Genomic DNA, 54,696 nt, shown 5'->3' with positions numbered 1-54,696 from the left:
CCCCGCATGGCCGAAAACCAGTTGCAGGTGCCCGTTAGACTGGCCGCATGGCCATTCTCCTTTGGGTGCATTAGCGGCGTCGAAGCCCGCCACCAGCCGTCCTTCCGCCGTTTCCCACCGCCCTGGAGTCTGTCCGTGATCACCGCTTCCGGCATCGAGCTGCGCGCCGGCGCCCGAATCCTCATCGAGAACGCTTCCTTCCGCGTCGCCAAGGGCGACCGCATCGGCCTCGTCGGCCGCAACGGAGCGGGCAAGACCACCCTCACCAAGTGCCTCGCCGGCGAGGGTCAGCCCGCCGGCGGCACCATCGCCCGCTCCGGCGAGGTCGGCTACCTCCCGCAGGACCCGCGCACCGGCGACCTCGACGTCCTGGCCCGCGACCGCGTCCTCTCCGCCCGCGGCCTCGACACCCTCCTCAAGAAGATGCGGATGAACGAGGAGCGCATCGCCAACGGCACCGGCGCCACCCGCGACAAGGCGCTGCGGCAGTACGAGCGCCAGGAGACCGAGTTCCTGACCAAGGGCGGGTACGCGGCCGAGGCCGAGGCCTCCACCATCGCCGCCGCCCTCGGCCTGCCCGACCGGGTCATGGGCCAGCCGCTGCACACCCTCTCCGGCGGTCAGCGCCGCCGCGTCGAGCTCGCCCGGATCCTCTTCTCCGACGCCGACACCCTGCTCCTCGACGAGCCCACGAACCACCTCGACGCCGACTCCATCGTCTGGCTGCGCGACTACCTGAAGACCTACCGCGGCGGCTTCATCGTCATCTCCCACGACGTCGACCTCGTCGAGACCGTCGTGAACAAGGTCTTCTACCTGGACGCCAACCGCTCCACGATCGACGTCTACAACATGGGCTGGAAGCTCTACCAGCAGCAGCGCGAGGCCGACGAGAAGCGCCGCAAGCGCGAGCGCCAGAACGCCGAGAAGAAGGCCGCCGCGCTCAACTCGCAGGCCGACAAGATGCGCGCCAAGGCCACCAAGACCGTCGCCGCGCAGAACATGGCCAAGCGCGCCGAGCGCCTGCTCTCCGGCCTGGAGGCCGTCCGCGCCTCCGACAAGGTCGCCAAGCTCCGCTTCCCCGAGCCGGCGCCCTGCGGCAAGACCCCGCTGACCGCCGAGGGGCTCTCCAAGTCCTACGGCTCGCTGGAGATCTTCACCGACGTCAGCCTCGCGATCGACAAGGGCTCGCGCGTCGTCATCCTCGGCCTCAACGGCGCGGGCAAGACGACCCTGCTGCGCCTCCTCGGCGGCGTCGAGAAGCCCGACACCGGCGAGGTCACCCCGGGCCACGGCCTGAAGCTCGGCTACTACGCCCAGGAGCACGAGACGCTCGACCCCGAGCGGACCGTCCTGGAGAACATGCGCTCGGCCGCGCCCGACCTCGACCTCGTCGACGTCCGCAAGACGCTCGGCTCCTTCCTCTTCTCCGGCGACGACGTCGACAAGCCGGCCGGCGTGCTCTCCGGCGGCGAGAAGACCCGGCTCGCGCTCGCGACCCTCGTCGTCTCCTCGGCGAACGTGCTGCTCCTCGACGAGCCGACCAACAACCTGGACCCGGCCAGCCGCGAGGAGATCCTCGGCGCGCTGCGCACGTACAAGGGCGCCGTCGTCCTCGTCACCCACGACGAGGGCGCCGTGGAGGCGCTCGACCCGGAGCGGATCATCCTGCTCCCGGACGGCGTCGAGGACCTGTGGGGCGCGGACTACGCGGACCTGGTGGCCCTCGCCTGACCCCGGAAGGGGCCTCGGGGCCCTTGGGTGATCATCCCGGGCTGGATCATTCGGCTCATGGGTGATCCTTCATCTGAGTGAGGGTCTCTCGTACCCCCCGGCGCGGTGCTCTGCCGAATCCTTCCGGCAGACCCGCGCCGCATGTGTGTTCCCCCTGCCGCGCTGACCTGGCACTTCCCGTGCCGGGCGGTTCGCGGGCGCGTTTCCGGCTCTGCGGAATATGGGCTTCCGTTCGTGATGACGTCGTACTCGTCCACAAACCCGGCGGCACGGACCTTGTCGAATGGGTGGCCAGGACGGACAAGAGGGGTGATCATGAGAAGTCCAGAGCGCACTTCCCATGAGGAGGCACGGGTGGCCGAGACTCTGAAGAAGGGCAGCCGGGTGACCGGCGCCGCGCGCGACAAGCTCGCGGCAGACCTGAAGAAGAAGTACGACTCCGGTGCGAGCATCCGGGCGCTGGCCGAGGAAACCGGCCGCTCCTACGGATTCGTCCACCGGATGCTGAGCGAGTCCGGAGTCACGCTGCGTGGACGCGGCGGAGCGACACGGGGCAAGAAGGCGGCCTCGGCCTGACATCGGGGCGGCTCGACCGGTCCACCGGGACCTCCCGGTGGGCACCCGGTCGGTCCTGCGGCCGGCCAGGTGGTTACTGTGCAGTCACTTAGCATCTCGAATGCAGTGCTGCACCGGAACCGGAGGCGCCCCCATGACTACGCTCGACGACTCTGAGCTCGTATTCGACAAGGACGGTGTACGGCTCACCGTCGAGGACGCCGTTGCCACGGTGACCCTGACCAACCCGGCGAAGCGCAACGCCCAGTCTCCCGCTCTGTGGCGGGCGTTGACGGAAGCCGGCCGGTCGTTGCCCGGCAGCGTGCGGGTCGTCGTTCTGCGCGGCGAGGGCAAGTCCTTCTCCGCCGGACTCGACCGGCAGGCGTTCACGCCCGAGGGCTTCGACGGCGAGCCGTCCTTCCTGGAGATGGCGCGCGGGTCCGACGAGGACCTCGACGCGGTCATCGCCGAGTACCAGGAGGCGTTCACCTGGTGGCGCCGCAGCGACCTCGTGTCGATCGCGGCCGTCCAGGGCCACGCCATCGGCGCGGGCTTCCAGCTCGCCCTCGCCTGCGACCTGCGGGTCGTCGCCGAGGACGTGCAGTTCGCCATGCGCGAGACCAGCCTGGGCCTCGTCCCGGACCTGACCGGGACGCACCCGCTCGTCTCGCTCGTCGGCTACGCCCGCGCGCTCGAGATCTGCGCCACCGGCCGCTTCGTGCACGCGGAGGAGGCCGAGCGCATCGGTCTCGCCAACCTGTCCGTGCCCGCCGACGAGCTCGACGCGGCGGTACGGGACCTCAGCGCCGCCCTGCTCGCGGCGCCCCGCGACGCGGTCAACGAGACCAAGGCGCTGCTCCAGGGCGTCTCCGGCCGCTCCTACGAGGAGCAGCGCACCGCCGAGCGCGCCGCCCAGGCCCGCCGCCTGCGCGACCTGGCGGGCCTCGGCGACTGAGACACGCACCCGGCCGGTGCGGGCGCGCGACTGACGCGCCCGCTCGACCGGCGCGTACCGGTCGGCCGGGGCGCCCGCCTGCCGTGCACACCGGACCGCCCCGCCCGCCGGCCCCGCCCGCCGGCCACACCCGCCCGAGCCCGCACCCGGCCGCGCCCGCACCCGGCCGCGCCCGCACCCGGCCGCGCCCGCACCCGGCCGCGCCTGCGGCCGACCGTGCCCGGCCGTGGCCGGGTCACGCGCGCGTTCAGCGCAGTTCCGACACCAGTACCGTGACCGCGGACGCCCCAGCGGCGGCCGCGGTCGCGGCGTTCCGGGCCGCGCGGGCCACGTCCAGTGGGCGGTGGCCGGCCGTCACGGCCAGCTCCACCCGCACCTGGTCCGGGCCCCGGTGCACCGGCGGCCCCCAGGTGTCCGTCACGCCCGCCACGCCCTCGACCCGCAGGACCGCCAGGGCCACCGGATCGTCCGTCGCCGGAGCGGGCCGCCCCGGCGGGGGAGCGGCCGGCTCCGCCGCCGGCGGCTCCGCGTCGAGCAGCTCCGTCACCCGCAGGTCCACTGCCGTCACCCGCAGCCCGAGACCGTCGCGCGCCGCCCCGAGCAGGGCCGCCCGCAGCTCCTCGGCCAGCTCCGGCAGCGGACGGCCCGCCACCGCCCCGAAGTCCGCGGAGATCCGCAGCGCGCCCGGCCCGAGCCCGCCCGGCGGCACCGGAAGCGGGCCGGGGCCCGTCTCCTCCTCGTCCGGGTCGGGCCCGATCCGCAGGCCGCCCGGCACCACCCCCCGTACGGCCGAAGCCGCCGGGCCGAGAACACTCCGCGCCGCACGCTCGGTGATCCACGCGCCGTCCTCGGCCGCCCCGAGCGGCAGCAGCCTGCCCAGCGCGAGGCGGTCCCGTACCGCAGCCGTCCAACCCTCAGCCGTCGTCATTCCCCCAGCCTGCCGCATCCCCAGGGCGAATTCGGGCAAGCGCCCTTAATGTGAGCAAAGAACCCCGAAACATCACAGAAGGGGCTTAATCCAATGACGGACACCACCTACTCCGGCGACCCCACGACGGACGAGCCGCGCCGTACGTCCGTGACCAAGCGGGGCGGCGGCGCACCGGCCTCCCGGGGCCGGACGACGATCGCCGACGGTGTCGTCGAGAAGATCGCCGGCCTCGCCGCGCGCGACGTCGTCGGCGTCCACGCCATGGGCAGCGGCCTCTCCCGCACCTTCGGCGCCGTACGCGACCGGGTCCCCGGCACGGGGGGCGGCAAGGCGAGCGTGACCCGAGGGGTCAAGGCCGAGGTCGGCGAGGTGCAGACCGCGCTCGACCTCGAGATCGTCGTCGACTACGGCGTCTCCATCGCCGACGTGGCCGGAGACGTCCGGGAGAACGTCATCGCCGCCGTGGAGCGGATGACCGGCCTGGAGGTCGTCGAGGTCAACATCGCGGTCAGCGACGTGAAGCTGCCCGAGGACGAGGAAGAGGAGCCGGAGCCCAGGCTCCAGTAGTCGTCGGAACCCCGGCGACAGCGGCCAGGAAAGGGGCTCGGAATGAGCATGGCGGTGGTCGGCCTGGTGGCCGGCATGGCTCTCGGTTTCGCCGGATACTTCGGCGGCTTCGGAGCGTTCGTACTGGTCGCGGCCCTCGGGGCGATCGGCTTCGTGGCCGGCCGGTTCCTCGAAGGAGACCTCGAACCCGGCGATCTGTTCCGGGGCCGCGAACGCGGCGACCGGCGGCGGTGACCCGGGGTGGTGACGGATCTGGCGGACGACCCGGTACGGGACGGGGTGCGGGACCGGGGGGCGACCACGATCGCCGACCGGGTCGTCGCGAAGATCGCCGCCCAGGCGGCCAGGGAGGGCCTCGACGCCGTCCCCCAAGGGGGCTCGAAGCCGCACGCCTCGGTGGTCGTCCACCGGGAGATCGCCCACGTCTCGGTGAGCCTCGACCTCGACTACCCCTCCGACGTCGGCCGCCAGTGCGGCGCCGTCCGGAACCGGGTACGCACGCGCGTGGAGCAGCTCGTCGGCCTTGAGGTCCACGAGGTGACCGTCCACGTCGAGCACCTCCACTCCGCGCACACCCGTCACGCCACGCCGAGGGGCCGCCTCGCATGACCACCACCCCGGAACCGGCCTCCGCGGCGGCCCCCGGCACCGACGCGCCGACCGCGCGCGTGCCGCACGTCCGCCGCTTCTGGGCCGTGCGCCGCATCCCCGCCGCCCTGCTCGCGGCCGTCGTCCTCGGCGGCGCCGGGCTGCTCCTCTACGACGTCGCGGCGGTACGGGCCGACCGGTCCGCGATGTCCTGGCGGCGCGAGCTCGCCGACGGCCTCGCGACCCGGCCGCTCGACGACACGGCGGTCGTCGTCGGCGCGGCCGTCGCCGTCGTGCTCGGCATCTGGCTCCTCGTCCTGGCCGCCACCCCCGGGTTGCGCGCCGTCCTCCCGATGCGCCGCGAACACACCGACGTACGGGCCGGCCTCGACCGCGAGGCCGCCGCCCTCACCCTGCGGGACCGCGTCATGGAGGTCTCCGGGGTGCAGTCCGTACGCGTGCGCGTGGGCCGCGCCAAGGTCGCCGTCCGGGCGGTGTCGCACTTCCGGGCCCTCGACGAGGTGCGGGCCGATGTGGAGACGGTGCTCGCCGGCGCCGTCGAGGAGCTCGGCCTCGCCCGTCCGCTCGCGATGACGGTACGGGTGGCCCGGCCGTCCCGGAAGGAAGGGAAGGCGAAGTGACCGTGGTCCTCCGGCGCGTCAACCGCGTCCTGCTCGGGCTCGCCGGGCTGCTCCTCGTCGTCGTCGGCGGCGCCGTCCTCGCCGCCGCCCTCGACGCGCCCGTACCGTCCTGGTGGCCCTGGTCCGGCCCCGACGACGTGCTCCTCACCACCGCACAGCGGCAGCGCTGGCGGGACGAGAGCTGGTGGTGGCCGGCGGTCATCGCCGCCCTCGGGCTCGTCGTCCTGCTCGCCCTGTGGTGGTTCCTCGCCCAGTTCCGCCGGGCCCGGCTCCGCGAGGTCCTCGTGGACACCGGCGACGGCGAGGAGGCGGTGCTGCGCGGCCGGGCCCTGGAGGGCGTCCTGGAGGCGGACGCGGCCGCGCAGGAGGGCGTGGCCCGGGCCAAGGTCGCCCTCACGGGCCGCCGGGCCGCCCCCAAGACCCGGATCCGGCTCCTCCTGGAGCCGCACGCCTCCCCGGGCGACGCCCTGACCGTGCTCAGCACCGAGGCCCTCGCCCACGCCCGTACGTCGACGGGCCTGCCCGCACTGCCCACCGAGGCGCGGCTGCGAGCGGTGAAGCACCGCGCCCGCAGGGTCGCCTGAACGAGGACCGGAACCGGGCGTCAGAACCCCGAGCGCGCCCCGCCGTCCACCGGCAGCATCAGGCCCGTCAGGTACGAGGCGGCCGGCGAGAGCAGGAAGGCCGCCGTGTTCCCGAACTCCTCCGGGGTGCCGTAGCGGCGCAGCGGGATCGTGAGCTCGTTCGCCGCGCGGGCCGCGTCCGCGTCGCCGGAGAGCGCGTCCAGGGAGCGGACCCGGTCGGTGTCGATCCGGCTCGGCAGCAGGCCGACGACCCGGATCCCGCGCGGGCCGAGGTCGTTGGAGAGCGACTTGGCGAAGCCGGCGAGCCCCGGGCGCAGCCCGTTGGAGATGGTCAGGCCGGGGATCGGCTCGTGGACGGAGCCGGACAGGACGAAGCCGATGACCCCGCCCTCGGTGAGCGTCTCGGCGGCCGCGCGGGCCAGCCGTACCGCACCCAGGAAGACCGTGTCGAAGGCGGCCGCCCACTCCTCGTCGGTGTTGTCCGCGGCGAAGCCGGGCGCCGGGCCGCCGACGCTGATCAGGATGCCGTCGAAGCCGCCGAACCGGGCCCGCGCCTCGGCGATCAGCCGGGCCGGGGTCCCCGGGTCGGCGTTGTCGGCGGCGACACCGGCCGCGCCCTCGCCCAGTTCGGCCACCGCGTCGGCGACCGTCTTCTCCTCGCGCCCGGTGATCAGCACCTTCGCGCCCTCAGCGAGCAGCGCCTCGGCGGAGGCACGGCCGAGCCCCCGCGTCGCACCGGTCACCACGTACACACGGTCCTTCAGTCCCAGATCCATGGGCCCTATCCTGCCGTCTCCTCGGCGGCGAGCGCCAAGGCGGTCCCGACGAGTCCGATGTGGCTGAACGCCTGCGGGAAGTTCCCCAGCTGACGCCGCGCCACCGGGTCGTACTCCTCCGCGAGGAGCCCCACGTCGTTGGTGAGCGTGACGAGCCGCTCGAAGAGCTCGCGCGCCTCCTCCGGGCGCCCGGTGAGGCGCAGCGCGTCCGCCAGCCAGAACGAGCAGACCAGGAAGGTCCCCTCCTGTCCCGGCAGCCCGTCCACGGCCGCTGTGCCGGTGCCGCGGGCAGGGCTGTACCGGCGCAGGAACCCGTCGTGCGTCAGCTCCGCCCGTACGGCGTCCACGGTCCCCACCACCCGGGGGTCGTCCGGCGGCAGGAAGCCGACCTGCGGGATGAGGAGGGTGGCGGCGTCCAGCTCGGACGAGCCGTACGCCTGGGTGAAGGTGTTCCGCACGGGGTCGTACGCCCGCTCGCACACCTGGGCGTGGATCTCGTCCCGCATCGCCCGCCACCGCCCCGCGTCCCCCGGCAGCGAGGGGTCGGCCTCCAGGGTGCGGACCGCGCGGTCGGCGGCGACCCAGGCCATCACCTTCGAGTGGGTGAAGTGGCGGCGGGGCCCGCGGACCTCCCACAGGCCCTCGTCGGGCTCCCGCCAGGTGGACTCCAGGAAGCCGAGCAGGCTCAGCTGGAGGTTCCAGGCGTGCCGCTCGGCCGGGATCCCGGCCTCACGCGCGCGGTGGAGGGAGTCCATGACCTCGCCGTACACGTCGAGCTGCAACTGGTCCACGGCCGCGTTCCCGGTCCGGACCGGCGCCGAGTCGGCGTAGCCGCGCAGCCACGGCAGGCTCGTCTCGGGCAGCCGGCGCTCTCCGGCGGGGCCGTACATGATCTGCAGGTCGGCGGGGTCGCCCGCGACGGAGCGCAGCAGCCAGTCCCGCCAGGCGCAGGCCTCCTCCTCGTATCCGGCGGCGAGCAGCGCGCCGAGGGTGAGGGAGGAGTCGCGCAGCCAGCAGGCGCGGTAGTCCCAGTTCCGCACGCCGCCGAGCTCCTCCGGCAGGGAGGTGGTGGGGGCGGCCATGATCCCGCCGGTGGGGGCGTACGTGAGCGCCTTGAGGGTGATCAGGGAGCGCAGCACCGTCTCCCGGTAGGGGCCCCGGTAGGTGCAGCGGGCCGTCCACTCCCGCCAGTCCGCGAGGCACTGCTCCAGGGCCTCGAAGGGGTCGACGAGGTCGGGGCGGGGCTCGTGCGAGGGGTGCCAGGTCAGCACGAAGGCCACCTTCTCGCCGGCGGCGACGGTGAAGGCGGACTGGGTGGAGAACTGCTGGCCCCAGGTCTTCACGTGCGGCTCGCTGCGCAGCCAGACCGAGTCGGGTCCGGCGATCGCGACGCGGTGGCCGTCGGCCCTGCGCACCCAGGGCACGATCGAGCCGTAGTCGAAGCGGAGCCGCAGCACGGAGGTCATCTCGACGCTGCCGCTGACCCCCTCCACGATCCGCATCAGGTCGGGGGCCTTGTCCCGCTGGGGCATGAAGTCGACGACCTTGACGGTGCCCGTACGGGTCTCCCAGTAGGTCTCCAGGACGAGGGTGTCCTCGGCGTAGCGGCGGGTGGTGCAGGTGGTGGCGCCCTTGGGCGCGAGGGTCCAGTGGCCGTTGTTCTCGTCGCCGAGGAGGGCGGCGAAGCAGGCGGCGGAGTCGAAGCGGGGCAGACACAGCCAGTCGACCGACCCGTCGCGGCCGATGAGCGCGGCGGTCTGGAGATCGCCGATGAGGGCGTAGTCGTCGATACGTTGCGTCACGCTTTGGGCTGTTCCCGGAAGCGGCGACGGTCAATCAGCGGGACGGAGTGGCCTACGCCTCGGCGGTCGCGGGTGCCGGGGACGCGGGGACGTCGGAGGCGGTGGTCTGGGCCGCCCGGTCGCGCTTCTCCCGGCGCACCAGGATCACCCAGCCGACGGGCACCCCGGCGGCGAAGAGCCACCACTGCACCGCGTACGCCATGTGCGGGCCGATCGAGTCGTGGTCCGGCTCGGGGATCAGCTCGGGGGTGCCGCCGGCCGGCTCGGGCGCGGTCTGCTCCAGGTAGCCGCCGAGCACCTCGCGGCCGATGAGCTCGGCCTGCTGCCGGCTGCTGATGAGCATGACCTGGCGGTCCGGCAGGCCCTTGAGGTCCTTGATGCCGCTGGCGCCCGTCGTCTCGTCCGCCTGGAGCCGGCCGGTGACCGTCACCTCGCCCTTGGGGGCGGGCGGCACCTGCGGGAAGGAGTGCTGGTCGGCGGCGGCCGGGATCCAGCCGCGGTTGACCAGGACGACCTTGCCGTCGCGCAGGACCAGCGGGGTCAGGATGTGCACGCCCACCTGGTCGTCGGAGGAGGTGCGGCGGCGGACGACCACCTCGTGGGCGGTGTCGAAGGTGCCGGTGGCGGTGACCTGGCGCCAGTAGTCGGCGCGCGGGACGGTGTGACCGGGGGAGGTGAGCTCCTCGACCGGGAGCGGCTTCGCCTTGAGGTTGTCCGCGATCAGGGCGTTCTGGGCGACCCGGTGTTCGTGCCGGTGGAACTGCCAGAAGCCCAGCTCGATCATCGTCGGGACGAGGACGAGGGCGACGAGGGTGAGGATCACCCACTGCCGGGACAACAGGAAGCGGTACACCCCATGACCGTACCTTTCGGTTCACGGGGTGCACGCACGGGGGGTTCGGGTGGTTCGCGGCCACCCGCCCAGGATCGTTTCCTCACACCCTGTCGACGATGCCCACCTTTCCCTCGGCGCGGGCGCAGTGGCCGCCGCAGTACCAGCTGCCCTCGACCTCGACGCCCTGTCCGATGATCTGGACCCGGCAGTGTTCGCAGATGGGCGCCATGCGGTGGATGGCGCAGGCGAAGCAGTCGAAGACATGAATCGCGCCCTGTGCATGAACCTCGAAGGACATGCCGTAATCGTTTCCGCAGACCTCACAACGTGCCATGCGCCACAGGGTGGAGCGCCCGGCGGGCGCGCGCAGCTCGGCACGCCCGCAGGGCCGGGGGTGTCACCCGTCTGCCGGGCTCACGTCCCGCAGCAGCTGGGTGTAGGCGGCCTCGTCGACGACCGGGGTGCCGAAGGACCTGGCCTTGAGGGTCTTGGAGGTGGCGGCGTCCGGGTCGTTGGTGACGAGGAGGCTGGTCAGCCGGGAGACGCTGGTGGCGACGTGGAGGCCGGCCTCGACGGTGCGGTCCTCCAGGAGCTCGCGGTCGACGGACGTGTCGCCGGAGAAGGCCACCCGCATGCCCTGCTTGAGCGGTTTGTCCGACTCGTAGCGTCCGGGGTTGGGGTACGGGCACGGCGGGCGCTTCCGCGAGGGGCGCCAGCTGCCCGCCCGGTAGGAGGACTGCCCGCCGGTCCGCGGCTGCGCGGGCGCCGAGGCCCACTCGGTCAGCGGCCGGCACTCCAGGAGCGGCAGCCGTACGTTCCGCTCGGCCGCCGCGTGCAGGCTGGGCCGGAAGGCCTCGGCGAGCACCCGCGCGTCGTCGAGCGCGTTGTGCGCGCGCTGCTGCACGACGCCGAAGTGCGCGGCGAGCGACTCCAGCTTGTGGTTGGGCAGCGGCAGCGACAGCTCCTTGGCGAGCGCGATCGTGCACAGCCGCTGGCGCACCGGCGCGGCGGACTCCGCGCGCGCGTACTCCCGGGCGATCATCTGCCAGTCGAACATCGCGTTGTGCGCGACGAGCACCCGGCCGTCGAGGCGCGCCGCGAATTCCGCCGCGATCTCCGGGAAGAGCGGCGCGCCCTCCAGGACGTCGCTGGTCAGGCCGTGGATCCAGACCGGACCGGGGTCGCGCTCGGGGTTGACGAGCGTGTACCAGTGGTCCTCGACGTTCCCCTGGGCGTCCAGCCGGTAGACGGCAGCGGAGACTATCCGGTCGTCGCGGGCGAGTCCGGTGGTCTCCACGTCGACCACCGCGTACCCCTGCGGGTAGGCGGCCGGCCACATCGCTGCTGTCGTACGGTCGTCAAGCACGGTCATTGAGAATACGGCCCGCGACCGACAGTCCCGTCCCTGGTGTCTTCGATCTCACTCCGGGATCCCACTCCGGGCGCCGGCGAGCAGGCCCTCCACCAGGGCCCGTACGGAGTCGGCGAAGAGCCGCTCGGTGTCGATCGGCGCGGCCAGGGCGCGCGCGAGGGGCCCGTCGGCCTCGGCGTCCTCCCCGCGCCACAGCTCCTCCTCGGCGGGGGACTGGGCCGGGGCCCGCTCCCGGTTGCGCTCCACCAGGACGTAGCCGACGACCTGGAACTGCACGGCGCGGACGGCCCGCGCGGCCTGCGCCCCGCGCAGCCCCGCCGCGTGCGCCTCGTGGACCAGGGCCCGCTGGGCCGGCAGGAACATGCGTTCCGTGAGACCCCGCTCGTGGACCATCGCCACCAGGTGCGGGCGCTCGCGCAGGGCGCGGCGCAGCGCGCGGGCCACCGAGACGATCCGCTCGGCCGGGGTCGCGCCCCGGGGGCGGATCGTGCCGAGGTCGGCGACCGTGCGGGCGACGAGGGCGTCGAGGAGCGACTCGCGGTTGCCGACGTGCCAGTAGATCGAGGTGACCGCGGTGCCGAGCTCGGCGGCGAGCCGGCGCATCGTGAGCGCGTCCGGGCCGTGCTCCCTCACCAGGGCGGCCGCGGTGTCCAGGACCTCGTCGCGGGTCAGCGCGGAGCGTGCCATCGAATCCCCCAACTCCTCTGCGTGCAGACCTCTTTACCCTTCGTCGGCAGCCGTGTAACTGTGTTACAGGCCGACGATCCCGAAGGGTGGTACGTCATGGCACGAGTACGGTACGGGGCGCGCAGCGACGCGGAGGCGGCGGCGGCCCGCGAACGGTCCGCCAAGCTCCCCGACATCTGGTCCACCGGTGTGGTCGCCGTCTGGGAGACCGACCCGGACGTCGTGGCGGCGGTCCTGCCGCCCCCGCTGAAGCCCACCGCGCGCCCCCTCGTGCGCGCCAACATCAGCAAGGTCGACCTGCCCGGCTATCCGCTCGGCGCCGGCTCGGTGGCCGTGGCCGCCGCCCACGGCGACCGCGAGGGCTGGTACCCGCTGGTCATGCCGATGACCCACGAGCGGGCCCTGATCGGCGGGCGCGAGGTCTTCGGCGAGCCGAAGAAGCTGGGCGAGGTCACCGTAGAGCGCGACGGGCTCGTGGTGCGCGCCGCCCTCGCCCGGCACGGCATCGCCTTCGTGGAGGTGCGCGGCGCGGTCTCCGAGACCCTGCCGCCGCCGGAGCCCGTCGAGAAGACGGACTTCTACTTCAAGTTCCTGCCGGGCGTGGAGGGCACCGGCTTCGACGCCGACCCCGTCCTCGTCCACTGCGTGCGCAACGAGAAGGTGCGCAAGCTGGAGCGGATCACCGGCGACGTGGTCCTGCGCGAGTCCATGTACGACCCGGTCGCCGACCTCCCCGTCCGTCGGCTCGTCGAGATCACGATCGGCGAGAAGACCACCGACCAGAAGGGCACGGTCGCCGAGCGCGTCTCCGCCCGGGACCTGCTGCCCTTCGTGCACCAGCGGTACGACGACCCGCTCCAGATCCTCGACGGACCCCCGGAAGGAAGCGTCTGATGGAGCTGCGTGAGGGACAGGTCGCCGTCGTCACGGGCGCGGCGAGCGGCATCGGCCTCGCGATGGCCCGCCGCTTCGCCGCCGAGGGCCTCGCCGTCGTCCTCGGGGACGTCGAGCGCGGCGCCCTCGAACAGGCCGCCGAGGAGCTGATGGCGGGCGGGGCGCAGGTCCTCGCCCGGACGGTCGACGTCTCCGACCCCGACGAGGTACGGGCGTTCGCGGACGCCGCGTACGACACCTTCGGCGCCGTCCACGTCCTCTGCAACAACGCGGGCGTCGGCTCCGGCGCCGAGGGCCGCATGTGGGAGCACGAGCCCAACGACTGGAAGTGGGCCTTCTCCGTCAACGTCTGGGGCGTCTTCCACGGCATCCAGGCCTTCGTCCCGCGCATGCTCGCGGGCGGCGAACCCGGCCACGTCGTGAACACCTCCTCGGGCGACGGCGGCATCGCCCCGCTGCCCACCGCCTCCGTGTACGCGGTCACCAAGGCGGCCGTCGTCACCATGACCGAGTCGCTGTACGCGCACCTGAAGGCCGAGCACGCGCGCGTGGGCGCCTCCGTCCTCTTCCCGGGCCCGCACATGCTCCGCACCGGCCTCTGGGAGTCGCACCGCAACCGGCCCGAGCGGTACGCCAAGCAGCGGCCGCGGAAGACCCCGTACCGCAGCCTCGACCAGTACGAGGCCGCGATGAAGGAGGCCGGCCACGAGGTGACCTTCACGCCGGTCGAGGAGGTCGCCGAGCACGTCGTCGACGGCATCCGCGCCGACCGCTTCTGGATGCTGCCGGAGAGCGAGCACAGCGACCGCCAGATCAAGGCGCGCTCGCGGTCCATGCTCGACCGCGCCAACCCGTCGTACCTGGAGAACTTCATCCTCGACTGAGGGGCTTCGCCATGAGCAACGAGCGCCATGAGGACCCGTATCTGATCATCTCCTCCGACTGTCACGCCGGGCTGCCCACCGAGGAGTACCGGCCCTATCTCGACCCCCGCTTCCACCGGGACTTCGACGACTTCCTCGCCGGGCGCGAGGCCCGCCGGGCGGCCATGACCCGGCTCGGGGTGCGCAACGAGGCCTTCGCGAACAAGTGGTTCAGCGACAACGAGGAAGGCCTGCGCGGCGGCTGGGACCCCGCGCAGCGGATCAAGGAGCTCGACGGCGACGGGGTGGCCGCCGAGGTCGTCTTCCCCGACGCGGACGCCGTCGACAGCCAGACCGCCGCGCCCTTCGGCGTCGGCCTCGGGCTCTCCGGCGACCAGGACCCGGAGCTCGGCATGGCGGGCGCGAAGGCGCACAACCGCTGGCTCGCCGAGTTCGTCTCCGCCAACCCGGCCCGGCACTGCGGGGTCGCCCTCCTGCCCGTCACCGCCGACGTCCGCGAGGTCGTCGCCGAGATCCACCGGGCCAAGGAGTCCGGGCTCGGCGCGCTCATGATCCCCTCCATGTGGGTGGACAAGGCCCCCTACCACGACCGGCGTTACGACCCGGTGTGGGCGGCGGCCGCCGAGACCGGCATGCCGGTCGTCACCCACTCCGGGGCGGCGCCGCGCGAGGAGTACGGCGACCACCTCGGGATCTACGTCTCCGAGGTCACCTGGTGGCCGGCCAGGCCGCTGTGGTTCCTGCTCTGGTCGGGCGTCTTCGAGCGCCACCCGGGCCTGCGGTTCGGGGTCGCCGAGTCCGGCTGCTGGTGGCTGCCGAACCTGCTCTGGTTCATGGACCGGCTCTACCTGGGCGCGCACGGCGGCAAGAAGCTGTCCCCGTTCGCGGAGCTGAAGCGGCCGCCGAGCGAGTACCTGGACCGGCAGGTCTTCGTCTGCGCCACCAACACCAAGCGGCGCGAGCTCGCGCAGCGGTACGAGATCGGCGTCGACAACATCCTGTGGGGCTCGGACTTCCCGCACCCGGAGGGGACCTGGCCCGACACGCGCGCGTGGCTGCGGAAGACGTTCCACGACATCCCGGTCGAGGAGACCCGGCGGATGCTCGGTCTCGCCGCCGCCGAGGTCTTCGGATTCGATGTCCAAATATTGGATCCGATAGCCCGTCGCATCGGCCCCACCCCCGCCGACCTCGGCCAGCCCGCCGACCAGGCCGCCGTCGAGGCCTCCTGGGCCCGCTCGCGCGAGGTGGGCCGCCACTGGCTCACCGACCACGACTTCCCGGTCCTGGGGGTGAACCCGTGACCGACCGCTACACGGTCGTCTCCGCCGACTGCCACGCGGGCGCCGACCTCCTCGACTACAAGCCGTACCTGGAGAAGAAGCACCACGACGACTTCGACGCCTGGGCGGCCACCTACGTCAACCCGTACGAGGACCTCCTCGCCGACACCGCCGACCGCAACTGGAACTCGCAGCGCCGGTTGCGCGAGCTGGAGGCGGACGGCATCGTCGCCGAGGTCGTCTTCCCCAACACCATCCCGCCGTTCTTCCCCAAGGCCTCCCTGATGGCCCAGCCGCCCACCCGCGCCGAGTACGAGCGGCGCTGGGCCGGGCTCCAGGCGCACAACCGCTGGCTGGCCGACTTCTGCGCGGACGCCCCGGGACGCAGGGCGGGCGTGGCGCAGATCCTGCTCAACGACGTGGACGCGGCGGTCGCGGAGATCCGCCGCGCCCGCGAGGCCGGACTCACCGGGGGCATCCTGCTGCCCGGTGTCCCGCCGGGCTCGCCCGTGCCCGAGCTGTACTCGGAGGCGTACGACCCGATCTGGGCCGTCTGCGCCGAGCTCGACGTGCCGGTCAACCACCACGGCGGCTCCGCGTCGCCGCCGCTGGGCGACGAACCGGCCGCCCGGGCGGTGTTCATGGTGGAGACCACCTGGTTCTCCCACCGGGCCCTGTGGCACCTGATCTTCGGCGGCGCGTTCCGGCGCCACCCGGGGCTCAAACTGGTCCTGACCGAGCAGGGTTCGGGCTGGATCCCCGGCGTCCTCCAGATGCTGGACTACTACCACGACCGCCTGGTCGCGGCCTCGACGAAGGCCTCGACCGCGGAGTCGAAGTTCGGCGCGGGTCTGGCGGAGTCCATGGGCAAGGGCCCCGGAGAGGTCTGGCGGGACAACTGCTTCGTCGGCGCGAGCTTCATGCGCCCCCACGAGGTGCCGCTGCGCGACCGGATCGGCCTCGACAAGATCATGTGGGGCAGCGACTACCCGCACGACGAGGGCACCACCCCGTACTCCCGCGAAGGCCTCCGCATCGCCTACGCGGGACTCCCGAGGGAGGAGGTCGCCGCCATGGTCGGCGGGAACGCGGCCCGCGTCTACGGCTTCGACCTCGCCCTCCTCGACGGCCTCGCCGCCGTCCACGGCCCGTCCGTCGAGGAGATCGGCCGGCCCCTGGAGAAGGTCCCCGAGGGGGCGACGAGCCCGGCGTTCGCCCCGGGCGGGTCGGTCCGCGTCTGGTGAGGCGCCGGGTGCGACCCTCCTGACGTGACGTCACCCCCCGTACCGGACAAAGCGCACGACGAGGCCCACGGCGGTGGCCTCGGCTCCCGTCTCAACTGGCTCCGGGCGGCCGTGCTCGGAGCCAACGACGGCGTCGTCTCCACCGCCGGCCTCGTCGTCGGCGTCGCCGGCGCCACCGAGGACCGGGCCGCCCTGCTCACGGCCGGCCTCTCGGGGCTGCTCGCCGGCTCGATGTCGATGGCGGCGGGGGAGTACGTCTCGGTGTCCAGCCAGCGCGACTCCGAGAAGGCCGCGCTCGCCCAGGAGAAGCGCGAACTGCGCGAACAGCCGGAGGCCGAACTCGCCGAACTCACCGCCCTGCTCGCCGCCCGCGGCCTCTCCCCGGAGGTGGCCCGCGAGGCCGCCGAACAGCTCACCGCCCGCGACGCGCTCCGCGCCCACGCGCGCGTGGAGCTCGGCATCGACCCCGACGCCCTCACCAACCCCTGGCACGCCGCCGGCGCCAGCTTCCTCGCCTTCACCGTCGGCGCCCTCCTCCCGCTCCTCGCGATCGTCCTCCCGCCGGCCTCCGCCCGTCTCTGGGTCACGGTCCTCTCCGTCCTCGCGGCCCTCACCCTCACCGGCTGGTGGAGCGCCCGCCTCGGCGCCGCCCCCACGGGCCCGGCGATCCTCCGCAACGCGGCGGGCGGCGCCCTCGCTATGGCCGTCACCTACGGCGCGGGCTCCCTGCTGGGAGCGGCGGGGGTCTGACGGGGCCTTGTCGGGAAGTTCCAAAGCTTGCTGACAGATGGTCTTACTTACTTGTAAGTAATGACGTCTAGCCGAGCCCGGCTCCCACCCCTACCGTCGACGGCATGCCGCCCAACCTGCCCGATGTCGTGCTCTGGTCCATACCGGCGTTCGCCCTGCTCACCGTCCTGGAGATGGTCAGCCACCGCGTCCACCCCGACGAGGACGCCGCCGGGTACGAGGCCAAGGACGCCGCCACCAGCATCGGCATGGGCCTGGGGAGCCTCTTCTTCGACGCGCTGTGGAAGATCCCCGTGGTCGCGATCTACACCGCCGTCTACGAGCTGACCCCGCTCCGCGTCCCCGTCCTGTGGTGGACGATCCCGCTCATGCTGCTCGCGCAGGACTTCCTCTACTACTGGCAGCACCGCGGACACCACGTCATCCGCATCCTCTGGGCCTGCCACGTCGTCCACCACAGCAGCCGGAAGTTCAACCTCTCCACCGCCCTGCGCCAGCCGTGGACCGGCGTCACGGGCTGGCCGTTCTACCTGCCGATGATCGCCCTCGGCGTCCACCCGGCGGCCGTCGCCTTCTGCTACTCGGTCAACCTCGTCTACCAGTTCTGGATCCACACCGAGCGCATCGACAGGCTGCCCCGCCCCTTCGAGTACGTCCTCAACACCCCCTCGCACCACCGCGTCCACCACGCCTCCCAGGGCGGCTACCTGGACCGGAACTTCGGCGGCATCCTGATCGTCTGGGACCGGATGTCCGGCTCCTGGGTCGGCGAGACCGAGCGGCCCGTCTACGGGCTCACCAAGAACATCGAGACCTACAACCCGCTCCGCGTCGCCACCCACGAGTACGCCGCCATCGCCCGCGACCTGCGCGCCGCGCACGGCTGGCGCGAGCGCGCCGGGCGGGTCTTCCGAGGGCCCGGCTGGCAGCCGGAGGCCCGTACCACCGCACCCCACGACCAGACCGCCCCGGAGCCCGCCGCGTGACCACCCCCTCCCGAACCCTGTTCGGTGCCTTCCTCCTCGCCGCGGTCGTCGACCTCGCCTCCCTGCTCGCCGGCGCCGACCTCGGCCACCAGATAGCCAAACCGCTCCTGATGCCCCTGCTCGCCGCGTACGCCGTCACCCGCGGCGCCCCCAAACTGCTCACCGCCGCGCTCCTCCTCGGCTGGGGCGGCGACGTCTTCCTGCTCTCCGACGCCGACTGGGCCTTCCTCGTCGGCATGGGCTCCTTCGCCGCCGGACACGTCTGCTACCTGGTCCTCTTCGGACGGAGGCGTACGTCCCCGGCGCTCGGCGCCCTGTACGCGGCCGCGCTCCTCACCACCGTCGTGCTCCTCTGGCCCGACCTCCCCGCCGGCCTGCGGATCCCCGTCGCCGGGTACTCCCTGCTGCTCACCGCGATGGCCTACCGCTCCAGCGCCCTGGGGCCCCTGGCCGGCCTGGGCGGAGCCCTGTTCCTCCTCTCGGACACCCTCATCGCCACCGGGGTCGCCGAATGGCCCCAGCTGCCGGCGCCCGACTTCTGGGTCATGCTGACCTACATCGCGGCGCAGTACCTGCTGACGGCGGGAACGCTCCGCGCGATGTACGGTGAACGTCGTACAACCGTCTGACAGCAAGGACCGCCCCTCATGCGCGCCACCACCATCCACGCCCCGTTCGACATGCGCGTGGAGGACGTGCCCGACCCGGTGATCCAGGAGTCCACGGACGTCGTCCTGCGGGTCCTGCGCGCCTGCATCTGCGGCAGCGACCTGTGGGCCTACCGCGGCGAGTCCGCCCGGCAGCCCGGCCAGCGCATCGGCCACGAGTTCCTCGGCATCGTCGAGGCGGCCGGCTCCGACGTCACCGGCTTCGCCGCCGGCGACCTCGTCGTCGCCCCCTTCGTCTGGTCCGACGGCACCTGCGAGTACTGCGCCGAGGGCCTCCAGACCTCCTGCCCGCGCGGCGGCTTCTGGGGCTCGGTCGGCTCCGACGGCGGCCAGGGCGAGGCCGTCCGCGTCCCGTACGCCGACGGCACCCTGGTGAAGCTCCCCGCCGAGGCGGCCGGGGACGACCGTCTCCTCACCGCCCTGCTCGCCCTCTCCGACGTCCTGGGCACGGGCCACCACGCGGCCCTCGGCGCGGGCGTCACCAAGGGCTCCACGGTCGCCGTCGTCGGCGACGGGGCGGTCGGCCTCTGCGGCGTCCTGGCCGCCAGGCGGCTCGGCGCCGAGCGGATCATCGCGCTCGGCCGGCACACCGCCCGTACGGACATCGCCCGCTCCTTCGGCGCCACCGACGTCGTCGCCGAGCGCGGCGAGGCCGCCGAGGCCGCGGTCCGCGAGCTCACGGGCGGGCAGGGCGCGCACGCCGTCATCGAGGCGGTCGGCACCGAGCAGTCGATGCGCACGGCGGTCGGCATCACCCGTGACGGCGGCTCCATCGGCTACGTCGGCGTCCCGCACGGCAGCGGCACGGGCCTCGACCTGTCGGTCATGTTCGACCGCAACATCGCGCTGCGCGGCGGCGTCGCCCCGGTCCGCGCCTACATCCCGGAACTCCTCCCGGACGTCCTCTCCGGCGCGATCGACCCGTCCCCGGTCTTCGACCTGACGGTCGACCTGTCCGGCGTCCCCGCCGGTTACAAGGCCATGGACGACCGCACGGCCCTGAAGGTCCTGGTCAAGCCGTAACACGTGCCGACAGCGGGCCTTGGCCCGCCGTCAACTGTGTGGGCAATCGTTCCGCAGGGCGAGGGGGGTCCCCCTGCTCGAGCGAAGCCGAGAGCTTGGGGGAGGGTGGGCACACCCCCGTTGCCGGGCGCCCGTCCCGGTCCCGTTCCGCCCCTACGGCCCTTCGTCAGGACCCGGCCCCGAGCCACTCCGCCGCATCCGCCCCCGCGAGGCCCGGCGCCCGGGTCCAGCCCGAAGGCCCGCCCTCGTACGACACCGGCGACAGCGCGTGCCGCAGCCGGCCCAGGGGGCTGTCCGTCTCGACGAGGTACCGCTCCGGCTCGTACCGCGGCAGCGAGTGCGTCAGCCAGTGCCCCGTCTGCGCGAGGGCGAGGCGCACGAGCCGGCTGCCGCCGTCGCGCCGCTGCTCGGTCAAGGAGCGGAGCACCGCCGCCGCGAGCAGATACCCCGTCCCGTGGTCCAGCGCCTGCGCCGGCAGCGCCCCCGGCTCCGCCGCCGAGCCCTCCACCACCGCGATCCCCGTCGCCACCTGGACCAGGGAGTCGAAGCCGCGCCGCCCGCTCCACGGCCCGTAGTCGCCCCAGGCGGAGAGCCGCGCGGTCACCAGACCCGGCCGCTCCAGGTCGAACCGGTCGAGCGCGCCCGGCCGGTAGCCGGTGACCAGCACGTCGGCGGAGTCGAGGAGTTCCTCGAAGGTCCGCCGGTCCGACGGCCGGTCCAGGTCCAGCGCGGCGGTCCGCTTGCCGGCGCTCGTGTCCGCGTGCAGGTCCGGCAGTTCGGGGTTGCCCGGCGGGTCGATCCGCAGCACGTCCGCGCCGAGCAGCGCGAGCGTCCGGGTCGCGACGGGGCCGGCGAGCACCCGGGTCAGGTCCAGGACACGCAGCGGCCCCGAACGGGAACGCCGCGGCGCCGCCTCGTCGAGACGCTCCCGGGTCAGCAGCGGCCGCGCCGCGACCTCCCGGCCCTGCTCGCCCGCCGCCCACTCCTCGGGCGTCCGCAGGGCGACGGCCAGGCCCCCGGCCGCGTACACCGCCGTCTCGACCTCGACGGCCTTCCGCTCGGCGACGGCCGCGGCGACGGCCTCGACGGAGTCCGGGACGCCCAGGCCCGTCAGCAGAGCCGCCTTGTGGTGCGGGTAGTTGGCGTGCGTACGGACCCATCCGTCGGCCGCCCGCCAGAACCGCGACAGCGGCGCGAAGTTCACCGGCTCCCGCCCGTCGACCCGCAGATGACGCTCGCTCACGAAGGCGGTGGCGACGGCCCCGTCGTCCACCCGCACCGGCCCCGGCAGCCCCGCGTGCTCCACGGCGGCGAGCGAGCAGGCCGCGACCGTCGCGCGCGCCAGGTCCATCACCGGCAGCCGCGCGGGCAGCAGCCCGGAGACCCCGCCGTACTCCACGCGGTCGACGAGGGCGGGATCGCCGCCGAGGGCCGACCACAACAACTCCGTACCCGTACGCACTGTGTTGTCCATGATCACAGTGTGGCACTCAGTGCCACGAGTGCCACGCGAAAGGGCCCTGGTGTGGCACACCACACCAGGGCCCTCCGACCGTGCCGTACCGCTTATTACTTCACGGCGGCCAGCGCGTCGATGATGCCGGCTCCGTAGAAGCCGTTCTTCTTGTCCGCGCCGTCCTGGCAGACCGCGTCGACGACACCGTCACCGTTGATGTCGTACGGGTTGGTGCATGCGTGCTCGTCGGCCTGCGCGTACAGCAGCGCCTTCAGCGCCGCCGGGCTGGCGTGCGGGTGCGTCGACTTCAGCAGCGCGAGCACACCGGCGGTGTGCGGCGAGGCCATCGACGTACCGGCCTTGTAGTTGTAGCCGCCGTCGACCGTGGTCGACAGGATGCGGCCGTTGACCGCCGGGGCGTCCGGGGTCTGGTACTCGGTGCGGTCGCCACCGGGGGCGGCGACGTCGATGACGCCCATGCCGTAGTTGGAGTAGGACGCCTTCAGGCCCTTGGCGCCGGTCGCGGAGACCGTCACGACGCCCGGCAGCATGGCCGGGTAGTCGAAGCACTGCGACGGGTCGACGTCACGGGTGACCGCCGTGGTGTCGTTCGGGCTGCTGGTGTCGGTGATCTTGTCGGCCGCCAGGTCGAACTTGGAGTTGCCGGCCGCGGCGACGTTGACCGTGCCCTTCTTCTCCGCGTAGCGGGTCGCCCGGGTGACCGCCTCGATGAGGGCCTTCTGGTCCTCGTCGTTCTTGCAGGCGAACATCCACGGGTCGGTGTAGTAGCTGTTGTTCGTGATGTCGACGCCGTGCTCGGCCGCCCACACGAAGCCGCAGACCACGGCCTCGGTGTAGAAGAAGCCGTCCGGGGTGGACACCTTGATGCCGGCGAGCTTCACGCCCGGCGCGACACCGGTGACGCCGATGCCGTTCTTGGCGGCGCCGATGGTGCCGGCGACGTGCGTGCCGTGGTCGCTCTCGCCCTTGTTCGGACGCCACGAGCCGGCGGTGGTGTTCGCCACGCCGGTCACGCAGTTGGCGGACTTGGAGGCGTCGAAGTTCGGCGCCAGGTCCGGGTGGGTGTCGTCGACACCCGTGTCGATGATGCCGACGGTGACCTTGCTGCTGCCGAGCGTCTTCTCGTGCGCCTTGTCGGCCTTGATCGCCGGGAGGTCCCACTGCAGGGGCTCCAGCGGGTCCTGACCGTCCGTGGCGGCGGCCGCGGCCGCCTTCGCCTCGGCGGCGGACAGCGCCTGCGCGCCCTCGTCGACGGAGTCGTCGGACTGGACGGAGAGCGGGGCGGTGCGGGTCGCGCCGGCCGACAGGACGCCACGCGCCTGACGGATCGTCTTCGCGAACTCGGGGTTCTGCGAGTGGACGACTATCACGCCTATCTGGTCGTACGAGATGACCACCTCGCCGCCCGCGGCGGCGATCGACTTCCGCACGGAGTCGGCGGTCCAGCGGCCGCCCTCGACGTTGACGACGTACGAGAGCTTCGGGCCGCTGAAAGAGGCCACGGTGGCCGGAGCGTCGCTCAGTTCCGCGGCGGAGGCGGCGCCGGGGGCCAGGAAGCCGAGCGAGGCCGTGAGCGCGAGACCTACCGGCAGAGCGAGAGCTCGGCCGCGCCTCGATCCCAGATGAGCCATGGGTTCTCCACATCATCCGTATGTACTGTCCGCGCGCGGGTTTACGCGCCGACAGGTGCATGACGAGTGAAGCTATCGCTGATCTTCCCGAACCTTCAATGAGTTGAGAAGACTTCATGAAGATCTGTTCAAGGAAATCCCCCGGTTGAACCGCTTCGCTTCCCGCTCCGTGCCGTTGGGCAGGGGAGGAGCTCCGCTCGGAGCCCCGCTTCCCGCACCCCTGGTGAGGCCCCCTTGACCACGCCGTCCGCCCCCGCGTCACGAGGAGATTCCGTGGCTACCGAAGCACCGCCGCCGCCCAGAAACGGCACGGAGACCGACCACGGTCCCGCGTCGCCCACCACGGAGCAGTTCATCGAGGTGCAGGAGGGCGAGGAGTTCGGCGAACTGCGCCGTACCTACCGCTCCTTCGCCTTCCCCCTCACCCTGGCCTTCATCGCCTGGTACCTGCTGTACGTGCTGCTCTCCAACTACGCGGGCGGCTTCATGGGCACCAAGCTCTTCGGCAACATCAACGTGGCCCTCGTCCTCGGCCTCGGCCAGTTCCTCACCACGTTCCTCATCGCCTGGCTCTACTCGCGGCACGCGGCGAACCGGCTCGACCCCAAGGCCGAGGCCATCAGAACCCGTATGGAGGGCGACGCATGAGCACCCCCGTCCTGCTCGCGGCCGGCAACGCCACCACCGAGCACCGGCCCCTGATCATCGCCCTGTTCGGCGCCTTCGTCGTCGCCACCCTCGTCATCACCGTCTGGGCCGGCCGCCAGACCCGCAGCGCCGCCGACTTCTACGCCGGCGGACGCCAGTTCACCGGCTTCCAGAACGGCCTCGCGATCTCCGGCGACTACATGTCCGCCGCGTCCTTCCTCGGCATCGCCGGAGCCATCGCCCTCTTCGGCTACGACGGCTTCCTGTACTCGATCGGCTTCCTCGTCGCCTGGCTCGTCGCCCTGCTCCTGGTCGCCGAACCGCTGCGCAACTCCGGCCGGTTCACCATGGGCGACGTCCTCGCCTACCGGATGCGCCAGCGGCCCGTCCGCACCGCCGCCGGCACCTCGACGATCGTCGTCTCCATCTTCTACCTGCTCGCCCAGATGGCGGGCGCGGGCGTCCTCGTCTCGCTGCTGCTCGGCATCACCAGCGACGGCGGCAAGGTCGGGATCGTCGCCCTGGTCGGCCTCCTGATGATCGTGTACGTGACGATCGGCGGCATGAAGGGCACCACCTGGGTGCAGATGGTCAAGGCGGTCCTGCTCATCGCGGGCACGCTCCTGATCACCTTCCTCATCCTCCTCAAGTTCCACTTCAACGTCTCGGAGCTGCTCGGCGCGGCCGCCACCAACAGCGGCAAGGGCGACGCATTCCTGGAGCCCGGCCTCAAGTACGGCGCCACCGCCACCTCCAAGCTCGACTTCCTCTCGCTCGGCATCGCGCTCGTCCTCGGCACCGCCGGCCTGCCCCACATCCTGATCCGCTTCTACACGGTGCCGACCGCCAAGGCCGCCCGTAAGTCCGTCAACTGGGCCATCGGCATCATCGGCGCCTTCTACCTGATGACGATCGTCCTCGGCTTCGGCGCCGCCGCCCTCCTCAAGAACGGCGACATCGTCGCCTCCAACAAGGCCGGCAACACGGCCGCCCCGCTCGCGGCCCTGGAGATCGGCGGCGGACCCGACTCCACCGGCGGCGCGATCCTCCTCGCCGTCATCTCCGCCGTCGCCTTCGCGACCATCCTCGCCGTCGTCGCCGGCCTGACCCTGGCCTCCTCCTCGTCCTTCGCCCACGACATCTACGCCAACGTCATCCGGCGCGGGAAGGCCACCGAGCAGGAGGAGGTGAAGGCCGCCCGCTGGGCGACCGTCTTCATCGGCATCGTCTCCATCGCGCTCGGCGCCCTCGCCCGCGACCTCAACGTCGCCGGCCTGGTCGCCCTCGCCTTCGCGGTCGCCGCCTCGGCCAACCTGCCGACGATCCTCTACTCGCTCTTCTGGAAGCGGTTCACCACCCAGGGCGCGCTGTGGTCGATCTACGGCGGTCTGGTCTCCGCCGTCGTCCTCGTGCTCTTCTCGCCGGTCGTCTCCGGCAAGCCCACGTCGATGTTCAAGACCGTGGACTTCTACTGGTTCCCGCTGGAGAACCCCGGCATCGTCTCCATCCCGCTCGGCTTCCTGCTCGGCTGGCTCGGCTCGGTCCTCTCCAAGGAGAGGCCGGACGAGGGCAAGTACGCGGAGCTGGAGGTCAAGTCCCTCACCGGCGTCGGAGCGCACTGAGCCGTATACGTTCCGCATCCGCCCGACGGCCGCGTCGTAGAGTTCTACGACGCGGCCGCGTCGGTCCTCGTGACAATCTGCCCTGCTCGTTGTCCGTGCGCTCACGTAGGCTCGACAGCACACGCATCCGGACAACGGGGAGGGGGCCCACAGTGCTCATCGACACCTACGGCCGTGTGGCCACTGACCTGCGCGTCTCGCTCACGGACCGGTGCAATCTGCGCTGTACGTACTGCATGCCGGAGGAGGGCCTCCAGTGGCTCGCCAAGCCGGACCTGCTCACCGACGACGAGATCGTCCGCCTGATCCGCATCGCGGTCACCGACCTCGGCGTCACCGAGGTCCGCTTCACCGGCGGCGAGCCGCTGCTCCGCCCCGGCCTCGTCGGGATCGTCGAGCGCTGCGCCGCCCTGGAGCCCCGCCCCCGGATGTCCCTCACCACCAACGGCATCGGACTCAAGCGCACCGCCGCCGCCCTCAAGTCGGCAGGCCTGGACCGGGTCAACGTCTCCCTGGACACCCTGCGCCCCGAGGTCTTCAAGACCCTCACCCGGCGCGACCGCCACCGGGACGTCCTCGACGGCATGGCCGCCGCCCGCGAGGCCGGCCTCACCCCGGTCAAGGTCAACGCCGTCCTGATGCCCGGGCTCAACGCCGACGAGGCCCCCGACCTCCTCGCCTGGGCGATGGAGGAGGGGTACGAGCTCCGCTTCATCGAGCAGATGCCCCTGGACGCCCAGCACGGCTGGAAGCGCGACGGCATGATCACCGCCGGGGACATCCTGGAGTCCCTGCGCACCCGCTTCACCCTCACGCCCGAGGGATCCGAGGAGCGCGGCTCGGCCCCCGCCGAGCGCTGGGTCGTCGACGGCGGACCGCACACGGTCGGCGTCATCGCCTCCGTCACCCGCCCGTTCTGCCGGGCCTGCGACCGCACCCGGCTCACCGCCGACGGACAGGTGCGCACCTGCCTCTTCGCCACCGAGGAGACGGACCTGCGGGCCGCGCTGCGCTCGGACGCCCCGGACGAGACGGTCGCGGAGCTCTGGAAGAAGGCCATGTGGGGCAAGAAGGCCGGCTCCGGCCTCGACGACCCGAGCTTCCTCCAGCCCGAGCGCCCGATGTCGGCGATCGGCGGCTGAGGTCTGGCTGAGGTCTGGCTGAGATCTAGGGGGTCTCCTCGGACTCCCACTCGGCCAGCGGGACGACGTCCTTCAGGAAGCCCCGTACGCCCAGGAACTGGGAGAGGTGCTCGCGGTGCTCCTCGCACGCGAGCCAGGTCTTGCGCCGCTCGGGCGTGTGCAGCTTGGGGTTGTTCCACGCGAGGACCCAGACGGCGTCGGCGCGGCACCCCTTGGCGGAACAGATCGGCTTCTCTTCGCTCACCTGATCATTGTCCAGCAACAGCGATGCCGGGCAGCCACGGGGGGAGCTGCCCGGCATCGGTCCGTCGCTCCGACGGGGGATGCGGAGCGCGTAGGCAGTATGTCACGGCGCCTGGGGTGCGGTGCACCGGATCGTCATGATTGATCTGAGGTTTTCTTGAGGTTCGGGGGGTCGAGCGCGGGACGCACCGGAGTGGGGACGAAGGTGGAGGGAAGGGACGGAGCCCTCTCGCGTCCCGCGTTGGCGATCACCACCGCGATGTAGGGGAGCAGGAGCCCCAGGCCCAGCGCCACGAAGGCCACGTGCCGCTCGACGTTCCACAGCACCGTCGCGGCGATCACGGAGAGCGTCCGCACCGTCATCGAGATGACGTAGCGCCGCTGCCGCCCCCGCACGTCGTCGGCGAGCCCCTGCCGGGCCCCCGTGATCCGGAAGACCTCGGTCCCGCCATGCTTCAGCATCGCCGTTCACCGCCCACAGGTCGTGCCGGACCCTCCCCGGTCCGGACCTGGTTCCACGGTACGCCCGCCCTCCGCGGCCCACGAGACCGGGGCACGTACGGTGCCGCCCGACATGCGCCGTATGGCCGATGGGCCGAGACTGGGCGCACACGCGCACTAGGAGGTGGCGATGGGTTGGTTGTGGGCGATCATCGTGGGATTCGTCCTCGGTCTGATCGCGAAGGCGATCCTGCCGGGGAAGCAGCAGATCCCGTTGTGGCTGACGACCGTGTTCGGCATTCTCGGCAGTGTGCTCGGCAACGCGGTGGCGGGCTGGATCGGAGTCGAGGACACCCGGGGCATCGACTGGACCCGGCATCTGCTCCAGTTGATCGGCGCCATCGCCGTGGTCGGCGTGGGCGACATGCTGTGGGTCTCGGTCAAGGGCGGCAGACGGCACGCCTGAGAGACGGGAGGAGGCCCGGTACGGCGCACCGCGCACGTACCGGGCCTCCCGCCATGATCCTTACTCGCCGGCGAACTCGATCGCCGCGAGGTTCTTCTTGCCGCGCCGCAGCACCAGCCAGCGGCCGTGCAGCAGCTCCTCCGCCGACACCACGGCGTCCTCGGCGGTCACCTTCACGTTGTTCACGTAGGCACCGCCCTCCTTCACCGTGCGCCGCGCCGCCGACTTGCTCGCGACGAGACCGACCTCGGCGAACAGGTCCACGACCTGGCCCAGCTCGGACACGCGCGCGTGCGGCAGCTCGGAGAGCGCGGCGGCGAGCGTCGGCTCGTCCAGCTCGGCCAGGTCGCCCTGCCCGAACAGCGCCTTGGAGGCGTTGATGACGGCCGCGCACTGCTCGGCGCCGTGCACCAGGGTGGTGAGCTCCTCGGCCAGGGCCCGCTGGGCGGCCCGCGCCTGCGGCCGCTCGGCGGTCTGCTCCTCCAGCTCCTCCAGCTCCTCGCGGGACTTGAAGGACAGGATCCGCATGTACGTCGAGATGTCCCGGTCGTCCACGTTCAGCCAGAACTGGTAGAACGCGTACGGCGTGGTCATCTCCGGGTCCAGCCAGACGGCCCCGCCCTCGGTCTTGCCGAACTTGGTGCCGTCCGCCTTGACCATCAGCGGGGTCGCGAGCGCGTGGACCTCGGCGCCCGGCTCCAGGCGGTGGATCAGGTCGAGGCCGGCCACCAGGTTGCCCCACTGGTCCGAGCCGCCCTGCTGGAGCGTGCAGCCGTAGCGGCGGTACAGCTCCAGGAAATCCATGCCCTGGAGCAGCTGGTAGCTGAACTCGGTGTAGCTGATGCCCTGCTCGGACTCCAGGCGCCGTGCCACGGAGTCCTTGGTCAGCATCTTGTTGACCCGGAAGTGCTTGCCGATGTCCCGCAGGAACTCGATCGCCGACATCCCGGCGGTCCAGTCCAGGTTGTTCACCATGACCGCCGCGTTCTCCCCCTCGAAGGAGAGGAACGGCTCGATCTGAGAGCGCAGCCGGTTCACCCAGTTCGCGACCGTCTCGGGGTCGTTCAGGGTGCGCTCGGCCGTCGGCCGCGGGTCACCGATCTGCCCGGTGGCCCCGCCTACCAGCGCCAGCGGCCGGTGCCCGGCCTGCTGGAGCCGGCGGACGGTGAGGACCTGGACCAGGTGGCCGACGTGAAGACTGGCCGCGGTCGGGTCGAAACCGCAATAGAACGTGACGGGACCGTCCGCGAGAGCCTTGCGCAGTGCGTCCTCATCGGTGGACTGGGCGAACAGCCCGCGCCACTTCAGCTCGTCGACGATGTCCGTCACGTCGTCCGTCTCCTCGTGATGCTCAGGGGAACAAGTTGTCGCGATCAGTCTATGGGGGTCAGACCCCCTTGCTGACCGAGCTCATGTTGAAGTCCGGCACCCGCAGGGCGGGCATCGCGGCCCGGGTGAACCAGTCGCTCCACTCGCGCGGCAGCGTCTTCTCCGTACGACCCGCCTCCGAGGCCCGCGACAGCAGGTCCACCGGCGACTCGTTGAACCGGAAGTTGTTCACCTCGCCGACCACCTCGCCGTTCTCGACGAGGTAGACGCCGTCCCGGGTCAGCCCGGTCAGCAGCAGCGTCGCCGGGTCGACCTCGCGGATGTACCAGAGGCAGGTCAGCAGCAGGCCACGCTCCGTCGCGGCCACCATCTCCTCGAGGGAGCGCTCGCCGCCGCCGTCCAGGATCAGGTTCCCCGCTCCCGGCGCCACGGGCAAACGAGTAAGCCCCGCCGTGTGCCGGGTGGTGATCAGGTGCGCCAGGGCGCCGGCCTTCACCCAGTCGACCGGCCCGATCGGCAGACCGTTGTCGAAGACGGAGGAGTCGTCGCCGGAGGAGTGCGCGATCACGAACGGCGAGGACTCGAGGCCCGGCTCGTTCGGGTCGCTGCGCAGCGTGAGCGGCAGCGGGGAGAGCGTCTCGCCGAGCCGGGTGCCGCCACCGGGCTTGGAGAAGACCGTCCGGCCCTCCACCGCGTCCCGGGCCGTCGAGGACCACAGCTGGTAGATCAGCAGGTCGGCCACGGCGGTCGGCGGCAGCAGCGTCTCGTACCGGCCGGCGGGCAGCTCGATCCTCCGCTCCGCCCAGCCGAGCCGGGTCGCGAGCTCCGCGTCGAGCGCGGCCGGGTCGACGTCCTTGAAGTCCCGGGTCGAGCGCCCGGCCCAGGCGGAGCGCGAACGGTCGGGGGACTTGGCGTTGAGCTCCAGGGTCCCGTTGGGCTGGTCGTGGCGGAGCCGCAGCCCCGTGGACGTGCCCAGGTAGGTGGAGGTCAGCTCGTGGTTGGCGAAGCCGTACAGCTCGCGGCCGCCCGCACGCGCGCGTGCGAAGGCCTCGCCGAGCGCCGGGGCGAAGTCGGTGAAGACGGCGGACGAGGTCTCCGCCGGGGCGTCCGTGAAGTCGGGCGAGGCGGGCACGCCCTCGACCAGCGGCTGCGCGTCCTCGGCGGGCCCGGCGGCACGGGCGGCGGCCTCGGCGGCCCGGACCAGGGGCTCCAGGTCGTCGACGGTCACGGCGGACCGCGAGACGACACCGGAGGCGGTGCCCTGGGCGCCGTCGACGGTCGCGATGACGGTGAGGGTGCGGCCCCGGGTCACGCCGTTCGTGGTGAGCGCGTTGCCCGCCCAGCGCAGATTCGCCGAGGACTCCTCGTCGGCGATGACGACACACCCGTCGGCGCGGGACAGCTCGAGGGCCCGCTCGACGATCTCGTACGGCTTGCTGACGCGGCTCATCGACCGGCCTCCTGCGTCGTGTTCAGGATGTTGACGCCCCGGAAGAGGGCGGACGGGCAGCCGTGCGAGACGGCGGCGACCTGGCCCGGCTGGGCCTTGCCGCAGTTGAAGGCGCCACCGAGCACGTACGTCTGCGGGCCGCCGACCTGCTCCATGGAGCCCCAGAAGTCGGTGGTCGTCGCCTGGTACGCCACGTCCCGCAGCTGCCCGGCGAGCCGGCCGTTCTCGATGCGGAAGAAGCGCTGACCGGTGAACTGGAAGTTGTAGCGCTGCATGTCGATCGACCAGGACCGGTCGCCGACCACGTAGATGCCCCGCTCCACGCCCCCGATCAGGTCCTCCGTCGACAGACCGCCCGGGTCCGGCTGGAGCGAGACGTTCGCCATCCGCTGCACCGGCACGTGCGCGGGGGAGTCCGCGAAGGCGCAGCCGTTCGACCGGCCGAGGCCCGTGAGCTTCGCGATCCGCCGGTCCAGCTGGTAGCCGACGAGCGTGCCGTCCTTCACCAGGTCCCAGCTCTGCGCCTCGACGCCCTCGTCGTCGAAGCCGACGGTGGCGAGACCGTGCTCGGCGGTCCGGTCACCCGTCACGTTCATGATCGAGGAGCCGTACGCCAGCTTGCCCAGCTGGTCGAAGGTGGCGAACGAGGTGCCCGCGTACGCCGCCTCGTAGCCCAGCGCCCGGTCCAGCTCGGTGGCGTGCCCGATGGACTCGTGGATCGTCAGCCACAGGTTCGACGGGTCCACGACCAGGTCGTACCGGCCCGCCTCCACGCTCGGCGCCCGCATCTTCTCGGCGAGCAGCCCCGGGATCTCGTCGAGCTCCTTGTCCCAGTCCCAGCCGGTCCCCGTCAGGTACTCCCAGCCACGCCCGACCGGCGGCGCGATCGTCCGCATCGAGTCGAACTCGCCGGTCGTCTCGTCCACGGCGACGGCCGTGAGCTGCGGGTGCAGCCGGACGCGCTGCTGGGTGGTCACGGTGCCGGCCGTGTCCGCGTAGAACTTGTTCTCGTGGACGGTGAGCAGCGAGGCGTCCACGTGCGCCACGCCCTCCGCCCCGAGCAGCCGCGCGCTCCAGTCGGCGAGCAGCGCGCTCTTCTCCTCGGCGGGGACGGAGAACGGATCGATCTCGTACGAGGAGACCCACGTCTTCTCGGCGTGCACCGGCTCCTCGGCCAGCTCCACGCGCTCGTCCGAGCCCGCCGCCGCGATCACCTTCGCCGACAGCTTGGCCATGGCGACCGCCTGCGAGGCGACCCGCGCGGCCCCGTCCATCGTCAGGTCGACGCCGGACGCGAAGCCCCAGGCCCCGCCGTGCACCACCCGCACCGCGTAGCCGAGGTCCGTGGTGTCCGAGGAACCGGACGGTTTGGCGTCGCGCAGCCGCCACGAGGCGCTGCGCACCCGCTCCAGGCGGAAGTCCGCGTGCTCGGCACCCAGCGCGCGCGCTCGGGCGAGCGCCGCGTCGGCGAGCGCCCGCAACGGCAGCGCGACGAACGAAGGGTCGATCTGATGGACCACGAGCGGCCTCGCTCTCGGCGATCGGAAGACAGCGGTCTGAAACTGCCCCGGAAGTCAATCACGGGACGGGCGGCCGAGTCGGCGCATTGGGGAGCACCCCGGGTGGAACCCTTCCCTCCGGGGAGGGGCGACCCGCCCCGTACCGGCCCCGAGCTGTAGGGATCCGACAGTGACGCCCGTACGCCACTGTGGGAGGTCGATTCCTCATGTCGGGGGCGATACCGATAGGTTTTCGGCTACCAGACCGCTATCGAAAGGGTGATCCGTTGAGCCGCTCGGTTCTCGTCACCGGAGGAAACCGGGGCATCGGCCTCGCCATCGCCCGCGCGTTCGCCGAGGCCGGCGACAAGGTCGCGATCACGTACCGCTCCGGCGAGCCCCCGGCCGCCCTGGTCGAGCTCGGCTGCCTTCCCGTCAAGTGCGACATCACCGACGCGGAGCAGGTGGAGACGGCCTACAAGGAGATCGAGGAGAAGCACGGTCCGGTGGAGGTCCTCGTGGCCAACGCCGGCGTGACGAAGGACCAGCTCCTCATGCGCATGACCGAGGAGGACTTCACGTCCGTCCTCGACACCAACCTCACCGGCACCTTCCGGGTCGTCAAGCGCGCCAACCGCGGGATGCTGCGCGCCAAGAAGGGCCGCGTCGTCCTGATCTCCTCGGTCGTCGGTCTGCTGGGCTCCGCGGGCCAGGCCAACTACGCCGCCTCCAAGGCCGGCCTGGTCGGTTTCGCCCGCTCCCTCGCGCGTGAGCTCGGCTCGCGCAACATCACCTTCAACGTCGTCGCCCCCGGCTTCGTCGACACCGACATGACCGCGGTGCTCACCGACGAGCAGCGCGCGGGCATCGTGTCGCAGGTGCCGCTGGGCCGTTACGCGCAGCCGGAGGAGATCGCCGCGGCGGTGAAGTTCCTCGCCTCCGACGACGCCTCGTACATCACTGGAGCCGTCATCCCGGTTGACGGCGGATTGGGCATGGGTCACTGATCACCATGAGCGGAATTCTCGAGGGCAAGCGCATCCTCATCACCGGTGTGCTGATGGAGTCCTCCATCGCCTTCCACGCCGCGAAGCTGGCCCAGGAGCAGGGTGCGGAGATCATCCTCACCGCCTGGCCCCGGCCGACGCTGACCGAGCGCATCGCCAAGAAGCTGCCCCACCCCGACAAGGTGAAGGTCCTGGAGCTCGACGTCTCCAACGACGAGCACCTCGCCCGCCTGGAGGGCCAGGTCCGCGAGCACCTGGGCGACCGCCTCGACGGCATCGTGCACTCCATCGGCTTCGCGCCGCAGGACGCGCTCGGCGGCAACTTCCTGAACACGCCGTTCGAGTCCGTGGCCACCGCCATGCACGTCTCCGCCTTCTCCCTGAAGTCGCTGACGATGGCGCTGCTGCCGCTGATGTCCGAGGGCGGTTCGGTCGTCGGCCTGACCTTCGACGCGCAGTTCGCCTGGCCGCAGTACGACTGGATGGGCCCGGCCAAGGCCGCCCTGGAGGCCACCAGCCGCTACATGGCGCGCGACCTCGGCAAGCAGAACATCCGCTGCAACCTGATCTCGGCGGGCCCGCTCGGCTCCATGGCCGCGAAGTCCATCCCGGGCTTCGGCGAGCTGGCCTCGGTCTGGGACACCCGCTCCCCGCTGGAGTGGGACCTCGCGGACCCGGAGCCGGCCGGCCGCGGCATCGTCGCGCTGCTCTCGGACTGGTTCCCGAAGACCACGGGCGAGATCATCCACGTCGACGGCGGTCTGCACGCCATCGGCGCGTAACCGCTCCCCACAGCAAGGCGAGGGCCGTGTGCCCGTCCTCCGGGACGGACACACGGCCCTCGCCGTTCCGCAACTCCTGCACGGGTCGAAAAGTAGCCCGAACGACCCCAGACTGGTGCAGAGCGTGATGTTCTGCTGCTGATGGGGAGGAGGTACGGGCATGCGCGCGATACGTCACGGCTTCGGGGCGATCGCCTCCGTCGCCGTTCTGATCACCGGGACAGCCGTCGCCGCCGAGGTACGGGCCGCTCCCGCCCCCACCGAGGAGCTCCCCGTCACCGCCCCGGCGACCGAGGAGCCGGAGAACTTCGGAGCCTCCTGCCGCACCGTCGTCGAGGGCTCCCGCGTCACCGCCCACTGCGGCAACCCCTACCCCCGCACCGACCGGATCCGCCTCCACGTCGAGTGCGACCGCTGGTGGGACGTCGACACCGACAGCGCCCCCGTGGAGGTCGGACCCGCCGACTACGCCCAGGTCACCGGCCGTTGCTGGAAAGAGGTCCGGTCCGCCTGGGTCACGCACGAGCCGGCGGATCCGGCTCCTGCTTCCCCCGCTCCCGGATCTCCTCCGGTAGGGGACTCGCTTCCTGCGCCGGGTCCGCTTCCGGTACGGGGCTCCTGAGGCACATGAAGGCGTAGCCGGCCGCCTCCGTGCCGGCCCGCTCGGCATCGCCCCCGCGGATCGCGTCCACCAGGCGCGCGTGGTCCATGTGGTTCTCCGGCCGCAGCACCTGCCCCACGTCGTCGCGCAGCCAGTCCCGCAGCAGATCGCCCAGGTCCGCGTAGAGCTCCGTCAGCACCTCGTTGCCCGAGGCGGCGACGACCGCGTGGTGGAAGGCCGAGTCGGCCGTCACGAACCGCTCCGCGTCCCCGGACTCCCACGCCTCCTCGCGGCGCCCGAGCAGGGCGTCCAGCTGCTTCAGGTCCCGCTCGGTGCGCCGCCCGGCCGCGAACCGGGCCGCGGCGGACTCGAGGGTCGAGCGCAGCTCGGCGACGTGCCGGGGGTCGGAGCCGGCGAAGCGCCGGTGCATCACGCCCGCCAGCTCGCTGGTGGCGACGACGTACGTCCCCGAGCCCTGGCGGATGTCGAGCAGGCCGTTGTGCGCGAGCGCGCGGACCGCCTCGCGGACCGTGTTGCGGGCGACGCCCAGCTGCTCGACCAGTTCGGGTTCGGTCGGGATGCGCGAACCCACGGGCCACTCGCCGGAGGTGATCTGGTTCCGCAGCTCGGCGATCACCTGATCGGAGAGACCGGTGCGCCGGGGGTGACCGAGGGCCATGGAACGCCTTCCCATGAGTTCAAGTTGGTTCGAGATTGGACAACCAATCATCCCATGATTCTATGATGGCCTCATGCCTGACGAGCCGAAGACCCTCGACCTTGCCGCACGACCGGCGGAAAACAGCGCACAACCGGCCTCGGCACGCCGCTGGCCCCTCGGCCTCGTCGCCGTCGGACTCGTCCTGGCCGCCCTCAACCTGCGCCCCGCCATCACCAGCCTCGGCGCCCTCCTCGAAGAGGTCAGCGAAGACCTCCACATGAGCGGCAGCGTCGCCGGCGTCCTCACCTCCGTCCCCCCGCTCTGCTTCGCGGTCTTCGGCATCACCGCCCCCCGCCTCGCCCGCCGCTTCGGCCCCGCCGCCGTCGTCTGCGCGGGCATGGCCGCGATCTTCACCGGCCTCGTCCTGAGGCCCTTCGCGACCGGCACCGCCGCCTTCCTCGCCGCCAGCGCCCTCGCCCTCATGGGCATCGCCGTCAGCAACGTCCTGATGCCCGTCATCGTCAAGCGGTACTTCCCCGACCGCGTCGGCAGCATGACCGGCCTCTACTCCATGGCGCTCGCCCTCGGCACCTCCATCGCCGCGGCCGCGACCGTCCCCATGACCGACGCCCTCGGCGGCGACTGGCGCCTCGGCCTCGGCGTCTGGGCGGTCCTCGCCGCGCTCGCCGTCCTGCCCTGGATCCCGTTCCTGCGCGACCGGGGCAGCGACACGGCCCTCACGGCGACCCCGGAAGCGGCACCGCAGGCCCCGGCGTCACAGGCCCCCGCGCCGCGCATCACCCGCAGCCGCACCGCCTGGGCGCTCGGCGTCTTCTTCGGCCTCCAGGCCACCGGCGCCTACATCACCATGGGCTGGATGCCGCAGATCTTCCGCGACGCCGGCGTCCCCGCCACCACCGCGGGCGTGCTCCTCGCCGTCACCATGGTCATGGGCGTCCCGCTCGCCTTCGTCATCCCCCGCCTCGCGACCCGCATGAAGAACCAGGGCCCGATCGTCGTCGCCCTCGGCCTGTGCGGACTCACCGGCTACACCGGACTCTTCCTCGCCCCCGCCTCCGGGGCCTGGGTCTGGGCGGTGCTCCTCGGCGTCTCCAACTGCTCCTTCCCGCTCGCCCTCACGATGATCGGCATGCGCTCGCGCACCGGCGCCGGCGTCGTCCGGCTCTCCGCCTTCGCGCAGAGCGTCGGCTACCTGATCTCGATCCCCGGCCCCCTCCTCGTCGGCGTGCTCTACCAGCACAGCGGCGGCTGGGGACTGCCCGTCGTGCTCATGGGCGGACTGATGGTGCCGCAGATGATCGTCGGAACCCTGGCCGGCCGGGACCGGACGGTCGAGGACGAATGCTGAGATGCGAGACTGTTCCCATGCCAGTCCTCGAACCCAATCCCCAGAACGGCCAGAAGAAGCTGCTCCTCGTGCTCGGCGCGATGCTCGGCATCACGGTCGTCATCGCCGTCATCGCCTCCTTCGCCTCCCCCTGAGCTGGGGACAACCCCCGCATCCCCTAGGGGGCGGACCTCAGGGTGAAGTGGGTGGATCACCTGATGGGCCGGAGGACGCGCGATCCGTACGTTGGTGACAACGGCGAAAGCACGGAACTCACCCACGGAGGCGGCCATGTCGGCCCCCACGCACCCCGGCATCCGGACCACGACCACCGGCGTCGACACCCGGCTGCCCTGGTGGGCCCTCGCCCTCCCTGCCGCCGCCTTCCTCGCCCTCCTGGTGCTCATGGCCGGGTCGGGTGGGGCGCAGGCGACCACGGGTGAGCTCGCGGTCGGCCGGGTCCTGGAGCACCTCTGGCAAACCCTCCCTCTCTGAGTCGGAGTGGCCTGTTTCGTGCGAAGCTGTGGACCATGAGCGTCGATACACCCCGCAGCATCGTGCTCCTCCGGCACGCGAAGGCAGACTGGAACGACGAGTCCGACCACGAGCGACCCCTCGCCGAGCGAGGCCGCAAGGACGCCCCGGTGGCCGGCCGCAAGCTCGCCGACAGCGGCATCACCTTCGACCTGGCCCTCTGCTCGACCGCCCTCCGCACCCGCGAGACGTGGAAGCTGGCCGTCCACGAGCTGCCCGTGCGCCCCAGGACGGTGTACGAGGAGCGGATGTACGAGGCCTCCCTCGGCGAGCTCATCGCCCTGGTCAACGAGACCCCGGACACCGTGAACAACCTCCTGCTCATCGGCCACAACCCCGGCATGCACGCGCTCGCCGACGCCCTCGCGGGCGAGTCCGAGGGCGACCTCCTGCCCCGGATGAACCGCAGCGGCTTCCCGACCTCCGCCTTCGCCGTCCTCACCTTCGACGGCTCCTGGAAGTCCGTGGAGCACGGAGTGGGCAAGCTCGTCGACTTCTGGGCCCCGCACGCCTGACCCCGCACGCATGATTCCGTACGCCTGATCCCGTACGCGTGACTCCGTACGCCTGATCCCGTACGCGTGACTCCGTACGCAGCAGGGCCCGGGTGTCGTCCGACACCCGGGCCCTGCGCCGTACTCCCGCCGCTCAGTGCGGCAGATCGTCCTCGCCGAAGTCCGCGGCCTCGACCTCTTCGCGCGTGATGCCGAGCAGGTACAGCACGGTGTCCAGGAACGGCACGTTCACCGCCGTGTGGGCCGCCTGGCGCACCACCGGCTTCGCGTTGAACGCCACCCCGAGCCCGGCCGCGTTCAGCATGTCCAGGTCGTTGGCCCCGTCGCCGATCGCCACCGTCTGCGCCAGCGGCACCCCCGCCTCCGAGGCGAACCGGCGCAGCAGCCGCGCCTTGCCCGCCCGGTCGACGATCTCGCCGGTGACCCGCCCGGTGAGCTTCCCGTCCACGATCTCCAGCGTGTTGGCCGAGGCGAAGTCGAGCCCCAGCCGCTCCTTCAGATCGTCGGTGACCTGCGTGAACCCGCCGGAGACGACACCCACCTGGTAGCCGAGCCGCTTGAGCGTACGGATCAGGGTCCGGGCGCCGGGCGTCAGCCGCACCTCGGCGCGGACCTTGTCGACCACCGAGGCGTCGAGGCCGGCGAGCAGCTCCACGCGCGCGTGGAGCGACTGCTCGAAGTCCAGCTCACCGCGCATCGCCGCCGCGGTCACCTCGGCGACCTTGTCCTCGCAGCCCGCGTGCGCGGCGAAGAGCTCGATCACCTCGTCCTGGATCAGGGTCGAGTCGACGTCCATGACGACGAGCCGCTGGGCCCGCCGGTGCAGCCCGGCGGAGACCACGGCCACGTCGACGCCGACGCTGTGCGCCTCGGTGGCCAGCGCGGTCCGCAGCGGCTCGGTCTCGCAGCCCGAGACGGCGAACTCCACCGCAGTCACCGGGTACTTGGCGAGGCGGAAGATGCGGTCGATGTTGCCGCCGGTCTCCGCGATCCTGGCCGCTATGGCCGCCGTCTGCTCCGCGGTGAGCGGGTGGCCGAGCACGGTGACGTGCGAGCGTCCCTCACCACGGGGACGGTTGTCGCCCGTGCCGGAGATGATCTCGGCCTGGAGCTTCAGCGACTCGGCCCAGCTGTGCACGGTGGCCCTGAGTTCGCCCGCCGAGGCGACGGTCGGCTCGGTGACGAGCGCGCACAGGACGAGGCGGCCGCGGGAGACCACCTGCTCGATGTCCACGACGTCGACGGAGTAGGCGGCGAGGGTGTCGAAGAGTCCCGCGGTGATCCCGGGACGGTCCTTCCCGAAGATCTTGACGAGAAGGGTGGGAACGTCTGAGGTCTGCGATGCGCTCATGGTGGTTCCACCGTATCGGGCACCTGGTGCCCCCCGACCCCCCGTCCCGCCCTGCGGACACCCGAGTGGTCCAGAGCTTGCCCGGGGCTCGTCCCGAAGGTCTTCACGCGGCCCGACTTTCCTGGACGGGACCGGGCCTGAAATAGTTCCCCAGGATGATTCGCCATCCCTGGACTCCCGAAGACGGGGGTACATCGGGGGACAAGTAGTGGGGCATGGAGTGCCAGAACTCGTACTGGAATTGAACGGCAGGACCTGGACGCTCGATCCGTCCCGGTCGTACACCCTGGGCAGGGACCCGCAGGGTGACCTGGTCATCGACGATGCCAGGGTCTCGTGGCGCCACGCCACCATCAGCTGGGGCGGCCGGAACTGGGTCATCGAGGACCACGGCTCCACGAACGGCACCTTCGTCCAGGGGCAGAGGGTCCACCAGGTGGAGATCGGCCCCGGTTCGGCCGTACACCTGGGCAACGCCACCGACGGGCCGCGGCTGAACCTCGCCGCCACCGGCGCGGCCGCCCCGCAGCAGCAGGCGCCTCAGCAGCAGGCCCCGGTCCAGCAGGCCCCGGCCCACCAGCCCGTCGGCGCGGCCGCCGCCCAGGCCGACTGGGCCACGCACCAGGCGCCGCCGCAGCAGGCGCCGCAGCAGAACTGGCAGCAGCCGCCCGTACAGCAGCCGCCCGTCCAGCCGCAGGTCCCGCACCAGCAGGGACCCGCCCAGGGGCACCCCGGTGGCGCCGCGGGGGCGCCGTCGCCCTACGGCGACCACCGCAGCCCGACCACCTTCTACCAGCTGGACCTCGGCCGCGTGATGCGCATCGGCCGTGCCCTCGAGAACGAGTTGGTCGTCTCCGACCTCCAGGTCTCGCGGCACCACGCCGAGTTCCACGCGACGCCCGACGGCCGCTTCGAGATCCGCGACCTCGGCTCGCACAACGGCACGTACGTCAACGGCCAGCCGATCCCCAAGGGCGGCACGGCCCTCCTCGGCCCGCAGGACATCGTCGGCGTCGGCCACTCGACCTTCCGCATCGTCGGCGGCCAGCTGGAAGAGTTCGTCGACACCGGCTCGGTCTCCTTCTCGGCCCGCCACCTCACGGTCACGGTCGACGGCGGCAAGCAGATCCTCAAGGACGTCACCTTCGGCGTCCCGGAGAAGTCGCTGATCGGCGTCATCGGCCCGTCCGGCTCCGGCAAGTCCACGCTGCTCAAGGCGCTGACCGGCTACCGCCCGGCCAACGAGGGCGACGTCCTCTACGACAACCGCAGCCTCTACAAGCAGTTCGCCGAGCTGCGCCAGCGCATCGGTCTGGTCCCGCAGGACGACATCCTGCACAAGGAGCTGACGGTCCAGAAGGCGCTGCGCTACGCGGCCAAGCTCCGCTTCCCCGGCGACACCGCCGCGGCCGAGCGCGAGGCCCGCATCGACGAGGTGCTGCGCGAGCTCAAGCTCGACATCCACAAGGAGAAGAAGGTCACCTCCCTCTCCGGTGGCCAGCGCAAGCGCGTCTCCGTCGCCCTGGAGCTCCTCACCAAGCCCTCGCTGATCTTCCTGGACGAGCCGACCTCCGGCCTCGACCCGGGCATGGACCGCGACGTCATGCAGCTGCTCCGCGGCCTCGCGGACGACGGCCGCACGGTCCTCGTCGTCACCCACTCGGTGGCCGAGCTGGGCCTCTGCGACAAGCTGCTCGTCATGGCGCCCGGCGGCTCCGTGGCGTACTTCGGCCCGCCGGAGGAGGCGCTGAACTTCTTCGGCTACTCCACCTGGGCCGACGTCTTCTCCGCCTTCGAGAACTACCGCGACTACGACTGGGCGGGCCGCTGGAAGGGCTCGCAGCACTACCAGATGTACGCCGCGGACATCGACGCCGTCGCCGCGCAGCCCGTCCAGATGCCGCAGCAGGCGATGGCCAGGCCGCCGAAGCCGCAGGGCTGGGGCTCGCAGCTGTGGACCCTGATCCGCCGCTACGTCTCCGTCATCGCCTCCGACAAGGGCTTCATGGCCCTGATGGTGATCCTGCCGGCCGTCCTCGGCGCGGTGTCCGTCGTCATCCCCGCCGACTTCGGCCTCGGCAAGCCCACGCCGCCGTCCCGGTTCAACGGCGACGCCGGCACGATCATGCTGATCCTCGCGGTCGGCATGTGCTTCTCCGGCGCGGCCAACTCCGTCCGAGAACTGATCAAGGAACGGGTCATCTACGAGCGGGAGCGCGCCGTCGGCCTGTCCCGCTCCGCGTACCTGATGTCCAAGGTCATCGTCCTCGGTGTGATCACGGCCTTCCAGGGCGTGATCATCTGCGGCATCGGCTTCTCCACGCGCGCGCTGCCCGAAGAGGGCCTGTTCATGCCGCCGGCCGTCGAGCTGTGCGTCCAGGTCATCGCGCTCGGCCTGACCTCGATGATGGTCGGCCTGGTCATCTCCGCGCTGGTGAAGACCGCCGAGAAGACCATGCCGCTGCTCGTCATGTTCGCGATCATCCAGGTCGTGTTCACCGGCATCCTCTTCCAGGTGTACGGCTCGCCCGGCCTGGAGCAGTTCGCCTGGCTCATGCCCTCCCGCTGGGGCATCGCCGGCGCCGGCACCACGCTCGACCTGGCCCACCTGATGCCGCCGTGGGACCACAAGGACCCCACGAACGTCGACTCGCTGTGGGAGCACACGGCCGGCCAGTGGAGCCTGGACCTCGGCATCCAGCTGCTCATGGCGACGGTCTGCTGCGTCCTCGTGGCGCGGCTGCTGCGCCGCCACGAGCCCGAGGTCATGCGCAAGTAACGGCCGAGGCGGTACGCCCGAGGGCGGCACCCCGCACGGGGGTGCCGCCCTTCGGCGTGTCCGAGGAGACTCAGTACGCGCTGTTGACGTTGTCGATCGAGCCGTAGCGGTCGGCCGCGTAGTTGGCGGCGGCGACGATGTTGGCGACCGGGTCGTACTGGTCGAACTTGGTGCCGGGGATGTGGTACGCCTTGAACGTCGGGTAGATCACCTGGAGCAGGCCCTTGGACGGGACGCCGTTGATGGCGTTGATGTCCCAGTTGTTGATGGCGTACGGGTTGCCGCTGGACTCGCGCATGATGTTCCGGTGCAGGCCGTTGTAGGTGCCCGGGATGTTGTGCTTGTCCATGATGTAGAGCGCCTCGCGGATCCAGCCGTCGAGGTTGTTCGCGAAGACCGGCTTGCGGGCGACGGAACGGTTCGCGGCGGCCTTCTCGGCGGCGCGCTTCTTCACGGCGGCCTTGGCCTTCGCCTCGGCCACGGCCTTCGCCTTGGCCTTGGCCAGGGCGTCGGCCTTCGCCTTCGCGGCGGCCTCGGCCTTGGCGGCGGCCTTGGCCTTGGCAGCGGCGGCGGCCTTGGCGGCGGCGGCCTTGGCCTTCGCCTCCGCCTCCTGCTTGGCCTTCAGGCTGATCGCGTCCTGCTGCTTGTCGAGGCTGGCGGCCAGCGCCTTCGCCTGCGGGCTGTTCGCGTCGTACGACCAGGCGACCTGCTGGGTGCCCGAGAGAGCCTGCGGCTCGGTCTCGGTGGTGCCGTGGTTGCCCGGCACGAGGGAGAGCGTGATGGCTGCGGCGCCCAGAGCGGCGACGCCGGCGATCGTGGCCTTGTGGGTCTTCTTCAGACCACGACTGTGGCCAGGGGTGTTCGCAGACATGCAGGACTACCTCTTCGAATCGCTGGGGGTCGCTCGGCCGGGGCGGCGCTGCGCCTGCTCGGCGGCGACGGGGGCAATTCTTAGCGGCAGCAAAATCCTGTGGCAAAGGTGTGACGTACGATCCCGGGTAGTGGATCAGGGGCTCGTGCACGGGCCACACGATGCCCCCTGTGGCCCGATTCATCCGCCCATATCGGGCATCACGGCGTCCACTAGGGGGCTTCGTAAGTGATGTGGGTCCTATGCGCGGCCTCACATCGGGCGCGTAACAAACTCACCGATCGTTGCGTCAGCAATGCGGAGGGTGAGGCCCCTCCTCCGGGAGGAGGAGATGGACGTCGCCGAACTCGTGCCAGAGGTAGCGGCCCCGCACCGCGGCGGCGTACGCGCTCCGCAGCGCGGGCCGCCCGGCGACCGCCTCCAGCATCAGCAGATGCGAGGCCTCCGGCTCGTGCAGCCCGGTGAGCAGCCCGTCCACGACGCGCACCCCACGCGCGGGAGTCACCACGAGATCGGTCCACCCCCGCACGGCCCGCACCACCCCACCGGACCCCGCACCCGTCCCCTCTCCCGGCCCACCGGCCCCCACGGCCCGCACTGAGCCACCGGACCCCGCACCCGTCCCCTCTCCCGGCCCACCGAGCCCCGCACCCGCCCCCGGCCCACCGGACCCCGCCCCGCTTGCCCCCGGCGCACCCCCCGGGCGGCTGCCCGCCGGGCCGGGCCCCGTCCGCCCGGCCGGTCCGACCGCCGCCGACTCCAGTGCCCGCACCACCGTCGTCCCCACCGCGATCACCCGGCCGCCCCCGGCCCGCGCCGCGTTCACCAGGGCCGCCGTCGCCGCCGGGACCTCGAAGCGCTCCGGGTACGGCGGCTCGTGCGCCTCCGCCGACGCCACGCCCGTATGAAGGGAGAGCGGAGCGATCCGTACGCCCCGGTCGACCAGCTCCGCCACGAGACGGGCCGTGAAGGGCCGCCCCGCGCTCGGCATCTCCGCCGAGCCCGACCCGTCGGGGGAGGGCCGCGCGAAGACCGTCCGGTACGCCGACAGGGGCTGGTCCCGCTCCGTGTACCCGTACCGGATGGGCCGCCCGTACCCCCCGAGCAGCCCCGGCACGTCCACGCTCACCCGCGCCCACCACAGCCGCCCGCTCCCGGGCACCAGCGGACCCGCGAGCACGAGCCGCCCCCCTCCGGGCAGCCGTACGACCGCCCCCGCCGGCCCGCCCCCACGCGGGCGCGTACTGCCCGACGGCTCCGGAGTCCGCAGCTCCACGGCCCACCGCCCGTCGTCCCCGCGGGTCGAGAAGTGCACCACCACCGGCTCCCCGCCGGGCTCGGGGCCGAGCCGCCCGTCCACGGCCGCCGCCAGCGTCGTCGACGTGTTGACGACGAGCACGTCCCCGGCCCGCAGCAGCACGGGCAGCTCCCTGAAGGAGTGGTGCGACACCGCCTCGCCCCGCGACACGAGCAGCCGTACGTCGTCCCGGCCCCGCCCGGGCCCCCGCTGCTCGGCCGGCACCCGTGCCGACAGCTCCGTCGGCACCCGCACGGCCAGTGCCATCACGCCTCCAGGAAGGCCGGCGCCGAGTACCGGCCGCTCGCCGGCCGCTCGTCGAGCAGCCGCAGGAAGACGGGAGCGACCTCGGCCGGAGCGGGCGTCCCCGACAGGTCCTCGCCGGGCTCCGCCGCAGCCAGCATGTCCGTCCGCATCCCGCCCGGGTCCACCCACCAGACCCGCAGCCCCGGCTCCTCCACCGCGAGCACCGCCGACAGCTGGTCGAGCGCCGCCTTCGTCGCCCCGTACGCGCCCCAGGTCCGGTACGCCTCCGCCGCCGCGTCCGAGCTCAGATTGATCACCGCACCGGCGGGCGCCGTGCGCAGCAGCGGCAGCGCCTCCTGCAGCAGCCCCAGCGGAGCCACCACGTTGACCTCCAGGGCGGCCCGGAACCCGTCGAGGGAGTGGCTGTCGAGCGGTACGAGCGGCTCGGCGCCCAGGATCCCCGCGTTGTTCACGAGCAGATCGAGCCCGCCGAGCTCCCGCGCCGCCGCGACGAGCTTCGCCCGGTGCGCCGCGTCCGTCACGTCCCCCGCCAGCCCCACCACCCGGGCGCCACGCGCGCGTGCCGCCGCCGCGCTCTCCTCCAGCACCTCCGCCGTACGGGCGTCGAGCACCAGGTCCCAGCCCCGCCCGGCAAGCGCGGCGGCCAGCGCCCGCCCCAGACCCCTCGACGCCCCCGTGACGATCGCGACAGCCATGACGTCCATCCCCTCTCCTACGGATCCTCCGGATGGCTCCACCCTCCGTCCGCGCCCCCGCCACCCGCCTCGTCCCCGGGCCCGGACCGCCGAGGGCACTTCGACCTAGGTCCCGGGACCTGCTCCGCCCTCGTCCTCAGCCGGATACGGACCGTCACACCCCGCCGGTACCGTGAACACATGAGCCATCGACCGAGCTCCGGCCTGGCCGCCGTGAGCACCGCCCTCCTGGCGATGAGCCGCCACCTGGAGGTCCGCGACGTCCTCAAGACGATCGTGGCCTCCGCCCGCGAGCTGCTCGACGCCGAGTACGCGGCCCTGGGCGTCCCCGACGACCACGGCGGCTTCGCCCAGTTCGTCGTCGACGGCGTCAGCGACGAGCAGTGGAAGGCGATCGGCCCCCTGCCCCGCCAGCACGGCATCCTCGCCTCGATGCTCCACAGGGCCGAGCCCGAGCGGCTCGCCGACGTCCGCAAGGACCCCCGCTTCGAGGGCTGGCCGGACGCCCACCCCGAGATGTCCGACTTCCTCGGCCTGCCCGTCAGGGACGGCGACGAGATCCTCGGCGCCCTCTTCCTCGCGAACAAGCGCTGCCCCAAGCCCGACGGCGGCTGCGGGTTCACCGCCGAGGACGAGGCGCTCCTCTCGATCCTCGCCCAGCACGCGGCCATCGCCCTGACCAACGCCCGGCTGTACGAGCGCAGCCGTGAGCTCACCATCGCCGAGGAGCGCTCCCGCCTGGCCCACGAGCTGCACGACGCCGTCAGCCAGAAACTGTTCTCGCTCCGGCTGACCGCCCAGGCCGCCGCCGCCCTCGTCGACCGCGACCCGGCCCGCGCCAAGGGCGAGCTCCAACAGGTCGCCGCGCTCGCCGCCGAGGCCGCCGACGAGCTGCGCGCCGCCGTCGTCGAGCTCCGGCCCGCCGCCCTCGACGAGGACGGCCTCGTCCACACGCTCCGCACCCAGATCCAGGTCCTCGACCGCGCCCACTCCGCCCGGGTCACCTTCGAGAGCCCGGGGACCCGGGCCCTGCCGGCCGCCCAGGAGGAGGCCGTCCTGCGGGTCGCCCAGGAGGCCCTGCACAACGCCCTGCGGCACGCGGACGCGAAGCTCGTCGCGGTCTCCCTCACCCGCAGCGGCCAGGGCGCGCGGCTCACCGTCACCGACGACGGCAAGGGCTTCGACCCGCGTACGGTCCGCAGCGCCGGCCGCCACCTCGGCCTGGTCTCCATGCGGGACCGGGCGAGCGGTGTCGGCGGCAGACTCACGGTGACCTCGGCCCCGGACCGGGGCACCACGATCGAGATGGAGGTCCCCGGTGGCTGACAAGCCCATCCGCGTGCTCCTGGTCGACGACCACCAGGTCGTCCGCCGGGGCCTGCGCACCTTCCTGGAGGTGCAGGACGACATAGAGGTCGTGGGGGAGGCCTCCGACGGCGCCGAAGGGGTCGACAGGGCCGAGGAGCTCCGCCCCGACGTGGTCCTCATGGACGTCAAGATGCCGGGCACGGACGGCATCGAGGCGCTCAAGCGGCTCCGTGAGCTCGCCAACCCCGCCAGGGTCCTGATCGTCACCAGCTTCACCGAGCAGCGGACGGTCGTCCCCGCGCTCCGCGCCGGAGCCTCCGGATACGTCTACAAGGACGTCGACCCCGACGCCCTGGCCGGCGCGATCCGCTCCGTCCACGCGGGACACGTCCTGCTCCAGCCCGAGGTCGCCGACGCGCTCCTCGCCCAGGACGACTCCCACGGGGGCACGGGGCGGGGCCCGTCCCTCACGGAGCGGGAGCGCGAGGTCCTCGGCCTGATCGCTGACGGCCGGTCCAACCGGGAGATCGCCCGCGCGCTCGTCCTCTCCGAGAAGACGGTCAAGACGCACGTCTCGAACATCCTGATGAAGCTCGACCTCGCGGACCGCACCCAGGCGGCGCTCTGGGCGGTGAGACACGGCCTCACCCCCTGACACACCACGGACACGCGCCGTTCACGCGCCGGGGCGCACGACCGTTCAGTCCTTCATACCGTCGTGTGGATGTCCCCCGTTCGGCGCAACCCGACGGGAGCCACGGCGTTCTCCATGGCGTGCTGCGGCGGACCGGCCGCAGCGATGACCAGGAGGAAGTACCAAGTGAAGAACCTCAAGAAGGCCGCTGCCCTCACCCTCGTCGCCGGTGGCATCGTCGCCGCCGGTGCGGGTGTCGCGTCCGCCCACGGCGGCGCCGACGCCACGGGCAAGGCCCTCAACTCGCCGGGCGTCGCGTCCGGCAACCTGGTGCAGGTCCCGGTCCACGTCCCCGTGAACGTCTCCGGCAACACGGTCAACGTGATCGGCCTGCTCAACCCGGCCTTCGGCAACAGCGCCTACAACGGCTGACCACCCCACACGACCCCCGGCCCCCGGACGATCCCCCGGGGGCCGGGGGTTCGCCCCGTTGTGGGCATGCGTTCCGCCCCGGCGGAACGCATGCCCACACGGGCGCGGGTCCCGGCGCGGCACCCGCCTCAGAACCCCCGCTCCCGCTCCCGCTCCTCCACATACGCGTTGTACGCCGCCACCTGCGCCCGCCGAGCCACCCGCTCCACCGGCCGCAGAGCATCGCCCCGCGCCGCCATCTCCGAGGCGCTCACCGCACCCCCGTGCCCGTGGTCGTACGCCAGGTTCACCAGCAGCCCGATCCGCTGCGCCAGCTCGAGCACCCGCACCGCGCGCGGCGGATATCCGGGCGCCAGCACCTCGCGCCCCACCTCCGCCCGCGCCCGGTACGCCTCGCGCGCCGCGTCCGCCGCGGGCCCCGAGGCCGCCACGTCGAGCCGGGTCAGGACCGCCGTCGCGTCCCGCAGCGCCTCCGCCAGCTCCCGCTCGGCCTCGCCCAGCGAGGGCACATCGGCGGGCGGAGCCTCCCGTACGGCCAGGCAGTGCCAGACCACCGAGACGTGCACGTCACCGGCCGGACCCGCCTCGGTGACCTCCGGCACGAGACCGTACGGCGCGCCGAAGCCCACCACCGCCTCCTCCGCCTCCAACGCGCGCGCGTTGAAGTCCGGCGGCCCGCTCAACCCCAGCGGATGCCCCGGCGCCGGCAGCGCGACCCGCCACCCGGTCACCCCGAGCCGCCGCAGCCGGCCCAGCGCGAGCGTCAGCCCCACCGGCCCCGCCTCACCCGGCAGCCCCTCCACGCGGTGCACCGCGTCCTCACCGACAATCGCCGTCGCCGCCTCGTCGGGCGACACCGCCCCGGCCAGCAGGGCATTGCCCCAGGCGGCCAGACGTCCTGAGCGTGGTTCCGAAAGCATCCCCCCAGACTAAGGACTCAAAGGAAGCCCTACGGACCGGTCCGCTCCGTCGATAACGTAGGTTTTCCCCTGGACGCCGCGCCCACCGGTGCAAGGCGACGACACGACTCGACCGCAAGGGGAGACAACGCGCTCATGAGCGATGTACTGGAGCTGGTGGACGTATCCGTGGTCCGCGACGGACGGGCTCTGGTGGACGAGGTCTCCTGGTCGGTCAAGGAGGGCGAGCGCTGGGTGATCCTCGGACCCAACGGCGCCGGCAAGACCACCCTTCTGAACATCGCCTCCAGCTACCTCTTCCCCACCAAGGGCACCGCCCACATCCTGAGCGAGCAGCTCGGCGGCGTCGGCACCGACGTCTTCGAACTCCGCCCCCGCATCGGCATGGCCGGCATCGCGATGGCGGAGAAGCTGCCGAAGCGCCAGACCGTCCTGCAGACCGTGCTCACCGCCGCGTACGGCATGACCGCCACCTGGCACGAGGACTACGACCCGGTCGACGAGGAGCGCGCCAAGGCCTTCCTCGACCGGCTCGGGATGAACGACTACCTGGACCGCAAGTTCGGCACCCTCTCCGAGGGCGAGCGCAAGCGCACCCTGATCGCCCGCGCGATGATGACCGACCCGGAGCTCCTCCTCCTCGACGAGCCCGCCGCCGGCCTCGACCTCGGCGGCCGCGAGGACCTGGTCCGCCGCCTCGGCCGCCTCGCCCGGGACCCGTACGCCCCCTCCATGATCATGGTCACCCACCACGTCGAGGAGATCGCCCCCGGCTTCACCCACGTCCTGATGATCCGCCAGGGCAAGGTCCTCGCCGCGGGACCCGTGGAGACCGAGCTCACCTCCCGCAACCTCTCGCACTGCTTCGGCCTGCCGCTCGTCGTCGAGCGCGTCGGCGACCGCTGGACCGCCCACGGCCTGCCCCTGAAGTGACCGGCAGGGGCACCGGCGACCCGCACAGCCGCCCGCGCCCTGTCCCGGAAGGACCCCACCGCCCTACCATGACCACGTGGACATCGACGCGTGGGTCTGGTGGCTGATCGGCGCGGTGGGGCTCGGCATTCCGCTGGTCCTGACCGCGATGCCGGAGTTCGGCATGTTCTCCGTCGGAGCGGTCGCCGGGGCGGTGACCGCCGCCCTCGGCTTCGGCATCGTCACCCAGGTGCTCGTCTTCGTCGTCGTCTCCGTGGCGCTCATCGCGGTGGTACGCCCGATCGCCGCCCGCCACCGCGCCGGCGGACCCGGACTCGCCACCGGAGTCGACGCCCTGAAGGGCCGTCAGGCCGTCGTCCTGGAGCGGGTCGACGGCCACGGAGGCCGCATCAAACTCGCCGGCGAGGTCTGGTCCGCCCGTACGCTCGACACCGGACAGGCCTTCGAACCGGGCGAACAGGTCGACGTCGTGGACATCGACGGGGCGACCGCCGTGGTCATGTGACGTCATGTGACCGAACCTCGCCCATGACGCTCCGCCATCTGGGAAACTCGATCATCGAAAGCAACCCGGCAGACAACCGGCAGCGAAGGGCACGGGGAACACGATGTCAGCAGTCATCATCGTCCTGATCATTCTGGTGGTGCTCGTCTTCATCGCCCTGATCAAGACGATCCAGGTCATCCCGCAGGCGAGTGCGGCGATCGTGGAGCGCTTCGGCCGCTACACCCGCACGCTCAACGCCGGACTGAACATCGTCGTCCCGTTCATCGACTCGATCCGCAACCGGATCGACCTCCGCGAGCAGGTCGTCCCGTTCCCGCCGCAGCCGGTGATCACCCAGGACAACCTGGTCGTCAACATCGACACGGTCATCTACTACCAGGTGACCGACGCCCGCGCCGCGACCTACGAGGTCGCCAGCTACATCCAGGCGATCGAGCAGCTCACCGTCACCACCCTGCGCAACATCATCGGCGGCATGGACCTGGAGCGGACCCTCACCTCCCGCGAGGAGATCAACGCGGCCCTGCGCGGCGTCCTCGACGAGGCCACCGGCAAGTGGGGCATCCGCGTCAACCGCGTCGAGCTCAAGGCCATCGAGCCGCCGACCTCCATCCAGGACTCGATGGAGAAGCAGATGCGCGCCGAGCGCGACAAGCGCGCCGCGATCCTCACCGCCGAGGGCACCCGCCAGTCCGCGATCCTCACCGCCGAGGGCGAGAAGCAGTCCGCGATCCTGCGCGCCGAGGGCGAGGCCAAGGCCGCAGCGCTCAAGGCCGAGGGCGAGGCCCAGGCCGTCCGCACGGTCTTCGAGGCCATTCACGCGGGCGACCCGGACCAGAAGCTCCTCTCGTACCAGTACCTCCAGATGCTCCCGAAGATCGCCGAGGGCGACGCCAACAAGCTCTGGATCGTGCCCAGCGAGATCGGCGACGCCCTCAAGGGCCTCTCCGGCGCCTTCGGCAACGTGGGCGGCGGCACCCCCGGCTTCAACGTCAAGGACGTACCGTCCGCACGGCGAGACGAACCGACGGTTGAGTGACACGTACACGTAATCCTCGTGCATGATCGGTGCGAGCCCCTCGACCCCGACGACGTCAGGGCGGGGAGGCGACTCACTGACCATGTAAGGAGATGGCGTTGTCCATCTGGGAAGCACTGGCAGTCTTCGCCGCCGGCATCGGCGCCGGCACCATCAACACCATCGTCGGATCGGGAACGCTCATCACGTTCCCGGTCCTCCTCGCGACCGGACTCCCCCCGATCACCGCGAACGTCTCCAACGCCCTCGGCCTCGTCCCCGGCTCCATCAGCGGGGCCATCGGCTACCGCCGCGAACTCAAGGGCCAGAAGGCCCGCGTCCTGCGACTCGGCGCCGTCGCCCTCATCGGCGGCCTCATCGGCGCCATCCTGCTCCTGGCCCTGCCCTCCAAGGCCTTCGACGCGATCGTCCCCGTCCTCATCGGCCTCGCCCTCGTCCTGGTCCTCTTCCAGCCCCGCATCGCCGCCGCCGTCAAGCGCCGCCGCGAACAGACCGGCACCGAGGCCCACCCCGACGGCGGCCCCGCCCTCCTCGTCGGCCTCCTCCTCGCCAGCATGTACGGCGGATACTTCGGCGCCGCCCAGGGAGTCCTCTACCTCTCCCTCATGGGCCTGCTGCTCCACGACGACCTGCAGCGCATCAACGCCGTCAAGAACATCCTCGGCGCCCTGGTCAACGGAGTCGCCGCCGTCTTCTTCCTCTTCGTCGCCGACTTCGACTGGACGGCCGTCCTGCTCATCGCCGTCGGCTCCACCCTCGGCGGCCAACTCGGCGCCAAGGTCGGCCGCAAGCTGCCCCCGACGGTCCTGCGCGGGGTGATCATCGCGGTCGGCATCGTGGCGATCCTCCAGCTGACCCTCGGCTAGCCCCCGAACGGAAGGGCCCGCCTCCCCACCGGGGGAGACGGGCCCTTCGCACGTCTGCGGATCACGCCCCACGAGGACGGATCACGGGCTACGACGCCGGACCACGGCCCTACGCAGCCGAGTTGGCCAGCCACTCCGGCAGCTCCGACCGCTCGCTCGCCCGCATCGCGAGCAGCATCGCGTCCGCCGGCGTCGGCTCGAACGGCTGGTGCAGCAGCGGCATCCCCGCCTGCTCCGGCGTCCGGTCGGCCTTGCGGTGGTTGTCCTCGGCACAGGAAGCGACCGTATTCAGCCAGCTGTCCCCACCACCCTGCGCCCGCGGCACGACGTGGTCCACCGTCGTCGCCCGCCTCCCGCAGTACGCGCACCGGTGCTGGTCCCGGACCAGCACCCCCCTCCTCGACCACGGAGCCTGTCTTCGGAACGGCACCCGTACGTACCGGCAGAGCCTGATCACCCGCGGCACCGGGAGATCGACGGCGGCGCCCCGCACCCTCAGTTCGGGATGGGCCTGCTCGACGACGGCCTTGTCCTGCAGGACGAGCACCACCGCACGGTTGAGTGTGACCGTCGACAGCGGCTCGAAGCTCGCGTTCAGTACCAGCGTGTCCCGCATGTTGCCCACCTCCCGTGTGCCGGCCCCGACCCCGACTTGGGGTTCCGGGCTTGGATCAACGATGGCCGGGCCGGCCGGGTCGGACAACGCAATTTCCTGCGCAACAAAAGATGCCCGCTTCTGATCTCTCCAAGACCAGAAGCGGGCAAACAACTGACGAACGATCGGCCTTACGCGGGATTCTCGTACTCACCCACGAGCTGGGCACGCCCAAGCGTGTGGAAGCGCAGGTTGAACCCGACCGCGGCCGGCGAGGCGTCGGCATCAGGACCGAGCTTCTCCTGATCCACCGCGTACACCGTGAAGACGTACCGGTGCGGCCCGTCCCCCTTCGGCGGGGCGGCGCCGCCGAAGTCCTTCGACCCGTAGTCGTTACGCGCGTGCACGGCACCGGCCGGCAGCCCCTCGAACGACCCGGACCCCGCACCGGCCGGCAGCTCCGTCACCGACGCCGGGATGTCGAACAGCACCCAGTGCCAGAACCCGCTGCCCGTCGGGGCGTCCGGGTCGAAGCAGGTCACGGCGAAGCTCTTCGTCTCCGCCGGGAACCCCTCCCAGCTCAGCTGCGGCGAGGTGTTCCCCTTCGCGTACACCTGAGCGTCCTTCAGGACCCCACCCGGCGCGACGTCGTCGCTCACCACGGTGAAAGCCGCGACCGGCGGATGGAAGTCGTGGGGGAGCGGCGCCCTCTTGCCCTCGGACACGTCGAGTACCTCCGGAATCGTCCGTCAACGCTGACGGAGCCGAGCCTAGAGCCAGTTGCGACGGCCGCCGACCTCGGCGAGCCACTGGTTCAGGTAAGCCGCCCAATCGGTCGTGTGGAAGTCGTGCAGCCCCACCTTGAAGGCACGGAAGGAGTCGCTGCCCTCGGTGAACAGACCCGGCTTCTTGTCCATCTCCAGGACGACGTCCATCTCACGGTCGTCCGCGACGAAGCTGACCTCGACCTGGTTCAGACCCCGGTACTGCTGCGGCGCGAAGAACTCGATCTCCTGGTAGAAGGGCAGCTTCTGCCGCGTCCCCCGGATGTGCCCGCGCTCCATGTCCGCGTTCTTGAACCGGAAGCCCAGCTGGATGAAGGCGTCCAGGATCGCCTGCTGCGCCGGCAGCGGGTGCACGTTGATCGGGTCCAGGTCACCCGAGTCCACGGCCCGCGCGATCTCCAGCTCGGTCGTCACCCCGATGTTCATCCCGCGCAGCTGCTGCCCGGCGATCGTCGTCACCGGCGTCTCCCACGGAATCTCCAGACCGAACGGCACCACGTGCACCGCCCCGGCCTGCACCTCGAAGGCCCCGCCGAGCCGCACCTTCACGAACTCGATGTCCTGCTTGTACTCCTGGTCGCCGCCCTCGACCTCGACCCGCGCTTGCAGACCGACGGACAGCCCCTCGATCTGCTGCGCGACCGAACCGCCCTGGATCCGCACCTCGCCCTGGACGACCCCGCCCGGGACGACGTTCTCCTCGGTGAGCACCGTCTCCACGGTGGCCCCACCGGCACCCAGGCTCGCGAGCAGCTTCTTGAATCCCATGACCAACACTCCTTCTCGGGTCCTGACCCCTACATACGCGCGACGACCGTAGCCGGTTCCCCAGTACGCTCGGACGCCATGAGCGAGAGCCCCGACCGTACGCCGCTCCCGAGGTCCTTCTTCGACCGCCCCGTCCTGGAGGTCGCCCCCGATCTCCTGGGCCGCACCCTCGTCCGCAACACGGACGAAGGCCGGATGGAACTGCGCCTCACGGAGGTGGAGGCGTACGCCGGCGCGATCGACCCCGGCTCGCACGCCTTCCGGGGCCGCACCGCCCGCAACGCCGTCATGTTCGGGCCCCCCGGCCACGCGTACGTCTACTTCACCTACGGCATGTGGCACTGCCTGAACCTGGTGTGCGGCCCCGAGGGACACGCGAGCGGTGTCCTGCTCCGCGCGGGTGAAATCATCGAGGGCGCCGACCAGGCCCGCCCCCGCCGCCGCTCGGCCCGCTCCGACCACGAACTGGCGAAGGGCCCGGCCCGCCTCGCGACCGCCCTCGACGTCGCCCTCTCCCTGAACGGCACGGACACCTGCGCAGGCCAGGACGGACCACTCGCCCTCCTCACCGGTACGCCCCCCACTCCGGACCGCATCAGCAGTGGCCCCCGTACGGGAGTGGGCGGCGACGGCGCCCCGCACCCCTGGCGCTACTGGATCACCGAGGACCCGACGGTGAGCCCGTACCGTCCTCACACACCCCGCAAGCGAAGGCTTGACTCGGCGAGGACGACCGACTAACGTGGCCCGAGCCGCTGGAACCCGGCCTGCTTGTTCAAGCACCCCGGAGCGGCCACCCAACTACTCAGATATGACTGCCCCAACGGGGCTCATTTCGGCATTCCGAAATTCGTTTCGAACTGACTCGATTTGAGCCTCCGGGGAAATCAGCTAAAGTAGTGAACACGCCGGAAGGGCCCGGAGCGAAAGCGAAAGGGACCGGAAAGCACCGAGGAAATCGGATCGGAAAGATCTGATAGAGTCGGAAACGAAGGAAGCGCCCGGAGGGCCCGGAAACGGGAACGAAGGAAGCGTCCGCACCTTGAGAACTCAACAGCGTGCCAAAAATCAACGCCAGATTAGTTGATACCCCGTCCATCTCCGGATGGTCGAGGTTCCTTTGAAAAGTCCACCCCTCGGGGTGGCGACAACACAGCGAGGACGCTGTGGACGGTCGGCCACATTCCGGCATGACCGTCCCGCTCAACGCGAGTGTGCCACCGGATCACCGGTGAACATTCACGGAGAGTTTGATCCTGGCTCAGGACGAACGCTGGCGGCGTGCTTAACACATGCAAGTCGAACGATGAAGCCCCTCGGGGTGGATTAGTGGCGAACGGGTGAGTAACACGTGGGCAATCTGCCCTTCACTCTGGGACAAGCCCTGGAAACGGGGTCTAATACCGGATACGACCCGGGAAGGCATCTTCCCGGGTGGAAAGCTCCGGCGGTGAAGGATGAGCCCGCGGCCTATCAGCTTGTTGGCGGGGTAA

59 protein-coding genes and 1 rRNA gene (1 of these 60 only partly in view) are annotated in these 54,696 nt (G+C 71.8%); 37 read left to right on the top strand and 23 right to left on the bottom strand.

The window, feature by feature from the left end:
• Positions 1–135 precede the first annotated feature (135 nt).
• The 3 genes from SVTN_RS08900 (at position 136) to SVTN_RS08890 (ending at position 3,244) form a co-directional block, all read left to right on the top strand.
• Entirely contained in the window at positions 136–1,734 is a 1,599-nt protein-coding gene (locus tag SVTN_RS08900) for an ABC-F family ATP-binding cassette domain-containing protein (RefSeq protein ID WP_041128586.1), read from the top strand.
• A 354-nt stretch (positions 1,735–2,088) separates the two neighbouring features.
• Complete coding sequence (locus SVTN_RS08895) at positions 2,089–2,310, top strand: helix-turn-helix domain-containing protein (protein ID WP_006123601.1); 222 nt, start codon at positions 2,089–2,091, stop codon at positions 2,308–2,310.
• Between the two features lie 133 nt (positions 2,311–2,443).
• On the top strand, positions 2,444–3,244 hold the full coding sequence (locus tag SVTN_RS08890) for an enoyl-CoA hydratase/isomerase family protein (protein ID WP_041128585.1): 801 nt from the start codon (positions 2,444–2,446) through the stop codon (positions 3,242–3,244).
• A 247-nt stretch (positions 3,245–3,491) separates the two neighbouring features.
• Here SVTN_RS08890 and SVTN_RS08885 read toward each other — a convergent pair whose 3' ends face one another.
• Positions 3,492–4,172: a hypothetical protein gene (locus SVTN_RS08885; RefSeq protein WP_078908260.1), complete on the bottom strand. Its 681-nt coding sequence runs from the start codon at positions 4,170–4,172 to the stop codon at positions 3,492–3,494.
• 93 nt (positions 4,173–4,265) lie between these two features.
• Here SVTN_RS08885 and SVTN_RS08880 point away from each other — a divergent pair, with 93 nt between their 5' ends.
• From SVTN_RS08880 to amaP, 5 genes are read left to right on the top strand one after another with little or no spacing between them, the layout of a single operon-like run.
• On the top strand, positions 4,266–4,742 hold the full coding sequence (locus SVTN_RS08880; RefSeq protein WP_041128583.1) for an Asp23/Gls24 family envelope stress response protein: 477 nt from the start codon (positions 4,266–4,268) through the stop codon (positions 4,740–4,742).
• A gap of 42 nt (positions 4,743–4,784) precedes the next feature.
• Positions 4,785–4,976 carry a hypothetical protein gene (locus SVTN_RS08875; RefSeq protein WP_041128582.1) on the top strand — a complete coding sequence of 64 codons (192 nt, stop codon included), beginning with the start codon at positions 4,785–4,787 and terminating at the stop codon, positions 4,974–4,976.
• Between the two features lie 6 nt (positions 4,977–4,982).
• Positions 4,983–5,351, top strand: coding sequence for an Asp23/Gls24 family envelope stress response protein (locus tag SVTN_RS08870; protein ID WP_078908259.1), 369 nt, complete (start codon positions 4,983–4,985; stop codon positions 5,349–5,351).
• A complete protein-coding gene (locus SVTN_RS08865) occupies positions 5,348–5,971 on the top strand; it encodes a DUF6286 domain-containing protein (protein WP_041128581.1) in 624 nt (207 codons plus the stop codon). Before SVTN_RS08870 ends, SVTN_RS08865 begins: the two co-directional genes overlap by 4 nt.
• A complete protein-coding gene (amaP, locus tag SVTN_RS08860) occupies positions 5,968–6,555 on the top strand; it encodes an alkaline shock response membrane anchor protein AmaP (RefSeq protein WP_041128580.1) in 588 nt (195 codons plus the stop codon). Before SVTN_RS08865 ends, amaP begins: the two co-directional genes overlap by 4 nt.
• Positions 6,556–6,575: 20 nt before the next feature.
• Here the strand turns inward: amaP and SVTN_RS08855 are convergent, their stop codons facing one another.
• From SVTN_RS08855 to SVTN_RS08830, 6 genes are all read right to left on the bottom strand, one after another.
• Entirely contained in the window at positions 6,576–7,331 is a 756-nt protein-coding gene (locus SVTN_RS08855; protein ID WP_041128579.1) for an SDR family oxidoreductase, read from the bottom strand.
• Between the two features lie 5 nt (positions 7,332–7,336).
• Positions 7,337–9,133 carry a glycoside hydrolase family 15 protein gene (locus SVTN_RS08850; RefSeq protein ID WP_041128578.1) on the bottom strand — a complete coding sequence of 599 codons (1,797 nt, stop codon included), beginning with the start codon at positions 9,131–9,133 and terminating at the stop codon, positions 7,337–7,339.
• Positions 9,134–9,185: 52 nt separating this feature from the next.
• Positions 9,186–9,986 carry an SURF1 family cytochrome oxidase biogenesis protein gene (locus SVTN_RS08845; RefSeq protein WP_041128577.1) on the bottom strand — a complete coding sequence of 267 codons (801 nt, stop codon included), beginning with the start codon at positions 9,984–9,986 and terminating at the stop codon, positions 9,186–9,188.
• An 82-nt stretch (positions 9,987–10,068) separates the two neighbouring features.
• Complete coding sequence (locus SVTN_RS08840; protein ID WP_041128576.1) at positions 10,069–10,302, bottom strand: hypothetical protein; 234 nt, start codon at positions 10,300–10,302, stop codon at positions 10,069–10,071.
• Positions 10,303–10,365: 63 nt separating this feature from the next.
• Positions 10,366–11,340, bottom strand: a complete 975-nt coding sequence (locus SVTN_RS08835) for a DEDDh family exonuclease (protein ID WP_041128575.1) — start codon at positions 11,338–11,340, stop codon at positions 10,366–10,368.
• 48 nt (positions 11,341–11,388) lie between these two features.
• Positions 11,389–12,027 carry a TetR/AcrR family transcriptional regulator gene (locus tag SVTN_RS08830; RefSeq protein WP_041128574.1) on the bottom strand — a complete coding sequence of 213 codons (639 nt, stop codon included), beginning with the start codon at positions 12,025–12,027 and terminating at the stop codon, positions 11,389–11,391.
• Positions 12,028–12,123: 96 nt separating this feature from the next.
• Between SVTN_RS08830 and SVTN_RS08825 the strand changes: the two genes are divergently transcribed.
• The 8 genes from SVTN_RS08825 (at position 12,124) to SVTN_RS08790 (ending at position 19,759) form a co-directional block, all read left to right on the top strand.
• A complete protein-coding gene (locus tag SVTN_RS08825) occupies positions 12,124–12,921 on the top strand; it encodes an acetoacetate decarboxylase family protein (RefSeq protein WP_041128573.1) in 798 nt (265 codons plus the stop codon).
• On the top strand, positions 12,921–13,805 hold the full coding sequence (locus tag SVTN_RS08820) for an SDR family NAD(P)-dependent oxidoreductase (RefSeq protein WP_041128572.1): 885 nt from the start codon (positions 12,921–12,923) through the stop codon (positions 13,803–13,805). The genes SVTN_RS08825 and SVTN_RS08820 overlap by 1 nt, the downstream gene beginning before the upstream one ends.
• An 11-nt stretch (positions 13,806–13,816) precedes the next feature.
• Complete coding sequence (locus tag SVTN_RS08815; RefSeq protein WP_041128571.1) at positions 13,817–15,109, top strand: amidohydrolase family protein; 1,293 nt, start codon at positions 13,817–13,819, stop codon at positions 15,107–15,109.
• The gene (locus SVTN_RS08810; RefSeq protein ID WP_041128570.1) at positions 15,106–16,332 is read left to right on the top strand and encodes an amidohydrolase family protein; all 1,227 of its coding nucleotides are present in this window, start codon (positions 15,106–15,108) and stop codon (positions 16,330–16,332) included. The genes SVTN_RS08815 and SVTN_RS08810 overlap by 4 nt, the downstream gene beginning before the upstream one ends.
• 24 nt (positions 16,333–16,356) lie before the next feature.
• Positions 16,357–17,082, top strand: coding sequence for a VIT1/CCC1 transporter family protein (locus SVTN_RS08805; RefSeq protein ID WP_041128569.1), 726 nt, complete (start codon positions 16,357–16,359; stop codon positions 17,080–17,082).
• 104 nt (positions 17,083–17,186) lie between these two features.
• A complete protein-coding gene (locus SVTN_RS08800; protein WP_041128568.1) occupies positions 17,187–18,068 on the top strand; it encodes a sterol desaturase family protein in 882 nt (293 codons plus the stop codon).
• Positions 18,065–18,697, top strand: coding sequence for a lysoplasmalogenase (locus SVTN_RS08795; RefSeq protein WP_041128567.1), 633 nt, complete (start codon positions 18,065–18,067; stop codon positions 18,695–18,697). Before SVTN_RS08800 ends, SVTN_RS08795 begins: the two co-directional genes overlap by 4 nt.
• Before the next feature lie 18 nt (positions 18,698–18,715).
• A complete protein-coding gene (locus SVTN_RS08790) occupies positions 18,716–19,759 on the top strand; it encodes a zinc-dependent alcohol dehydrogenase family protein (protein ID WP_041128566.1) in 1,044 nt (347 codons plus the stop codon).
• 166 nt (positions 19,760–19,925) lie between these two features.
• On the opposite strand, the gene SVTN_RS08785 is transcribed toward SVTN_RS08790, so the two are convergent.
• Positions 19,926–21,233, bottom strand: a complete 1,308-nt coding sequence (locus tag SVTN_RS08785; protein WP_052499638.1) for a CoA transferase — start codon at positions 21,231–21,233, stop codon at positions 19,926–19,928.
• Between the two features lie 95 nt (positions 21,234–21,328).
• Positions 21,329–22,867 carry a S8 family peptidase gene (locus SVTN_RS08780; protein ID WP_041128564.1) on the bottom strand — a complete coding sequence of 513 codons (1,539 nt, stop codon included), beginning with the start codon at positions 22,865–22,867 and terminating at the stop codon, positions 21,329–21,331.
• Between the two features lie 273 nt (positions 22,868–23,140).
• On the opposite strand from SVTN_RS08780, the gene SVTN_RS08775 reads away from it, so the two are divergent.
• The 3 genes from SVTN_RS08775 to moaA all read left to right on the top strand — a co-directional run bounded on the left by SVTN_RS08775 (position 23,141) and on the right by moaA (position 26,279).
• Entirely contained in the window at positions 23,141–23,515 is a 375-nt protein-coding gene (locus SVTN_RS08775; RefSeq protein WP_041128563.1) for a DUF485 domain-containing protein, read from the top strand.
• A complete protein-coding gene (locus SVTN_RS08770) occupies positions 23,512–25,137 on the top strand; it encodes a solute symporter family protein (RefSeq protein ID WP_041128562.1) in 1,626 nt (541 codons plus the stop codon). Before SVTN_RS08775 ends, SVTN_RS08770 begins: the two co-directional genes overlap by 4 nt.
• Before the next feature lie 152 nt (positions 25,138–25,289).
• Positions 25,290–26,279: a GTP 3',8-cyclase MoaA gene (gene moaA / locus SVTN_RS08765; RefSeq protein WP_041128561.1), complete on the top strand. Its 990-nt coding sequence runs from the start codon at positions 25,290–25,292 to the stop codon at positions 26,277–26,279.
• Between the two features lie 25 nt (positions 26,280–26,304).
• Here moaA and SVTN_RS08760 read toward each other — a convergent pair whose 3' ends face one another.
• Entirely contained in the window at positions 26,305–26,523 is a 219-nt protein-coding gene (locus SVTN_RS08760; protein WP_052499028.1) for a hypothetical protein, read from the bottom strand.
• Positions 26,524–26,657: 134 nt separating this feature from the next.
• Complete coding sequence (locus SVTN_RS08755; RefSeq protein ID WP_041128559.1) at positions 26,658–26,984, bottom strand: DUF3099 domain-containing protein; 327 nt, start codon at positions 26,982–26,984, stop codon at positions 26,658–26,660.
• Between the two features lie 169 nt (positions 26,985–27,153).
• Here SVTN_RS08755 and SVTN_RS08750 point away from each other — a divergent pair, with 169 nt between their 5' ends.
• Complete coding sequence (locus tag SVTN_RS08750) at positions 27,154–27,429, top strand: GlsB/YeaQ/YmgE family stress response membrane protein (RefSeq protein ID WP_041128558.1); 276 nt, start codon at positions 27,154–27,156, stop codon at positions 27,427–27,429.
• Positions 27,430–27,489: 60 nt separating this feature from the next.
• Here the strand turns inward: SVTN_RS08750 and tyrS are convergent, their stop codons facing one another.
• Genes tyrS through SVTN_RS08735 form a run of 3 tightly spaced genes read right to left on the bottom strand, consistent with a single transcriptional unit; the run spans position 27,490 to position 31,728 of the window.
• Positions 27,490–28,758, bottom strand: a complete 1,269-nt coding sequence (tyrS, locus tag SVTN_RS08745; protein ID WP_041128557.1) for a tyrosine--tRNA ligase — start codon at positions 28,756–28,758, stop codon at positions 27,490–27,492.
• 58 nt (positions 28,759–28,816) lie between these two features.
• A complete protein-coding gene (locus SVTN_RS08740; protein ID WP_041128556.1) occupies positions 28,817–30,208 on the bottom strand; it encodes a metallopeptidase TldD-related protein in 1,392 nt (463 codons plus the stop codon).
• Positions 30,205–31,728 carry a TldD/PmbA family protein gene (locus SVTN_RS08735; protein ID WP_041128555.1) on the bottom strand — a complete coding sequence of 508 codons (1,524 nt, stop codon included), beginning with the start codon at positions 31,726–31,728 and terminating at the stop codon, positions 30,205–30,207. Before SVTN_RS08735 ends, SVTN_RS08740 begins: the two co-directional genes overlap by 4 nt.
• Positions 31,729–31,994: 266 nt before the next feature.
• Here SVTN_RS08735 and fabG point away from each other — a divergent pair, with 266 nt between their 5' ends.
• The 3 genes from fabG (at position 31,995) to SVTN_RS41920 (ending at position 34,118) form a co-directional block, all read left to right on the top strand.
• The gene (fabG, locus tag SVTN_RS08730; protein ID WP_030691676.1) at positions 31,995–32,714 is read left to right on the top strand and encodes a 3-oxoacyl-[acyl-carrier-protein] reductase; all 720 of its coding nucleotides are present in this window, start codon (positions 31,995–31,997) and stop codon (positions 32,712–32,714) included.
• A gap of 5 nt (positions 32,715–32,719) precedes the next feature.
• Positions 32,720–33,496 carry an enoyl-ACP reductase FabI gene (gene fabI, locus SVTN_RS08725; RefSeq protein ID WP_041128554.1) on the top strand — a complete coding sequence of 259 codons (777 nt, stop codon included), beginning with the start codon at positions 32,720–32,722 and terminating at the stop codon, positions 33,494–33,496.
• Positions 33,497–33,656: 160 nt separating this feature from the next.
• A complete protein-coding gene (locus tag SVTN_RS41920; RefSeq protein ID WP_078908258.1) occupies positions 33,657–34,118 on the top strand; it encodes a hypothetical protein in 462 nt (153 codons plus the stop codon).
• Here the strand turns inward: SVTN_RS41920 and SVTN_RS08715 are convergent.
• A complete protein-coding gene (locus SVTN_RS08715; RefSeq protein ID WP_245727879.1) occupies positions 34,012–34,776 on the bottom strand; it encodes a FadR/GntR family transcriptional regulator in 765 nt (254 codons plus the stop codon). The two genes, SVTN_RS41920 and SVTN_RS08715, sit on opposite strands and share 107 nt — an antisense overlap.
• Positions 34,777–34,849: 73 nt before the next feature.
• Here SVTN_RS08715 and SVTN_RS08710 point away from each other — a divergent pair, with 73 nt between their 5' ends.
• The 4 genes from SVTN_RS08710 to SVTN_RS08700 all read left to right on the top strand — a co-directional run bounded on the left by SVTN_RS08710 (position 34,850) and on the right by SVTN_RS08700 (position 37,155).
• Positions 34,850–36,127: a CynX/NimT family MFS transporter gene (locus SVTN_RS08710; RefSeq protein ID WP_041128552.1), complete on the top strand. Its 1,278-nt coding sequence runs from the start codon at positions 34,850–34,852 to the stop codon at positions 36,125–36,127.
• 17 nt (positions 36,128–36,144) lie between these two features.
• The gene (locus SVTN_RS46120) at positions 36,145–36,261 is read left to right on the top strand and encodes an SGM_5486 family transporter-associated protein (protein WP_256341457.1); all 117 of its coding nucleotides are present in this window, start codon (positions 36,145–36,147) and stop codon (positions 36,259–36,261) included.
• Between the two features lie 136 nt (positions 36,262–36,397).
• Positions 36,398–36,601 carry a hypothetical protein gene (locus tag SVTN_RS08705; protein WP_041128551.1) on the top strand — a complete coding sequence of 68 codons (204 nt, stop codon included), beginning with the start codon at positions 36,398–36,400 and terminating at the stop codon, positions 36,599–36,601.
• A gap of 35 nt (positions 36,602–36,636) precedes the next feature.
• Positions 36,637–37,155 (top strand): SixA phosphatase family protein, encoded by a 519-nt coding sequence (locus SVTN_RS08700; RefSeq protein ID WP_041128550.1) that lies wholly within the window; start codon positions 36,637–36,639, stop codon positions 37,153–37,155.
• Between the two features lie 133 nt (positions 37,156–37,288).
• Here SVTN_RS08700 and serB read toward each other — a convergent pair whose 3' ends face one another.
• Positions 37,289–38,506, bottom strand: a complete 1,218-nt coding sequence (serB, locus tag SVTN_RS08695) for a phosphoserine phosphatase SerB (protein ID WP_041128549.1) — start codon at positions 38,504–38,506, stop codon at positions 37,289–37,291.
• A 208-nt stretch (positions 38,507–38,714) separates the two neighbouring features.
• Between serB and SVTN_RS08690 the strand changes: the two genes are divergently transcribed.
• Positions 38,715–41,285, top strand: coding sequence for an ABC transporter ATP-binding protein/permease (locus SVTN_RS08690; protein WP_041128548.1), 2,571 nt, complete (start codon positions 38,715–38,717; stop codon positions 41,283–41,285).
• Between the two features lie 70 nt (positions 41,286–41,355).
• Here the strand turns inward: SVTN_RS08690 and SVTN_RS08685 are convergent, their stop codons facing one another.
• From SVTN_RS08685 to SVTN_RS08675, 3 genes are all read right to left on the bottom strand, one after another.
• A complete protein-coding gene (locus SVTN_RS08685) occupies positions 41,356–42,156 on the bottom strand; it encodes a transglycosylase SLT domain-containing protein (protein ID WP_041128547.1) in 801 nt (266 codons plus the stop codon).
• A 289-nt stretch (positions 42,157–42,445) separates the two neighbouring features.
• A complete protein-coding gene (locus tag SVTN_RS45410) occupies positions 42,446–43,720 on the bottom strand; it encodes an S-adenosylmethionine:tRNA ribosyltransferase-isomerase (RefSeq protein WP_041128546.1) in 1,275 nt (424 codons plus the stop codon).
• A complete protein-coding gene (locus tag SVTN_RS08675; RefSeq protein ID WP_041133708.1) occupies positions 43,720–44,415 on the bottom strand; it encodes an SDR family NAD(P)-dependent oxidoreductase in 696 nt (231 codons plus the stop codon). Before SVTN_RS08675 ends, SVTN_RS45410 begins: the two co-directional genes overlap by 1 nt.
• 180 nt (positions 44,416–44,595) lie before the next feature.
• Between SVTN_RS08675 and SVTN_RS08670 the strand changes: the two genes are divergently transcribed.
• From SVTN_RS08670 to SVTN_RS08660, 3 genes are all read left to right on the top strand, one after another.
• Positions 44,596–45,741, top strand: coding sequence for a GAF domain-containing sensor histidine kinase (locus tag SVTN_RS08670; protein WP_041128545.1), 1,146 nt, complete (start codon positions 44,596–44,598; stop codon positions 45,739–45,741).
• Positions 45,734–46,378, top strand: coding sequence for a response regulator (locus SVTN_RS08665; RefSeq protein ID WP_041128544.1), 645 nt, complete (start codon positions 45,734–45,736; stop codon positions 46,376–46,378). The genes SVTN_RS08670 and SVTN_RS08665 overlap by 8 nt, the downstream gene beginning before the upstream one ends.
• A gap of 165 nt (positions 46,379–46,543) precedes the next feature.
• Positions 46,544–46,789, top strand: coding sequence for a chaplin (locus SVTN_RS08660; RefSeq protein ID WP_041128543.1), 246 nt, complete (start codon positions 46,544–46,546; stop codon positions 46,787–46,789).
• 128 nt (positions 46,790–46,917) lie between these two features.
• Here SVTN_RS08660 and SVTN_RS08655 read toward each other — a convergent pair whose 3' ends face one another.
• On the bottom strand, positions 46,918–47,709 hold the full coding sequence (locus tag SVTN_RS08655) for a hypothetical protein (RefSeq protein ID WP_041128542.1): 792 nt from the start codon (positions 47,707–47,709) through the stop codon (positions 46,918–46,920).
• Between the two features lie 135 nt (positions 47,710–47,844).
• On the opposite strand from SVTN_RS08655, the gene SVTN_RS08650 reads away from it, so the two are divergent.
• The 4 genes from SVTN_RS08650 to SVTN_RS08635 all read left to right on the top strand — a co-directional run bounded on the left by SVTN_RS08650 (position 47,845) and on the right by SVTN_RS08635 (position 51,055).
• Positions 47,845–48,642 carry an ABC transporter ATP-binding protein gene (locus tag SVTN_RS08650; protein ID WP_041128541.1) on the top strand — a complete coding sequence of 266 codons (798 nt, stop codon included), beginning with the start codon at positions 47,845–47,847 and terminating at the stop codon, positions 48,640–48,642.
• Positions 48,643–48,718: 76 nt separating this feature from the next.
• A complete protein-coding gene (locus SVTN_RS08645) occupies positions 48,719–49,147 on the top strand; it encodes an NfeD family protein (RefSeq protein WP_041128540.1) in 429 nt (142 codons plus the stop codon).
• Between the two features lie 103 nt (positions 49,148–49,250).
• Entirely contained in the window at positions 49,251–50,189 is a 939-nt protein-coding gene (locus SVTN_RS08640) for an SPFH domain-containing protein (protein ID WP_041128539.1), read from the top strand.
• Positions 50,190–50,281: 92 nt separating this feature from the next.
• Positions 50,282–51,055: a sulfite exporter TauE/SafE family protein gene (locus SVTN_RS08635; RefSeq protein ID WP_174518243.1), complete on the top strand. Its 774-nt coding sequence runs from the start codon at positions 50,282–50,284 to the stop codon at positions 51,053–51,055.
• 109 nt (positions 51,056–51,164) lie between these two features.
• Here the strand turns inward: SVTN_RS08635 and SVTN_RS08630 are convergent, their stop codons facing one another.
• The 3 genes from SVTN_RS08630 to SVTN_RS08620 form a co-directional block, all read right to left on the bottom strand.
• On the bottom strand, positions 51,165–51,671 hold the full coding sequence (locus SVTN_RS08630; RefSeq protein WP_041128537.1) for an HNH endonuclease: 507 nt from the start codon (positions 51,669–51,671) through the stop codon (positions 51,165–51,167).
• Positions 51,672–51,841: 170 nt separating this feature from the next.
• On the bottom strand, positions 51,842–52,375 hold the full coding sequence (locus SVTN_RS08625; RefSeq protein ID WP_041128536.1) for a YbhB/YbcL family Raf kinase inhibitor-like protein: 534 nt from the start codon (positions 52,373–52,375) through the stop codon (positions 51,842–51,844).
• A gap of 45 nt (positions 52,376–52,420) precedes the next feature.
• Entirely contained in the window at positions 52,421–53,203 is a 783-nt protein-coding gene (locus SVTN_RS08620) for a sporulation protein (RefSeq protein ID WP_041128535.1), read from the bottom strand.
• A gap of 78 nt (positions 53,204–53,281) precedes the next feature.
• Between SVTN_RS08620 and SVTN_RS08615 the strand changes: the two genes are divergently transcribed.
• Both SVTN_RS08615 and SVTN_RS08610 read left to right on the top strand, forming a co-directional pair.
• Positions 53,282–53,944 (top strand): DNA-3-methyladenine glycosylase, encoded by a 663-nt coding sequence (locus SVTN_RS08615; RefSeq protein ID WP_041128534.1) that lies wholly within the window; start codon positions 53,282–53,284, stop codon positions 53,942–53,944.
• Between the two features lie 497 nt (positions 53,945–54,441).
• A 16S ribosomal RNA gene (locus SVTN_RS08610) occupies positions 54,442–54,696 on the top strand; it runs 1,271 nt beyond the window's last position.

The organism is Streptomyces vietnamensis (genome assembly GCF_000830005.1).
GTDB classification, from domain to species: Bacteria; Actinomycetota; Actinomycetes; order Streptomycetales; family Streptomycetaceae; genus Streptomyces; species Streptomyces vietnamensis.
The sequence above is the reverse complement of the archived record's forward strand: the minus strand, read 5'-3'. Positions and strand labels throughout refer to the sequence as shown.

Excerpts from the sequence above, each read along its gene's own strand:
- SVTN_RS08890 (WP_041128585.1), top strand. The coding sequence starts at position 2,444 with ATGACTACGCTCGACGACTCTGAGCTCGTATTCGACAAGGACGGTGTA.
- SVTN_RS08885 (WP_078908260.1), bottom strand. The coding sequence starts at position 4,172 with ATGACGACGGCTGAGGGTTGGACGGCTGCGGTACGGGACCGCCTCGCG.
- SVTN_RS08880 (WP_041128583.1), top strand. The coding sequence starts at position 4,266 with ATGACGGACACCACCTACTCCGGCGACCCCACGACGGACGAGCCGCGC.
- SVTN_RS08875 (WP_041128582.1), top strand. The coding sequence starts at position 4,785 with ATGAGCATGGCGGTGGTCGGCCTGGTGGCCGGCATGGCTCTCGGTTTC.
- SVTN_RS08865 (WP_041128581.1), top strand. The coding sequence starts at position 5,348 with ATGACCACCACCCCGGAACCGGCCTCCGCGGCGGCCCCCGGCACCGAC.
- SVTN_RS08855 (WP_041128579.1), bottom strand. The coding sequence starts at position 7,331 with ATGGATCTGGGACTGAAGGACCGTGTGTACGTGGTGACCGGTGCGACG.
- SVTN_RS08840 (WP_041128576.1), bottom strand. The coding sequence starts at position 10,302 with ATGGCACGTTGTGAGGTCTGCGGAAACGATTACGGCATGTCCTTCGAG.
- SVTN_RS08835 (WP_041128575.1), bottom strand. The coding sequence starts at position 11,340 with ATGACCGTGCTTGACGACCGTACGACAGCAGCGATGTGGCCGGCCGCC.
- SVTN_RS08830 (WP_041128574.1), bottom strand. The coding sequence starts at position 12,027 with ATGGCACGCTCCGCGCTGACCCGCGACGAGGTCCTGGACACCGCGGCC.
- SVTN_RS08825 (WP_041128573.1), top strand. The coding sequence starts at position 12,124 with ATGGCACGAGTACGGTACGGGGCGCGCAGCGACGCGGAGGCGGCGGCG.
- SVTN_RS08820 (WP_041128572.1), top strand. The coding sequence starts at position 12,921 with ATGGAGCTGCGTGAGGGACAGGTCGCCGTCGTCACGGGCGCGGCGAGC.
- SVTN_RS08815 (WP_041128571.1), top strand. The coding sequence starts at position 13,817 with ATGAGCAACGAGCGCCATGAGGACCCGTATCTGATCATCTCCTCCGAC.
- SVTN_RS08800 (WP_041128568.1), top strand. The coding sequence starts at position 17,187 with ATGCCGCCCAACCTGCCCGATGTCGTGCTCTGGTCCATACCGGCGTTC.
- SVTN_RS08790 (WP_041128566.1), top strand. The coding sequence starts at position 18,716 with ATGCGCGCCACCACCATCCACGCCCCGTTCGACATGCGCGTGGAGGAC.
- SVTN_RS08785 (WP_052499638.1), bottom strand. The coding sequence starts at position 21,233 with ATGGACAACACAGTGCGTACGGGTACGGAGTTGTTGTGGTCGGCCCTC.
- SVTN_RS08780 (WP_041128564.1), bottom strand. The coding sequence starts at position 22,867 with ATGGCTCATCTGGGATCGAGGCGCGGCCGAGCTCTCGCTCTGCCGGTA.
- SVTN_RS08770 (WP_041128562.1), top strand. The coding sequence starts at position 23,512 with ATGAGCACCCCCGTCCTGCTCGCGGCCGGCAACGCCACCACCGAGCAC.
- SVTN_RS08755 (WP_041128559.1), bottom strand. The coding sequence starts at position 26,984 with ATGCTGAAGCATGGCGGGACCGAGGTCTTCCGGATCACGGGGGCCCGG.
- SVTN_RS08750 (WP_041128558.1), top strand. The coding sequence starts at position 27,154 with ATGGGTTGGTTGTGGGCGATCATCGTGGGATTCGTCCTCGGTCTGATC.
- SVTN_RS08740 (WP_041128556.1), bottom strand. The coding sequence starts at position 30,208 with ATGAGCCGCGTCAGCAAGCCGTACGAGATCGTCGAGCGGGCCCTCGAG.
- fabI (WP_041128554.1), top strand. The coding sequence starts at position 32,720 with ATGAGCGGAATTCTCGAGGGCAAGCGCATCCTCATCACCGGTGTGCTG.
- SVTN_RS41920 (WP_078908258.1), top strand. The coding sequence starts at position 33,657 with ATGCGCGCGATACGTCACGGCTTCGGGGCGATCGCCTCCGTCGCCGTT.
- SVTN_RS08715 (WP_245727879.1), bottom strand. The coding sequence starts at position 34,776 with ATGGCCCTCGGTCACCCCCGGCGCACCGGTCTCTCCGATCAGGTGATC.
- SVTN_RS08710 (WP_041128552.1), top strand. The coding sequence starts at position 34,850 with ATGCCTGACGAGCCGAAGACCCTCGACCTTGCCGCACGACCGGCGGAA.
- SVTN_RS46120 (WP_256341457.1), top strand. The coding sequence starts at position 36,145 with ATGCCAGTCCTCGAACCCAATCCCCAGAACGGCCAGAAGAAGCTGCTC.
- SVTN_RS08705 (WP_041128551.1), top strand. The coding sequence starts at position 36,398 with ATGTCGGCCCCCACGCACCCCGGCATCCGGACCACGACCACCGGCGTC.
- SVTN_RS08700 (WP_041128550.1), top strand. The coding sequence starts at position 36,637 with ATGAGCGTCGATACACCCCGCAGCATCGTGCTCCTCCGGCACGCGAAG.
- serB (WP_041128549.1), bottom strand. The coding sequence starts at position 38,506 with ATGAGCGCATCGCAGACCTCAGACGTTCCCACCCTTCTCGTCAAGATC.
- SVTN_RS08685 (WP_041128547.1), bottom strand. The coding sequence starts at position 42,156 with ATGTCTGCGAACACCCCTGGCCACAGTCGTGGTCTGAAGAAGACCCAC.
- SVTN_RS45410 (WP_041128546.1), bottom strand. The coding sequence starts at position 43,720 with ATGGCACTGGCCGTGCGGGTGCCGACGGAGCTGTCGGCACGGGTGCCG.
- SVTN_RS08675 (WP_041133708.1), bottom strand. The coding sequence starts at position 44,415 with ATGGCTGTCGCGATCGTCACGGGGGCGTCGAGGGGTCTGGGGCGGGCG.
- SVTN_RS08670 (WP_041128545.1), top strand. The coding sequence starts at position 44,596 with ATGAGCCATCGACCGAGCTCCGGCCTGGCCGCCGTGAGCACCGCCCTC.
- SVTN_RS08655 (WP_041128542.1), bottom strand. The coding sequence starts at position 47,709 with ATGCTTTCGGAACCACGCTCAGGACGTCTGGCCGCCTGGGGCAATGCC.
- SVTN_RS08650 (WP_041128541.1), top strand. The coding sequence starts at position 47,845 with ATGAGCGATGTACTGGAGCTGGTGGACGTATCCGTGGTCCGCGACGGA.
- SVTN_RS08640 (WP_041128539.1), top strand. The coding sequence starts at position 49,251 with ATGTCAGCAGTCATCATCGTCCTGATCATTCTGGTGGTGCTCGTCTTC.
- SVTN_RS08635 (WP_174518243.1), top strand. The coding sequence starts at position 50,282 with ATGGCGTTGTCCATCTGGGAAGCACTGGCAGTCTTCGCCGCCGGCATC.
- SVTN_RS08630 (WP_041128537.1), bottom strand. The coding sequence starts at position 51,671 with ATGCGGGACACGCTGGTACTGAACGCGAGCTTCGAGCCGCTGTCGACG.
- SVTN_RS08620 (WP_041128535.1), bottom strand. The coding sequence starts at position 53,203 with ATGGGATTCAAGAAGCTGCTCGCGAGCCTGGGTGCCGGTGGGGCCACC.
- SVTN_RS08615 (WP_041128534.1), top strand. The coding sequence starts at position 53,282 with ATGAGCGAGAGCCCCGACCGTACGCCGCTCCCGAGGTCCTTCTTCGAC.